42 protein-coding genes and 9 pseudogenes are annotated in these 57671 nt (G+C 59.6%); 25 read left to right on the top strand and 26 right to left on the bottom strand.

Translation table 11 applies throughout. From position 1 onward, the window contains the following. Positions 1-1623: 1623 nt before the first annotated feature. The 11 genes and pseudogenes from tssB (B4968_RS23180) to tssA form a co-directional block, all read right to left on the bottom strand. A pseudogene (tssB, locus tag B4968_RS23180) lies at positions 1624-2097 on the bottom strand (type VI secretion system contractile sheath small subunit); the annotation flags it as partial. Continuing rightward, on the bottom strand, positions 2090-2950 hold the full coding sequence (locus tag B4968_RS16010) for an ion transporter (protein WP_083100455.1): 861 nt from the start codon (positions 2948-2950) through the stop codon (positions 2090-2092). The gene B4968_RS16010 and the pseudogene tssB (B4968_RS23180), both read right to left, overlap by 8 nt. Positions 2951-3026: 76 nt before the next feature. Then, positions 3027-5753, bottom strand: coding sequence for a type VI secretion system ATPase TssH (tssH, locus tag B4968_RS16005; RefSeq protein ID WP_083100454.1), 2727 nt, complete (start codon positions 5751-5753; stop codon positions 3027-3029). A gap of 26 nt (positions 5754-5779) precedes the next feature. Beyond that, entirely contained in the window at positions 5780-6841 is a 1062-nt protein-coding gene (tssG, locus tag B4968_RS16000) for a type VI secretion system baseplate subunit TssG (RefSeq protein WP_083100451.1), read from the bottom strand. Continuing rightward, a pseudogene (gene tssF / locus B4968_RS15995) lies at positions 6805-8681 on the bottom strand (type VI secretion system baseplate subunit TssF). Before tssF ends, tssG begins: the two are co-directional and overlap by 37 nt. Continuing rightward, entirely contained in the window at positions 8682-9179 is a 498-nt protein-coding gene (gene tssE / locus B4968_RS15990) for a type VI secretion system baseplate subunit TssE (protein WP_083100450.1), read from the bottom strand. Beyond that, complete coding sequence (locus B4968_RS15985) at positions 9172-9975, bottom strand: type VI secretion system accessory protein TagJ (protein ID WP_083100519.1); 804 nt, start codon at positions 9973-9975, stop codon at positions 9172-9174. Before B4968_RS15985 ends, tssE begins: the two co-directional genes overlap by 8 nt. Before the next feature lie 83 nt (positions 9976-10058). Beyond that, complete coding sequence (locus B4968_RS15980) at positions 10059-10562, bottom strand: Hcp family type VI secretion system effector (protein ID WP_083100449.1); 504 nt, start codon at positions 10560-10562, stop codon at positions 10059-10061. A gap of 54 nt (positions 10563-10616) precedes the next feature. Beyond that, positions 10617-12113: a type VI secretion system contractile sheath large subunit gene (gene tssC / locus B4968_RS15975; RefSeq protein WP_083100448.1), complete on the bottom strand. Its 1497-nt coding sequence runs from the start codon at positions 12111-12113 to the stop codon at positions 10617-10619. Between the two features lie 11 nt (positions 12114-12124). Beyond that, complete coding sequence (gene tssB, locus B4968_RS15970; RefSeq protein WP_083100447.1) at positions 12125-12643, bottom strand: type VI secretion system contractile sheath small subunit; 519 nt, start codon at positions 12641-12643, stop codon at positions 12125-12127. Between the two features lie 82 nt (positions 12644-12725). Next, positions 12726-13784, bottom strand: coding sequence for a type VI secretion system protein TssA (gene tssA, locus B4968_RS15965; RefSeq protein WP_083100446.1), 1059 nt, complete (start codon positions 13782-13784; stop codon positions 12726-12728). Positions 13785-13959: 175 nt separating this feature from the next. On the opposite strand from tssA, the gene B4968_RS15960 reads away from it, so the two are divergent. The 6 genes from B4968_RS15960 (at position 13960) to B4968_RS23555 (ending at position 18355) form a co-directional block, all read left to right on the top strand. After that, the gene (locus B4968_RS15960; RefSeq protein WP_241525790.1) at positions 13960-14808 is read left to right on the top strand and encodes a hypothetical protein; all 849 of its coding nucleotides are present in this window, start codon (positions 13960-13962) and stop codon (positions 14806-14808) included. Positions 14809-14903: 95 nt separating this feature from the next. After that, the gene (locus B4968_RS15955; protein ID WP_083100445.1) at positions 14904-15365 is read left to right on the top strand and encodes a hypothetical protein; all 462 of its coding nucleotides are present in this window, start codon (positions 14904-14906) and stop codon (positions 15363-15365) included. 238 nt (positions 15366-15603) lie between these two features. Further along, complete coding sequence (locus B4968_RS26230) at positions 15604-15984, top strand: MotA/TolQ/ExbB proton channel family protein (protein ID WP_420916538.1); 381 nt, start codon at positions 15604-15606, stop codon at positions 15982-15984. Between the two features lie 15 nt (positions 15985-15999). Beyond that, positions 16000-16410, top strand: a complete 411-nt coding sequence (locus tag B4968_RS15945; protein ID WP_083100444.1) for an ExbD/TolR family protein — start codon at positions 16000-16002, stop codon at positions 16408-16410. After that, positions 16407-16826, top strand: coding sequence for an ExbD/TolR family protein (locus B4968_RS15940; protein WP_083100443.1), 420 nt, complete (start codon positions 16407-16409; stop codon positions 16824-16826). The genes B4968_RS15945 and B4968_RS15940 overlap by 4 nt, the downstream gene beginning before the upstream one ends. A gap of 614 nt (positions 16827-17440) precedes the next feature. Beyond that, on the top strand, positions 17441-18355 hold the full coding sequence (locus B4968_RS23555; protein WP_161492600.1) for a DUF4384 domain-containing protein: 915 nt from the start codon (positions 17441-17443) through the stop codon (positions 18353-18355). Positions 18356-18518: 163 nt separating this feature from the next. On the opposite strand, the gene B4968_RS15930 is transcribed toward B4968_RS23555, so the two are convergent. Further along, positions 18519-20027: a caspase family protein gene (locus B4968_RS15930; RefSeq protein WP_241525789.1), complete on the bottom strand. Its 1509-nt coding sequence runs from the start codon at positions 20025-20027 to the stop codon at positions 18519-18521. Between the two features lie 191 nt (positions 20028-20218). On the opposite strand from B4968_RS15930, the gene B4968_RS24645 reads away from it, so the two are divergent. Next, a complete protein-coding gene (locus B4968_RS24645; RefSeq protein ID WP_241525788.1) occupies positions 20219-20809 on the top strand; it encodes a YceI family protein in 591 nt (196 codons plus the stop codon). A gap of 133 nt (positions 20810-20942) precedes the next feature. Further along, positions 20943-21260, top strand: a complete 318-nt coding sequence (locus tag B4968_RS24640; protein WP_241525787.1) for an OmpA family protein — start codon at positions 20943-20945, stop codon at positions 21258-21260. A 179-nt stretch (positions 21261-21439) separates the two neighbouring features. Here B4968_RS24640 and B4968_RS15920 read toward each other — a convergent pair whose 3' ends face one another. Together B4968_RS15920 and B4968_RS15915 are read right to left on the bottom strand one after the other, a co-directional pair. Further along, positions 21440-22621, bottom strand: a complete 1182-nt coding sequence (locus B4968_RS15920) for a ParB/RepB/Spo0J family partition protein (RefSeq protein WP_083100440.1) — start codon at positions 22619-22621, stop codon at positions 21440-21442. Next, a complete protein-coding gene (locus tag B4968_RS15915; protein WP_083100439.1) occupies positions 22618-23922 on the bottom strand; it encodes an AAA family ATPase in 1305 nt (434 codons plus the stop codon). The genes B4968_RS15920 and B4968_RS15915 overlap by 4 nt, the downstream gene beginning before the upstream one ends. 594 nt (positions 23923-24516) lie before the next feature. On the opposite strand from B4968_RS15915, the pseudogene B4968_RS15910 reads away from it, so the two are divergent. From B4968_RS15910 to B4968_RS15895, 4 genes and pseudogenes are all read left to right on the top strand, one after another. Continuing rightward, positions 24517-25199, top strand: a pseudogene (locus B4968_RS15910) (DnaA N-terminal domain-containing protein). Positions 25200-25436: 237 nt separating this feature from the next. Continuing rightward, positions 25437-26621 (top strand): pyridoxal phosphate-dependent aminotransferase, encoded by a 1185-nt coding sequence (locus tag B4968_RS15905; protein ID WP_083100438.1) that lies wholly within the window; start codon positions 25437-25439, stop codon positions 26619-26621. Then, positions 26618-28224: pseudogene (locus B4968_RS15900) on the top strand (5-guanidino-2-oxopentanoate decarboxylase). Before B4968_RS15905 ends, B4968_RS15900 begins: the two are co-directional and overlap by 4 nt. 4 nt (positions 28225-28228) lie before the next feature. Beyond that, positions 28229-29011 (top strand): arginine deiminase family protein, encoded by a 783-nt coding sequence (locus tag B4968_RS15895; protein ID WP_083100517.1) that lies wholly within the window; start codon positions 28229-28231, stop codon positions 29009-29011. 93 nt (positions 29012-29104) lie between these two features. Here B4968_RS15895 and B4968_RS15890 read toward each other — a convergent pair whose 3' ends face one another. After that, complete coding sequence (locus tag B4968_RS15890) at positions 29105-32962, bottom strand: PEP/pyruvate-binding domain-containing protein (protein WP_241525802.1); 3858 nt, start codon at positions 32960-32962, stop codon at positions 29105-29107. 499 nt (positions 32963-33461) lie between these two features. Here B4968_RS15890 and B4968_RS15885 point away from each other — a divergent pair, with 499 nt between their 5' ends. After that, positions 33462-34265, top strand: a complete 804-nt coding sequence (locus tag B4968_RS15885; protein ID WP_241525801.1) for a PhnD/SsuA/transferrin family substrate-binding protein — start codon at positions 33462-33464, stop codon at positions 34263-34265. Positions 34266-34283: 18 nt separating this feature from the next. Continuing rightward, positions 34284-36575, top strand: coding sequence for a response regulator (locus B4968_RS15880; protein WP_083100435.1), 2292 nt, complete (start codon positions 34284-34286; stop codon positions 36573-36575). Positions 36576-36630: 55 nt separating this feature from the next. On the opposite strand, the gene B4968_RS15875 is transcribed toward B4968_RS15880, so the two are convergent. From B4968_RS15875 to B4968_RS15865, 3 genes are read right to left on the bottom strand one after another with little or no spacing between them, the layout of a single operon-like run. Continuing rightward, on the bottom strand, positions 36631-37446 hold the full coding sequence (locus B4968_RS15875; protein WP_083100516.1) for a metal ABC transporter permease: 816 nt from the start codon (positions 37444-37446) through the stop codon (positions 36631-36633). Next, a complete protein-coding gene (locus tag B4968_RS15870) occupies positions 37446-38243 on the bottom strand; it encodes an ATP-binding cassette domain-containing protein (protein WP_083100434.1) in 798 nt (265 codons plus the stop codon). Before B4968_RS15870 ends, B4968_RS15875 begins: the two co-directional genes overlap by 1 nt. Beyond that, a complete protein-coding gene (locus tag B4968_RS15865) occupies positions 38240-38722 on the bottom strand; it encodes a Fur family transcriptional regulator (protein ID WP_083100433.1) in 483 nt (160 codons plus the stop codon). Before B4968_RS15865 ends, B4968_RS15870 begins: the two co-directional genes overlap by 4 nt. A gap of 118 nt (positions 38723-38840) precedes the next feature. Here B4968_RS15865 and B4968_RS15860 point away from each other — a divergent pair, with 118 nt between their 5' ends. Together B4968_RS15860 and B4968_RS15855 are read left to right on the top strand one after the other, a co-directional pair. Next, positions 38841-39911: a metal ABC transporter solute-binding protein, Zn/Mn family gene (locus B4968_RS15860; protein ID WP_083100432.1), complete on the top strand. Its 1071-nt coding sequence runs from the start codon at positions 38841-38843 to the stop codon at positions 39909-39911. Between the two features lie 245 nt (positions 39912-40156). After that, positions 40157-41047 carry a LysR substrate-binding domain-containing protein gene (locus B4968_RS15855; protein ID WP_083100431.1) on the top strand — a complete coding sequence of 297 codons (891 nt, stop codon included), beginning with the start codon at positions 40157-40159 and terminating at the stop codon, positions 41045-41047. Positions 41048-41083: 36 nt separating this feature from the next. Here the strand turns inward: B4968_RS15855 and B4968_RS15850 are convergent, their stop codons facing one another. Then, positions 41084-41569, bottom strand: coding sequence for a GNAT family N-acetyltransferase (locus B4968_RS15850; RefSeq protein ID WP_083100430.1), 486 nt, complete (start codon positions 41567-41569; stop codon positions 41084-41086). Between the two features lie 57 nt (positions 41570-41626). Between B4968_RS15850 and B4968_RS24635 the strand changes: the two genes are divergently transcribed. The 3 genes and pseudogenes from B4968_RS24635 (at position 41627) to B4968_RS15840 (ending at position 43745) form a co-directional block, all read left to right on the top strand. After that, positions 41627-42199 carry a hypothetical protein gene (locus tag B4968_RS24635; protein ID WP_241525786.1) on the top strand — a complete coding sequence of 191 codons (573 nt, stop codon included), beginning with the start codon at positions 41627-41629 and terminating at the stop codon, positions 42197-42199. Positions 42200-42218: 19 nt separating this feature from the next. Then, entirely contained in the window at positions 42219-42482 is a 264-nt protein-coding gene (locus tag B4968_RS24630; RefSeq protein ID WP_241525785.1) for a hypothetical protein, read from the top strand. Positions 42483-42601: 119 nt separating this feature from the next. Next, positions 42602-43745 (top strand): annotated as a pseudogene (locus tag B4968_RS15840) (trans-sulfuration enzyme family protein). Positions 43746-43832: 87 nt separating this feature from the next. Here the strand turns inward: B4968_RS15840 and B4968_RS15835 are convergent. The 6 genes and pseudogenes from B4968_RS15835 to B4968_RS15810 all read right to left on the bottom strand — a co-directional run bounded on the left by B4968_RS15835 (position 43833) and on the right by B4968_RS15810 (position 50987). After that, positions 43833-45221: an FAD-dependent oxidoreductase gene (locus B4968_RS15835; RefSeq protein ID WP_083100429.1), complete on the bottom strand. Its 1389-nt coding sequence runs from the start codon at positions 45219-45221 to the stop codon at positions 43833-43835. Further along, positions 45208-46069 (bottom strand): annotated as a pseudogene (locus B4968_RS15830) (isocitrate lyase/PEP mutase family protein). Before B4968_RS15830 ends, B4968_RS15835 begins: the two are co-directional and overlap by 14 nt. Continuing rightward, positions 46066-46668 (bottom strand): annotated as a pseudogene (locus B4968_RS15825) (cysteine hydrolase family protein). The pseudogenes B4968_RS15830 and B4968_RS15825 overlap by 4 nt, the downstream one beginning before the upstream one ends. After that, positions 46668-48734 (bottom strand): hydantoinase/oxoprolinase family protein, encoded by a 2067-nt coding sequence (locus B4968_RS15820; RefSeq protein WP_083100428.1) that lies wholly within the window; start codon positions 48732-48734, stop codon positions 46668-46670. The pseudogene B4968_RS15825 and the gene B4968_RS15820 overlap by 1 nt, the downstream one beginning before the upstream one ends. Beyond that, positions 48731-50424 (bottom strand): annotated as a pseudogene (locus B4968_RS15815) (hydantoinase B/oxoprolinase family protein). The gene B4968_RS15820 and the pseudogene B4968_RS15815 overlap by 4 nt, the downstream one beginning before the upstream one ends. After that, positions 50421-50987, bottom strand: coding sequence for a nuclear transport factor 2 family protein (locus B4968_RS15810; RefSeq protein WP_083100427.1), 567 nt, complete (start codon positions 50985-50987; stop codon positions 50421-50423). The pseudogene B4968_RS15815 and the gene B4968_RS15810 overlap by 4 nt, the downstream one beginning before the upstream one ends. A gap of 141 nt (positions 50988-51128) precedes the next feature. On the opposite strand from B4968_RS15810, the gene B4968_RS15805 reads away from it, so the two are divergent. The 6 genes and pseudogenes from B4968_RS15805 to B4968_RS15780 all read left to right on the top strand — a co-directional run bounded on the left by B4968_RS15805 (position 51129) and on the right by B4968_RS15780 (position 56893). Continuing rightward, complete coding sequence (locus B4968_RS15805) at positions 51129-51944, top strand: GntR family transcriptional regulator (RefSeq protein ID WP_083100426.1); 816 nt, start codon at positions 51129-51131, stop codon at positions 51942-51944. Then, positions 51941-53337, top strand: a pseudogene (gene leuC / locus B4968_RS15800) (3-isopropylmalate dehydratase large subunit). Before B4968_RS15805 ends, leuC begins: the two are co-directional and overlap by 4 nt. Beyond that, positions 53334-53924 carry a 3-isopropylmalate dehydratase small subunit gene (leuD, locus tag B4968_RS15795; protein WP_083100425.1) on the top strand — a complete coding sequence of 197 codons (591 nt, stop codon included), beginning with the start codon at positions 53334-53336 and terminating at the stop codon, positions 53922-53924. Before leuC ends, leuD begins: the two are co-directional and overlap by 4 nt. A gap of 82 nt (positions 53925-54006) precedes the next feature. Next, positions 54007-55005: a TRAP transporter substrate-binding protein DctP gene (gene dctP / locus B4968_RS15790; protein WP_083100424.1), complete on the top strand. Its 999-nt coding sequence runs from the start codon at positions 54007-54009 to the stop codon at positions 55003-55005. Between the two features lie 74 nt (positions 55006-55079). Then, positions 55080-55586, top strand: coding sequence for a TRAP transporter small permease (locus B4968_RS15785; protein WP_083100515.1), 507 nt, complete (start codon positions 55080-55082; stop codon positions 55584-55586). Then, positions 55586-56893: a TRAP transporter large permease gene (locus B4968_RS15780; RefSeq protein ID WP_083100423.1), complete on the top strand. Its 1308-nt coding sequence runs from the start codon at positions 55586-55588 to the stop codon at positions 56891-56893. Before B4968_RS15785 ends, B4968_RS15780 begins: the two co-directional genes overlap by 1 nt. Before the next feature lie 40 nt (positions 56894-56933). Here the strand turns inward: B4968_RS15780 and B4968_RS15775 are convergent, their stop codons facing one another. Beyond that, a complete protein-coding gene (locus B4968_RS15775; RefSeq protein ID WP_083100422.1) occupies positions 56934-57341 on the bottom strand; it encodes a hypothetical protein in 408 nt (135 codons plus the stop codon). Positions 57342-57671: the final 330 nt, after the last annotated feature.

Here is a 57671-nt window from a genome sequence, read left to right as displayed (position 1 = left end):
AGGCCTGTCAGCACTGATGGTGCCATAGGCAAATTCAGGCTCCGCCAGCCGGGCCGCTTGGGTATCACCCGCCTGTTCTCCGCCCGTCGCCCCTGTGTCTGTGTCTGTGTCCGGGTCAAATGGGTCAGAGTCAGTGGGGTCAAGCGCCAGATTGAGATCCCCCAACAGATCATCCAGATCACCCATCCCGTCATCGGCCTCATCATCCGCATCGTCATCCGCTTCGTCACTACCAAGATCCGCCAAAAGATCGTCCAGCCCCGCCTCGGCCGCGTCGCTTTCGGCCTCAAGATCGGCACCCAGATCGCCACCCAGATCGCCAAGGAGGTCATCCAGATCCAAATCCTCTTCGGGTGCAGGCGCCGCTGTCGCCGTTCCCAGAAGGTCGTCCAGATCCTCTGCGCTCCCCGACGGATCATCCGCGCCAGATTCATCCAGATCGCCCAGATCAGACAACAGGCTATCCAGATCCGTCTCATCCTCTAAGGGCTCTTCACTCAGCTCTAGGCTACCCAGCAAGCTCTCCAGGGCGTCTTGCCCTGATGCGTCTGCCTCTGCCACCGCTTCAGACTCTTCATCCGAATGATCCAGCCCGGCCAGGACATCATCGAGGTTGGTGTCATCGCCAGTCCCAGTCTCTGGCTCGGGCTCTGGCATGCTCAGATCATCAAGCAGCCCTTGCAAATCATCTTCAGCCTCTTCCGGGGTATCCTCGCCGTCCGGACCAAGACCCTGCAGAATTCCTGCCAGGTCGTCCTCTGCGGAGGCACCCAGATCCTCTGCACCAGAGGCCGCAGAAACCTCCGCCAAGATATCGCCGAGCTGCGGCTCTTCCTCGGCTGTCACCTCAAGCTCGCTCAGCGCGTCCAGAACATCCGCCGCGCCACCCTGCTCTTCTTCGCCGGTCTCCGGCGTCAGTGCAGCAAGGTCGCCCAACAGTTGCGACAGATCCTCGGTGGCCGCGTCTTCCTGTACCTGCCCGGTCAAAGTGTCGAGAATATCCGCTGTCGCCTCCGCTGGAGCGGGGTCATCCGCAGCTGAAGCCGCCAATGAGTCCAACACATCCGAGAGATCGTCATCAGTCCTTTCAGATGTTGCCTCCACCGCTCCGAGACCTTCGAGGATATCAGTGGTTGCCACAGTGTCCTCGGGTTCATTCACGTCCAAAGCTGCCAGCTCATCCAGAATGCTATCGCTGGCTGATCCTTCAGGCACAGCCTCACTCTGGGCCGCCTCACCCGCGCGGGCGAGATCCCCCAACACAGCTGCCGCCGCCTCGGTCGTTTCTTCCGGCGCAACCTCAACGGACCGCAAGGATGCCAAAGCCTCTGCATCCGCTTCAGTTTCAGTGTCGCTTGCCAGTGTTGCCTGAGGTGTTGCCAGCGCAGACAGGGTTGCTGCCGTCTCTGTGTCGTCCTCACGTGGCGCGACTGGCTGTTGTCTGGCGAGATCCGCCAGTGTGTCGCCCACCAGATCGGTGGCCTCATCAGCCTGTTGTGGCGCGCTGGCCGCCAGAGCTGCCAACACATCGCCACTTTTGTCTGCCTCCGCCTCAGGACGCTCAAGCGCACGCAGGGAGTCCAGGGCTGTGGCCTGATCCTGGGCAGCAGAGGCGTCGCCCTTGGCCAGAACTGACATCAGGGCCGGGTCTTGCAAAATATGTTCTATCAAGCCTTCGGCACCAGCCTTGCCATCCATATAGGCCATCAGGGTCTGCAGTTGGGTGCGGGCCTCCAGCAGCGGCCGCAATGTTTCAACCCTGGCCGCAATGGCACCGGGGCTAAAGTCCGCCATGCTTTCAAAGGTGAGATCAACCGCAAGGTTGCCCTCGCCGGTCAGGGTATTTGGCACGCTAAAGGCCGCACGTGGGGCCATTGCCTTCATGCGCTGGTCAAAACTGTCGACGTCGATTTCGAGGAATTTTCGATCTGCTACGGCGGGCTGCGGCTCTTTGCTTTTGCCTGCGAGATCGCTCATCACCCCCATGACAAAGGGCAGCTGCACCTTCTTTTCAGCCCCGTATAGTTCGACATCATATTCGATCTGCACCCGGGGCGCACGGTTGCGGCCAATGAATTTTTGCGAATTGTCAGCCATTTTCGCCTCCTTTCAAAGCACGCAGTTCCTGACGCAGCGCCTTAATTTCGTCGTGCAATTCCAGCACATGCGCATCGACAACATCGGTTTCACGGCGTACCAGATCGCGCAGTTGTTCAAACTCTGCCTCCGCCTCGGCCTCGGCTTCTGCCTCAACCGCCGACTGCATCGTGTTGACCAAAAGGCCGATAAAGAGATTGAGCACCGAAAAGGCCGTAATCACAATAAAGGGCACAAAGAAGGACCAGGCCATCGGATAGACTTCCATCACCGGCCGCACGATCCCCATGGACCAGCTCTCCAGCGTCATGATCTGGAACAGCGAATAGAGCGACCGGCCAAGAGTGCCGAACCACTCGTCAAAGGTCGGACCGTACATCAGCGTCGCCATTACCGCAAAGACATAGAAAACGATTGAGATCATCACGATCACCGCTCCCATGCCGGGCAGCGCATCCAGCAGCGCCTGCACCACCTTTCGCATCTGCGGGATGACCGAGAGCAGTCGCAGCGCGCGAATAACCCGTAAGCCGCGCAGTGCAGACAGTCCCTGCTTGTCCGGCAGCAGGCCGACGCTCACCACCAGCAGATCGAACACATTCCAGGCCGAGGAAAAAAACCGCAGCCCATAGGCAAACAGTTTTAACGCCAGTTCCATCAGAAAGATCGCCAGCACCAGCTTGTCGATAACAGCCAGCAAACCCCCGAGCTGCACCGTGACAGACTCCGAGGTGCTCAGGCCGAGGGTCACCGCATTGAAGATGATGATCCCCAGAATGGAATTGGTCACAACCGGGCGTTCGACAAAAATGCGGGCACGGTCCTGAAGGGTCGAGGAAGCTGTTTCGGCCATAAGATAAATCTACCGTTCTGCGGTGCAATGCAGGGAGCGAAGGCCGGAACAGACCGCCGCTCCCGTAAATCGGTGCCTAATCATCAAAACTGTAAGAGAACGCCCCATCCGTCACGCCAATCTCTACCTTGGCGATCTCTTGCCCCTGCATCAGGCGGCGCAGGAATTCGTTAGAGATATCAGGCAGCATCGAATTGGTGACGATGGCATCAATCATGCGGCCGCCGCTTTCCAGCTCCTGGCACTGCTCGACAATCTTGTCGACCACCGCATCGGTATAGGAGAAGGGCACGCTGTGCGCCTCTTCCACCCGCTTTTTTATCCGGCCCAGCTGCAGCCTGGTGATTTTGCCGATCATATCGGGGCTGAGCGGGAAATAAGGGATTGTGACCAGACGCCCCAAAAGCGCCGCCGGGAAGATCTTGAGCAATGGGTCGCGCAGCGCCTTGGCAATGCCTTCGGGCGCGGGCATCAGGTCCGGGTCGGCGCACATATCCATGATCATGTCGGAGCCGGCATTCGACGTCAGCAGGATCAGGGTGTTTTTGAAATCAATCTCCCGTCCCTCGCCGTCCTCCATCACGCCTTTGTCAAAGACCTGAAAAAAGACCTCGTGCACATCCGGGTGGGCCTTTTCGACCTCATCCAGCAGCACCACGGAATAGGGTTTGCGCCGGACGGCCTCGGTCAGAACGCCGCCCTCCCCGTAGCCAACATAGCCCGGAGGCGCGCCTTTCAGCGAGCTGACGGTATGGGCCTCCTGGTATTCCGACATATTGATGGTGATCACGTTCTGCTCGCCACCATACAAGACCTCGGCCAGCGCCAGCGCGGTTTCGGTTTTGCCGACCCCGGAGGTGCCCGCAAGCATAAAGACACCGATGGGTTTGTTGGGATTGTCGAGCCCGGCGCGGCTGGTCTGGATACGCTTTGAGATCATCTTCATCGCGTGATCCTGACCAATCACCCGTTTGGCCAGGTGGCCCTCAAGATTCAGGATGGTGTCGAGCTCATCCTTGACCATGCGGCCGACCGGAATGCCGGTCCAGTCGCCCACCACCGATGCAATCGCCTGATGGTCGACAATGGGCAGGATCAGCGCACTATCGCCCTGCAAGACCTCAAGTTCGGCGTTTTTATCCTGCAACTGTTGCATCAGGGCGGCGCGTTCTTCTGCCGAAAGCGGGCTTTCGACAGCGCCCTCGGCTCCGGTCTCTCCAGCATCAGCCGAGGCGTCAACGGGCGCGGCCCCCTCCCGGAGTTTGGCGCGCAGGTCGAGGATCTCCTGTACAACCAGTTTTTCCTTATCCCAGCGCTCTGTCAGCCCGGCAAGCCGCGTCTCTTCAGCCTCCTTGGCCAGGGTTACCGCCTCACGACGATCCCCGACATCGTAGCCTGCAGTCTCGTCCCGGCCGATGATCTGCAACTCGGTCGTAAGAGCCTCTATCCGGCGCTGACTGTCATCTACCTCAGCCGGAACCGCGTGTTGGCTGACCGCCACGCGCGCACAAGCGGTGTCCAGCAGACTGACGGATTTATCCGGCAGTTGCCGCGCCGGGATATAGCGGGCCGACAGGCTGACGGCCGCCTCGATCCCTTCGTCCAGCACCTGCACCCGATGGTGCGCCTCCAGCATCGAGGCAATGCCCCGCATCATCAGAATCGCCTTTGGCACCGAAGGCTCGTCAATCTTGACCACCTGAAAGCGCCGGGTCAGAGCCGGGTCTTTTTCGATGTATTTCTTGTATTCCGCCCAGGTGGTGGCACCAATGGTGCGCAGGGTGCCGCGCGCCAGCGCAGGTTTCAAAAGGTTGGCCGCATCCCCTGTGCCCGCAGCCCCGCCCGCACCCACCAGGGTGTGCGTCTCATCAATGAACATCACGATGGGCTCGGCGCTGGCCTGCACCTCGTCGATGACCTGGCGCAGGCGGTTTTCAAACTCGCCCTTCATCGAGGCCCCGGCCTGCAACAGACCAATGTCCAACACCAGAAGCCGCACATTTTGCAAGGCAGGTGGCACGTCTCCACGGGCAATCCGCAGCGCAAAGCCTTCGACCACCGCCGTCTTGCCGACGCCCGCTTCACCGGTGAGGATGGGGTTGTTCTGTCGCCGCCGCATCAGGATATCAACGATCTGGCGGATCTCTTCGTCACGGCCCACAATCGGGTCGATCTCACCATTGCGCGCCTGCTCAGTCAAATCGGTGCAAAACTGCTCCAGGGCTTCGCCTTTGCCCATGGCGCCCGGGGCCATGGCACCCGATGCCTCGCCCGGCTCAGCACCGCCGCCGCTGACGCTGCTGCCATCCTGTGCCGACATTGCCGCCTCGGGAGAGCCATCGGTGGCTGCTGCAAAATTATCCGCCAGATCATCGGCGCCAATCCGGGCCAGCTCAGGGGACATTGAGGCAAGGATATTGCGCAGAGCCGGCGTCTTCAGCATGCCCAGCAGCAGATAGCCGCTGCGCACCTGATTGGCGGAATACAGCAGCGAGCCCCAGACCCAGCCGCGCTCCATCGCGTCCATCAAATGATCGCTCAGATCTGAGATCGCAGAAGCGCCGCGCGGCAGCATATCCAGAGCGCGCGTCATTTCGCTGGCGATCTTGCCCGTGTCGAGATCGTAATGCGCGATGATGCGATGCAGATCACTGTCCTGCTGCGCCAGCAACTGATGCATCCAGTGAACCAGCTCGACATAGGGATTGCCGCGCATCTTGCAAAACACGGTGGCCCCTTCGACGGCCTGATAGCCCAGTTTGTTGAGCTTGCCAAATAGCGCTACGCGGCTGATCTCGGTCATGTCACTTCGCTCCCTAATGTCATTTTTTAAGTCCCCGAGCTCAGGCCGGGGTACAGATACAAATCATCAACATCCGCTTGGTCCGCGTCCGGGTCCGGGCGGCTGCGGATCCAGCTGGTATGGCCAAGGCGGGTCATGCCCCCCAGGCTCGCCCTTGGGACCGCATCGCCCGCCAGAACCAGGTTCACATCCCAATCAAGGAAATCGCCCACATAGCTGCGCACAACCGAGCGCAGACGATCCAGCGCCGCCCCGCCCGGCAACAGACGCTCGTACTCTTGTAGCGACAAAGGCCCGATACGCAGACGGAATTTGGCAGAGCGGCTCCAGACCTTTTCGCCCACGCTTGTGGTATGGCCTAGCCCGCCCCGTCCCAACCCGCCTTGTCCAGACTGACCCCGGCCCAGCTGCCAGCGATCATCCGGCTCCAGCTGCAGCCAGCTGCCAACGAACTCTTCCAGATGTACCGGCACCCGAAAGAAGTCTGACAGCATGGCCACAAGCCCGGCAGGCGTCTTGGTACCCTGGCCCAGAATGCCGGCAAAATGCAGCTTGGCCAGATCCGGCATCTCATCCCGGTCGCGCAGCCCTTTGCCGTGATACCCCGCCAGGGCGGCGGCCCTGTCGGCAATGGGATCCTCTTCGCGGTCAAAACTCACCGCCGGGGCGCCTTCGGTCCAGGCGCGATAGAGCAGCGACATCATCCGGTGCGTCAGCATATCGGCAAAGCCCACCAAGGTGGGGTCGCGGTGGTTACGTTTGCGGTCGCGGGCGTATTCGGTCAGATGCAGCGGCAGCGGGCCTTGTGGGCCAAACAACCCAAAGAACCGATTGGTGAGCCGCGCAGGCCCTTCTTTGGTTGCCGGGGTGAAATCCGCAATGGTTGAGGGCGGAAACGCCAGCTCAGCCTCTTGGCCCAGTCGCAAAGGATCCTGGCGCGGCCGGCGGCTTTCACCGAGGCGCGGATAGTCAGAATAATGCGCCTCCAATACCCGCATCGCCTGAAAAACATGGTGTTCTTCAGGAGCTTCGACCAACCGGTCAAAGAGACTCAGATCATCCGTCCCAGACCCTTTTGTGGTCGCCATCTGGCGATTTCTCCCCGTTTTTCGGTTGTCAGAACGTTTCCGTAAATGAGTTGATGCTGGCGTAGCCGTGGAAAAACCGTTCCAGAACCGCTCCCAGCGCGTAGATATTGCTGCCTTCAAAAAAGCTCTCGTCAAAGCCGATGGAAATTTCCATGCCGCGCACCGCCGTTGACAGGATCTCATCGCTCATCCGGCGCACGATGGGCCGACTGCTGACTGAAACGATGCCTTCCAGCTGTTTTTCCGTGACCCGATTGCCCAGGGGCGCGTAAAGCCCGACCAGCTCGCGCAGGGCTTCGGCGGCCTGGCCGCGCGTGCTGTCGGCAATCGACACGTAGTTGAGGCTGAGGTGGGAAATCAGCCGCCAGGCAGTGTCGCCCTGCCCCAACGAGGGATGTGGCCGTGTCGGAGAGATCGCAAGGCTGATCCGTTTCACCGGCCCGCCTTCGGGAAGATGAAAGACGTTCTCATTGCCCGTCGCCAGCAGCAGCGGCAAATCGCGGTTGGTGCACAGGGCCTGCACCGCCAGTTGTTCCAGATCCGCGCCATAGGGAGCCTGTCCACGATCCACCAGGGTCAGATAGACCTCAGAGCCCAGATAGGACGAGCGCACCCCGCGCAGGCGTTCCTTTTCAGAGCGTTCCCGCATGCGGCGCTTCAGCGTATAATAAGCGGGATGGCTTTCTCCGGCGGCAGTGAAATCATCGGCCGAATAAAACGGGCGGAACTCGACATCGTCGGCCCCCTCGCCGCTGATGCCGGTCACTTTCTTGAGCGCGTAGATCTCAAAGTCGAGGCCAGCTGTGCGGTTGGGAATGACCTGATGTTCGGTATCGCGCGTGGTCAGGCGCACCCTGTCGCAGCGCTTTTCGAACAGGTTGACCGCAGGAATTGTATTGAGCTGGAAAACCTCGGGCATCACCACAGGTGCCACCTCGCGCATGCCTTCGCGCAGAGGGATATAAAGATCCACCTCAGCGCCCGCCGCCTGCTGCAATGCCGGGCGCAGGCCCTGCAGCTCAACAAAGCGAAACCGCTCGGGCATGGCAAAGAATTCCTGCAACAGGCGATAGCCGTCAAACACCCGCGCGGGCACCGGCAGCAATGCCTCTTCGCGCGAAAAGCCCTTTTGCACCACACGCCCCTCGGGCAGCGGCAGATGCCAGTCGGCACGCCGATCGGTGGAGCGCGCAACAATGCCCTGCACCTGAGTGCACAGCAGCTCCAGCAGGGGCCAACTGTTGCCCGCCGCATTGCCGAGATAGATCTGCAGGCGGTCCATATCGAGATCCCGCAGCGCCTCGCCATCAGTGCGTTTCAGGCGCAGGCGAATACCGGCGCGGGCCTCATAGCCCGCAGCAACACCAGCCGCGACCAGATCGCCGCGCCCGTCGATATATTGCGCCTCGCTGATTTCAAGCGGCCAAAGGGTGAGATCCGCTGCGGTGCGAAACTCGCAGGGGTTCTGCTCGCCCTCATTCAGGCGCGAGCGCAACACAGAGCCCCGTGGCATCAGATAGCCGCTTTTCACCGCAGAATTGCTTGGGTCCGGCTCAAACGACGCAATCATCATCGAGGGCGTTGGCGCCAGATAATGCGGGTAGATAATTTCCAGCAGGTTGGAGGTGAAATTTGGATATTGCAGCTCCAGCTCAAGCTGCACCCGCGCCGACAGAAAGGCCACGCCTTCCAGCAGACGTTCCACATAGGGGTCAAGAACCTCGACCCCCTCCATCCCCAGTCGCGAGGCGATCTTTGGGTAGGCGGCGGCAAATTCCGCACCCATATCGCGCAGGTAATTCAGCTCGGTTTCATAGTGGCCCAGCAGACGGGTATCCATTCAGATGCCCCTTTCCATCTTGACCTCACCGGTGGTCACATCAACCTTGCTGCGCAGATAGAGCTCAAGCGGCATGGGTTGTGCCCACATGTCAGCGCGAATATCCAGGCCAATGGTCATGCCCGTCACCTCAACATCGCCAATCAACTGCACATCCACAGTGCCCTCAATGATGCGCGGCTCAAAGCTGGTCACCGCCTGCTCGATAGACCGCCGGATCTTTTCAGCCTTTTCAGTCGTGGAATACTCGCCCGTCACCTCGCTCAGCCCGTAGTTCAGCACCGAGGCCGCCGCAGAAGGATAACGATCAGCGTCAATCATCTGCCCGGCGTTGTGCGTGTTCAGCAGCCAGGACAGGTCCCGCTGTATGATCTCGCGCAAGCGGTTCAGGTCAATCACCCGACTGTCGCGGCTCTCCTTGCGATTCGACGGCTCATCGTCGGTCAGCCTGTCCAACAGCGAAGGCTGCAGCCGCTCGGCGAGCATCTTGTCAGACATCGATGTCGCCTTCGGCATCAATCTGCAACAGTCGGATATCCATCAGCGGATAGTCCTGCTCACCGATGGTCAAAAGCCGCTGGCCAAGCCCCGTATAGGCGCCGTCTCCGGCGTCCTGCCAAAGGGTCGTGCGCGCCAGTTTTGCCGCCGCATCTGCGGCTTCGCTGCCCGGATAGCGCGTCGGAATCAGCACCGCCAATGCGCCTTCATTTGCCAGCGTCAGGGTGCCTGCCATCCAGACCGTGTCGCGCAAATCGCTCGGCTCGTCGATTTCAAGCTTTTGGATCTGGGCAAAGGGCAGCCAGAAATAGCGCCCGTTCAGGATCACCTCCAGCACCGGACCCAGACGCATATCCGCATCCGCGATCCAGTCAAACCGTGTCCCGTCGATGCTGCCCGCACTGGTAGGAGCAGCTGCATAGGCCGCCTCCCGCAACTCTGCCGCCTGCGACGCATGCCCCCGCGCCAATAGTTTTTGCGCTTCGATCAGCTGCGCCAGCCAGACCTCCGGCTCGCCCAAAATCAAAGGGTCTTTTTCACCCTTGAAAACCTTTTCGCGATACACCTCACAGAGGATGGCCTCGCGGTAGGCCTGCGCCATGATCATGGCCGCCGGATCCAGTTCAGCACTGAGCCGCAGCTGCGCCACCGCGCGTTTCCAGTCGCCCAGAACACAGAGCAGCTGAAACAGGAAAATCCGCAGTTTTGCATTGGACGGATCCGCTCGCACCTTCTCCTGCAGGGCCAACAGAGCCTCACTCGGGTCACCGGCCCGCAGATGCTCTTCAGGGGTCACAGGGCTCATGGTCAAAACTCCGCCGTCTAAACAGGAAAATCAAAAGAAACCCCGGGCGTGCAACACGCCCGGGGAAGTGCAAATCAATACTCGAATTTGCCGGTTTGAACGTTCCATTGGAACACAACCGGATTTTCCAGTTTACCAGACTTCTGGTTGGTCGATTTGTAGGTATGCTCAATCGCCACATAGGCCAGCGACCAGGTCTCTTCCGGAATGCCATCTTCACTGGCAGAGATCGAATAGCTGTCGATCACCACATCCTTGAGCTTCCATTCGGAATAGGCCAGCAGACCCTCGGCCTGGGCATCGCCAGAGCGGCACCAGTGCATGATGATTTCAGGACGAACCGTGCCGTTTGCCACCGATTTGGCAAGGTTGTTGGATGCTTTGCCCATCTGCGAGGTCAACTCGATCTTGCCGAAGTTGGAATTCGCATGCATCCGTTGCGATGATCCGAGATCGGTCATTTCAACGGCACGTTCCACATTCCAGTTGGCAGACTGAATCACAATCCAGTTCTTGTGCTTATCTTCCGTGGCATCACCGGCGATGTCCGAAATCTCCACAAACATATTTGCAGCCATTTGCTATCCTTTCAAACGTAACTGATTTACAAAAATTGAGGCCAGAGTGGTTCGTCAGCCTCCTTTTTCCGAGGGCAGTTTCGACACCAATCTGAGAGAGACCGACAGGCCTTCAAGCTGATAGTGCGGGCGCAGGAAGAATTTTGAGCTGTAATAACCCGGGTTGCCCTCGACCTCTTCGACTACCACTTCGGCAGCCGCCAGAGGTTTGCGCGCCTTTTCGTTTTCCGATGAAATATCGGCATTAAAATCAACATAATTGTTGATCCAGTTTTGCAGCCAGGACTCCATATCATGACGGCTTTTGAATGACCCAACCTTGTCGCGCACCATGCATTTCAGATAATGCGCAAAGCGGCAGGTGGCAAAAAGGTAAGGCAAACGCGCGCCAAGATTGGCATTGGCGGTTGCATCCGGGTCGTCGTATTCTGTGGGCTTGTGCAGGGACTGCGCCCCCATGAAGGTTGCCACATCAGTGTTCTTGCGGTGCAGCAGCGGCATCATGCCGTTCTTGGCAAGCTCCGCCTCGCGCCGGTCGTCGATGGCAATCTCGGTGGGGCATTTCTGATCCACGCCGCCATCCGTGGTCGGGAAGGTATGCGACGGCAGCTCTTCCAGGGTGCCGCCGCTTTCGACGCCGCGAATACGCGAGCACCAGCCATAGGATTTAAACGACCGGGTGATATTGGTCGCCATGCCATAGGCCGCATTGATCCAGGCATATTTCTCGCTATCGGCGCCCGAAGTGTCCTCTTCAAAGGCAAACTCATCCCCCGGATCCGTCTTGGAGCCATAGGGCATACGGCCCAGGAACCGTGGCATGGCAAGGCCGACGTATTTGGAATCTTCGCTTTCACGCAGGCTGCGCCAGGCGGCATATTCCGGGGTCTGAAAGATCTTGGTCAGATCGCGTGGATTTGACAGCTCCGACCAGCTGTCCATCTGAAACAGCGAGGGCTTGGCGCCGGTGATCAGCGGCGCATGTGCCGCCGCGGCGATCTTTGACATCTCGCCCAGCAGTTCAATATCCGGCGGCGAATGATCGAAATGGAAGTCGGCCACCAGCGAGCCATAGGGCTCCCCGCCCAGCTGGCTGAATTCTTCAGTATAGAGCTTTTTGAAGATCGGGGACTGGTCCCAGGCGGTGCCTTTGAATTTCTTCAAGGTCTTGCCGAGTTCCTTTTTGGTGATCGGGATCACCCGGATCTTCAGCATCTCGTCGGTTTCGGTATTGTTGACCAGATAGTGCAGACCGCGCCAGGCGCTTTCGAGCTGCTGGAATTCTTCATTGTGCAGGATCAGGTTGACCTGCTCGGTCAGCTTTTTGTCGATCTCGGCCACGATGCTTTCGATCGACCGCAGCGCGTCATCCGAAATAAGCCCGGTATTGGCCAGCGCCTGTTCCGCCAGGGTTTTAACCGCGCTTTCGACGGCCGTCTTGGCCTGATCCGATTTGGGCCGGAATTCCTTTTGCAGCAAGCTTGCAAATTCAGTGGAACCAAAGGCGGCTTCTGCCGGGGCGGCTTCGGTTTGGAGTTCTTGGTCTGCCATCGTGTACCTCCTTATTCCGTATCACCACCGGCGTCGCCGCCGGGTTTGGGCTGGGCCGCAAGGGTCTTGAGCAGGCTGGGATCCTGCATGATCTTCGAGATCAGATCCTCGGCCCCGGTCTTGCCGTCCATATAGGTCATCAGATTGCTGAGCTGGCTGCGGGCATCCAGCGGGGCGCGCAGCGGTTCAACCTTGGCCGCGATGGCAGCAGGTTTGAAATCATCCATGCTCTCAAAGGTAATCTCCACCGCCATATTGCCCTCGCCTGTCAGCGTGTTGGGCACGGTAAAGGCGGCGCGCGGCGCCATGGATTTCATCCGGCTGTCAAAATTGTCGACATCGATTTCAAGAAACTTCCGGTCCGCAACGGCAGGCTGCTCAACCTCGGATTTGCCGGTCAGATCCGCCAGAACCCCCATAACAAAGGGAAGCTGAACCTTCTTCTCAGCGCCATATAGCTCCACATCATACTCGATCTGAACCCGCGGTGCCCGATTGCGGGCAATGAACTTTTGTGAACTTCCAGCCATCTAGCTCTCCTTAAAATCGTATTTCAACCTGCCTTGAAAATCCGCCCACAGGGCAGACAGTCACAGGTCAAGATCCCTGCCCCTAGTCGTCGTCCTCCAGGCCGCCGATCAGCTGCACATTTTCCAGACCACGGGGCGCCATGTCATTGACGATGGTGAGAAAGTCAGCCCCCACCAGACGCTTGGCCCGCTCCAGCAAAAGCGGCAACGGACTGGAGGGTTCTTCGCGTTGATAATAGGCGATGATGCGATCCAGGGTATTGGTCACATCGGCAAGCGAATTGATCGCGCCCGGAGCCGCAGCGCGGCGGGCGCCCGCAGGCGCTGCACTCTCGGCCTCTGCCTCCATCGCGGCAGCAGGGTCCTCAGCGGGCTCAGCTGACGCCTCGCCCAGGTTGCCATAGTCCCGCAACCGCTTGCTCATTTGACGCAACAGTTTGATCAGCGGATCCAGCTCGGGCCCCTGCCCCGGCGTCTGCGCGTCAAACACCGCCGAAATTGCCCGGACATTCTCGGTCGCAAGCTCGGCAGCCGCCAGACGTGCGGCAACCCCGTCGCTGTCACTATCCTGAAAGGCCGCGCCAATGGTGTCGCTGTCCGGGACGGTATCCATGCGCTCGGGCGCCGCCATAAGCCCCTCGGCGATATCAATATCACGCAGCGAAAAACGGCCAAAGCCACGGCTGTCCCTCAAAGGGCTGCGCAGGAGCGAGCGATAGACCGGCGAAGGCCCCCCCATGCCATCCGGCTGGCCGCACAGATCCTGCACCGCATTGATGCGCATGGTCGGGTCACCATCATCCTCATCCAGTTCGGGATGGCAGCTCTCCCAGAACTGCTCAAGACAGCCCCGGATATAGCTCGTGACCTCAGCAAATCCCGCAAGGCCTTCGCGCTGCAAGACAGCATCCGTCAGAAAAACAGCCGCCCGCAGATCATGGCTGCGCTCCAGCACCTCAAGCGCTTTTTCCTCTACAGTATTGTAATCCGGGTCGGTGGCCTCAATGCGCTCATCACCCACAACGCTTTCTTCGCCGGGCTGAGCCGCAAGCCGCATCTCGGTAAAGGCCGGGTCATACTCGAGGTCATCGCCACTGGGCGAGCCCTCTCCTTTGGACTGTAAAAAGACAGCCAGATCCATGCAGTAGAGCCCCCCAAATAACAGGCTTAGCGCGTACCGGGAATGCCGCAATCCTACCTGTGCAGGTTATACAGCGGGCCCTGTCGCGCCACTTTGTAAACAATAACTTGACGTAGAGTGAGCCTTATCGCCATCTTAAAGTCAATTGTTTTTACACCTTTTTGTGAGTGACAACATGTGTGCAGAACGCGTGACCGGCGACGATGTAAAGGCCATGGTGCGGGAGGGTGCCAAGCGGCGCATGAGCTTTGCCTTCTGCCTGGATCCGCTCAAAGATGCCTTGATGATGATACAACCGGGCGCCAAGCCAGAGACCCTGCGCGCGCCCTTGAAAAAGGCGGGCGGCAAGCCTCCCATCACCTGGGGAACCTATACGGTAAAGGGCGATGAGATGCAGATGATCTGCGAACAGGCCCCGACAAAAATGCTGTTGCAACTCAAGCGGTTTCTAAAGGCAAATCGCCCCAAGGTGAACATTCTGTTCTATGATGACGGCGGCAATCTTCTCGACAGTCTAAAGCCGGAAGCCGCCGAAGACGCGGCCTCAAGGACCGCCGATAGCAGCGATATCTCAGCATCCGGAATTGACCCAAAGGCGGTGCTGCCGCTGAAACGCCGGCTAAAGCGTATTCAGCCCCGCATCGCCCTGGCACCCGGCCCTCTTGAGCTGAAGCTGAAGCGCGCCCTGGTCAAATCCGTCAGCCTGATAAATGCAGGTCGGCTGCAAGAGGCCGAGACGCTGATCATGGTCACCGAACGGGCCATCGCCGCCCTCGGCAAAGACCGCGAAGACGAAGAGCGCACCCTGAAACGCGGCCAGCGCGAGGCCGATCAGCGCTCGTTAGGGGCGCAGGTCAAACGCGCCCAAGCGCTGCAATCTGATGTGGCACGCGCCCCCGGCCCGGCCCGTGACCGCCTCACCCGCGCCATTCACAAAGCCGCCAAATTATTGAAACAACGGGATCTGGAAAGCGCCCGCGCCGCCATGGACAAGATTGAAAAAGCCCTGACCTCTTTGGTTTGAAGCCCTGCCTTTGCGCGCCAAACTGGCCCCGAGAAACACCCTGATAAACGACCCTCTGATTGACCAGATAATTGTTCCCAACCCCGGAGACCACGATGCGTTTGACATCCCGTATTTCCCGCCTGATCCGCCCCGGCCTTGCGGCAATGCTCCTGATTATGCCCCCCCAGATCAGTCAGGCCAACCAGAGCAATCAAACTGAGACTGGCCCGCTGCTGGTCGAGCTGAACAAGGTGGAAGAGATCGAAGGCGGCGGTTGCCGCGCCTTCTTTTTGTTTCGCAACCAGACTGGCAAGAGCTTTGCCGGCTTTGAGATGTCTTTGGCCATCCTGGACGGCGAAGGCATAATCGACAGGCTGCTCTCGGTTGACGCCTCCCCCCTGCCCGTCCAGCGCACCACATTGAAATTATTCGAAATTCCAGAGATCACCTGCGGCAATATTTCCGAGATCCTGCTGCATGATGTCACCTCTTGTCAGCCGCAGAACGAGGCAGAAATGGACTGCTTTGCGATCCTCAATCTGGCCTCCCGCAGCACTGCAAAGTTGGTGAAATAGGGTATGGCTGGTCTCTTGGAAAACCTCGCAACCGGCGGCCCGGTGATCGTCCTTCTGGCGCTGATCTCGCTGCTTTCGCTCACCGTCATCGGGGTGAAGCTGGCCCAGCTCTGGCCGGTGACCTCTGGCAAGGAGCAGCGTAGCCAGGCGATTGACCTTTGGCAAAAAGGCGACAGCGACAAGGCACAGAGCGCAGTCGCAAAAGAAATCTCCGGCGGACCGGATTTTGATCTTTGCCATGTCTTCGCTGCAGGACGGGCTGCAAGGCCCTGTGTTGACCTCCGAGTTGGAACGCCGGGGCAACGAAGAAGTTCAGCGCATGAACAGCCTCATCCGGCTGTTAGAGCTGATCGCTATGGTCTCACCACTGTTAGGCCTGCTTGGAACCGTGACGGGCATGATTCAGTCCTTTCAGGAGTTGGAACTGGCCCAGGGAGCTGCAAATGCTTCGGTGCTGGCAGGGGGCATCTGGCAGGCGCTTTTGACCACGGCTGCTGGGCTGGTAGTAGCAATCCCGGCCGCCATCGCTGCCGGGCTGTTTGCCGCCCGCATCGACGCTGCGGCCATGATGATCGAAAGCGCAGTCGGGCGGCTGATGCTGGCGGATCATGCCCGGTAGAGCGCGGAGCTCAGCATGATCCTGAGCCGCCGCAAGCGCCCCTCTGCCCTGATTTCTCTGGTGCCAATGATCGACGTGATGCTGATCTTGCTGGTGTTTTTCATGGTGACGTCGACCTATCTGAACCTCGATATGATCCCGGCCCTGCGCCCAGCCGAGGGTGCCGCAGCCGCCAGTAAGACACCAGAGGTTCGGCTGATGATCCGTCTTCAGGCAGATGGCACCCCCAGCCTGCGTGGCGAGGCCCTGTCGCCGCCGGCCTTGGCTCAGATACTTCAAAAGGCGCTGGAAGAAGATCCGACGGCGCAGATGGTCATTCTGCCCTCCGGATCAGCTCCGACGCAGGCGCTGATTTCGCTGATGGATCTGGCCGCCACAGCCGGCGTTCAAAACATGCGTGTTTTGCGACTGGAGGCCCGGCAATGAAGCTAAAACGCAGGCCCCGAAATCCTCAGTCGGAAACCATTATCGCACTGATAGATGTGGTTTTTTTCCTGCTGGTGTTTTTCATGTTGATCGGACGCATGGATGCAACCGCGCCCTTTGACGTCGCCCCACCTCAGGCGCAAACCGGCAGGGACATGCCCGCAGGCGGCATCACATTGGCAATCTCTCAGGACGGCGATCTGGCTCTGGATGGCACTGAGATCACCAAGACTGATCTGCCTGCCGCACTGGCAAGCCAATTGGCGCAAAAGCCCGAGATGCGCTTGCGGATAAATGCCCACCGGGATGCTGATCTGCGCCATGTTTTGCCTCAGGTCAGCCAGGCAGAGGCCCTTGGCTTTCTGGATGTGGTGCTTGTTGTCACCCCTGAACGCTCTGTGCGAGGGCAGCCATGACGCGCAGGTCATTCGTTTCGGGGCCATTCGTTTCAGGGCCTTCAATTTGGGCCCTGGGCCTTGCCGGGTCACTCTGCGCACATCTTGCAGTCCTGGCCGGGCTGTTGCCCTTCCTCACCCCTGACCCGCTGCCCCAACAGCCCAGCCCCCAAAGCGCCCTCACGCTGTCCTCCCACAAAGTCACCCGCAGCCAGGCCCAGGAACAGACAGCCGCGGCTGAGCCCGGCAAGCAGGTTGCAGCAACAAGCGACAGCCTCAGCGCCGGAGCCGTGCCGCAGACAGTGGCGGTGACAAAGCCTGCCGTAGCTGAAACCCTCAATCCTGCAAGAGTTTCAGCCGCACAATTGGCCGCAGCCCCGCCGCCCCAGAGTGCCGCGCTCAGCCCGCGACCCGCAGCCCAGCCTGTTCCCGCACGCGCGCCCTCCCCGCAAAACCTGCTCAGCGCACTGCCAGAGCTGCGAGCAGCGAGACCAGTCGCCCCAAATGTGACCAGTGCAGCTGTGGCAACACCAAGCCCCAACGCCACAAAACCGGTTGCGCCGGATCTCAGTAGTGCTGTTTCAAGTGCACCAAGTTCCAGCGCAACAGCACCGGTTTCACCTGATCCTACCCCCGTGGTTTTTGCTGCAGCAGATGCGGTCGCCCAGCCTATGGCAGAGGCGCCGTCCCAATCGCAGGCTTTGGCACATAGCAGCCCGCAGGCCAGCAGCATCACCGCCGCGCTGGCCTTTCAGGGCGGCGACACCAATGAGGTCGATCCAGTGTCGCTCGCCGCGTTCCAGAGCTTCACCAGGCCCGGCGATCTTGCGGGACAGGCCGCAGAGGTGCGCGATGGGCTCGCAGGCCTGTTAAGTGCTGTGCCCTGTGCCCGGTTGCAACTCTCTTTTGACCCGGAAACCGCGGTGCTGGAGCTGCGCGGGCACTTGCCAGACAACGGCCTGCGCGCGCCGGTGCTGGCGGCGTTGCAGGCTCAGATGGGCCGCGACATCGCTGTGTCTGACCAGATGCGCCTCTTGCCCCGGCCTCAGTGTGGCGCCCTCTCGGGGATCTCCACAGTCGGCCTGCCACAAAGCACCGACCAGATCACCAACCCTTTACTGCTCGGCGCGGATGCTCAGGCCCGGGTACTGTCCTATAGCGGTGGAGAAAAACTGTTCTTCGACCTGACAGCACCGGACTACCCCGCCTACCTCTATGTCGACTATTTTGATGCCGCGGGCGATGTTATCCACCTTAGCCCCAATGCCACAGTTGCGCTACAGCTGTCGCCACCCAAAAGCGCTCTGCGCATCGGCACCAAATCTGCGGGGGACCCTGGCCTACAAATCACCGTTGGCCCGCCTTATGGTCAGGAAATTGCCGTCGCCTTTGCAGCCTCATCGCCTCTCTATGCAGGGCACCGCCCCTTGATCGAGGCCGCTCCTGCCTATCTCGATTTCTTGCGGGAGCAAATTGCCAGGGCCAAGGCTCAAGATACTGATTTCAAAGGGGAGTGGGTGTATTTCCTGATCGAAACACAGGCCGAGTGAATATCTGCAGCCCGCCTTTGGCGGGGTGCCCGGCCCAACGAAGGCAGGGCAATCTGTGATTGTCCAATCTTGGGCCGGGAGCGCTCCCCTCTGCCGAAATTGCGGGAGGGTAAGGACCAATGGTTTTTTCAGAAAAGGCGCGGCCCCGCTTACGGGCGCAAACTCACTGGCAGCCTCCGGCAGCCCAGGATTTCAGGTTTCGTTTCAACACGCCGCCAAAGGGATGCTGTTTGTTCAGGGATCGCTGCATATTGAGGCTCAGATAGGTATTCGCCTGTTCGCACAGACGTTCCCGGTTCCACTGGTGGCAAGAGCTACAGGACTGCGATTTCCAATAGCTCTCTGGCAATCCTTCAATCGGCGGGAAAATCGGCGACTGATCAATAATCTCCGCCAGGCTCAACCCATTGATCTGTTCCAGCTCAGACACCAGAGGGCTCGCATAGGTCAATGGCCCCGCCTCAGGGTGCGCAGGTGCAGGCTCGGCTTGCGCAGCTTGAACCGGAGGCACCACCTCTTCTTCCCTGCCAACCGGATCCTTGCCCTCTCCTGCCTTCAGGGCCGCAATCTCTGTATGGGCAATTTCTGCATAGGTCCCTGCGGGGTAGCTCTGCAGGTAGGCCTCATAGGCCGCCAAAGCACCGTCCTGCTGCGCCGCTTTGAACAGGGCTGTTTCGGCCTCGTCCGGCCCCGCCGGAGCCTGCGGTTTTGCCACAACCCCGGTAGAGAGCTCTTCTGCCATAACTTCGGCCAGTAAGCTGCGCGCCTCAGTCGCATAAACCCCATCAGCGAACCCCCGCAAAAACAGCATCAGCTGAACCGGGTCTCGCGATGCGCTGACCGAACGCCACAACTGCAGCTCTTCCGCCTCGGCGGAGCTAAGAACAGGGGCTTCCGGGGCCGCCGCAAACACAAAATCACTCACCAATGAGGAGGTATCCCAGGGCGTTTGCAGCCCCTGGCTCTGGTCCAGTACAGCCCGCCGCACCTCTTTGAAGGCCTGTTCAATTGGCAGGCCCGGCACCACAATCTGCTCTGCCACGGCCTGTGTAAAGGGGCTGTTGCCCCCCTCCCCGTCCAGCGCCACGCTGCCCGGCGCTGTTGCATAGGCAAGGAAGGTTCCCGTTGGAGCCTTCATTTCGGCAAGGCCGCTTTCGTCCAGATCAGCGATATTTTCAAAAGGGTTGTTTCGGCAGGCATCAAGAATCACCAGATTGGTGCGATTGCGTGCCGAGGCCATCTGGCGCAAAACCGTTTGGGCTTCTACTGCCATGAGATCAAGATCCGCCGCATCAGACAGCGCGACGTCCCCCGGCAGCAAATAGTTGTTGCCAAAACTTTGCACCCCGTGGCCTGCGTAGTAGAACAACCCGGTGGTATCACTGCCCGAGGCCCGCAGTTCACGGCCAAACTGCGCAAGGGCCCGCTTCATCTCAACCTGGCCAAGATCAACCGCCAGTGAGACGGAAAATCCTAGATTTTCCAGTGTCTTGGCTATCAATTTTGCATCATGGACCGGATTATCAAGGGCCGCGACCGTGCCGTAGGACGAGTTCCCAATGACCAGGGCCAAACGAGCTGGCCCGTCTTCCTCGGCAGCCCGCAGCCCGCCTGCAAAGAGGCATGAAATGGCAAAAATCTGAAACAGGTATTTTGCCCAAAAACCATTCACGACAGCATTCTCCAAATATTTGTCCCCGTGGGGACACCTCAACTTATTGAGGATTTTCCCTGCCAGTGCAGGCAACCCTTGCAATATCATCCAGGATTTCCGTTAATCAAATGATGCTACCCGGTTCAGGCCCTCACTGGGCACCCCATTTACTGGGCATCCAATTTAATTCCTAGAATGAGTGATTTATCATGGTACGTCAATTTCTTCAGCCCCTCCTAGTCCTAATGTTTCTTTTTGCGCGTCCCCTGTTTGCGGCAGACCCGTTTGAACACGGCTGGCAGCTGGACCCTGCCGCGTCGGCCATCACCTTTTTGTCCGTAAAAAAAGACACGGTGGCAGAGACCAGCCAGTTTGCCGCCATCAGCGGACAAATCACCCAGAGCGGCGTCGCACAGCTTGTTGTGGCACTGGACTCTGTTGATACCAAAATCGACCTGCGCAACGTGCGTATGCGCTTTTTGTTTTTTGAGACCTTCGCCCATCCCGAAGCCACCGTGACAGCCGTTATTGACCCGGTGCCGCTACAGGATCTGCCAAGCCTGCGCCGCAAGGTGATTGCCTTGCCGGTGACCCTGAACCTGCATGGCGTGGATGTTGAGCTGGTGGCCGAGGTGGCCGTGACGCTTTTGAGCAACGACCGGATCAATATCTCGACCCTCAATCCCGTCATTTTGCAGCTCAAGGATTTCAACCTGATGGAGGGGCGCGAAAAACCTGCAAGAGGCCGCAAGCGTCACCATTACCCCGCTTGGGATCGTCAACCTGAACCTCACTTTTGATCGCCGCGCCCCCGGCACTCCGCAGCCCGGCGCGACTGCAACGACTGGCGCAAAAGCCGCGCTTGAGACCAGTGGTGACTTCAGCCGCGAGGCCTGTCTTGGGCGGTTCGACATTCTGTCCCGCAGCCGCAGTGTGACGTTTGGCGACGGCAATGCGCAACCGGATCGGGGGTCCATCAGTTTTCTGGACAACCTGTTGGACATCATCAGCCGCTGCCCGGACATGGTCATTGAGGTCGGCGGCCACACAGATGATGTTGGCAGTGCCGCCGCCAATAGCCGTCTCAGCCAACGTCGCGCCAATGCTGTGGTGAAATATCTTTCGGCAAAAGGTATCGATGCCGATCGCCTAAAGCCCATTGGATATGGTGAGGCCGACCCATTGGTGCCAAACACCAATGCGCAGAACCGCGCCAAGAACCGGCGCATTGACTTCAAAGTTCAAAACTGAACCAAAGGGCGCAATTAGAGGCGCCCACTGGAAAAATCGCCCACAACAAAAAGAGGCTGTCCCCGCGGGGACAGCCTCTTTTTGTTGTGGGATCAAGTTCGCTCTCTTTTGCGACATCGCGCCAAATACGTGCCGAACCCGGACCCTAAGGTATCAGCCTCGCAACTCAGTGCAGCCTCTCATTCCGAGGGATCCGTTTGCTCCAAAGCAGCAAAGAACGCGGTGATCGCCGTTTCAAGGCGGTAGCGATCAATCACCGAAAAATCCCGGTCCATCGCCAGCTCAACCCGGCCATCGCGCGCCTGACAGCGCACTGTCCCCGAGGGGACAGCACAGCGCAGGGTGGTTTTGGCAACACCAGCCTTTGCCTGGGTTTCACCCACCGCGCCTGACAAGACACCCGCACCTGCGCCAGTACTGCCTGAAAGAAACCCGCGCAGGATTGCCAGCTCAGCCTCAGCCGTTTGCGCCGCCTCCCGTTGCAAGGCCTGCGCAAGAGCCGCAGCCAGGCTGTCATCCTCTGCCAGTTTCTTTTTCAGATCGAGACCAAGCGCCCGTGGAATGGCTTCGGCAAACCGCAACTCGCCTCCAATCATGTCCAGCAGCTCAGCAAAATGGCGAATGTAGCTGCGCTTTTGCCGACCCGCTGAGGCATAGAGATGGCCCACGGCCTCTTCTACCAGATCACACCCGGTCTCGGGGTCTTGTGCATAGGACAGCGCGAGTTGCGCCATTTCAGCAAAGGAGATGTCACGCCGCACCAGGTTTTCGTCCACCATCCGGCGGTACAGCCCCTGCAGGGTTTCGCCCCTGGCAATCAGGCCGGCCGGGATGGTGGCAAAATCGCTCTCGCCGGTCTCTTCAAACAGGGCGCGGTAGGCTGACAGCCGCCGAAAGCCCTGAACCAATTGATAGGCTCCATCGGCAGCCTCTTCGACCCGGATGGGGTTTGACAGGCCAATACTGCGGATCGAAGATTTCAGCTCTTCCAGCTCTGGGTCGCGCGAAATCGCCCGGTCGCGCACCAGCTTACTGGTTGAGATCTGATCCAGAGGGATCCGGTCCACCACCAGTCCCAGCTTTTTGAGCCGGACAAATTCATGCGCCAGCCGGTCGTTCTCAGCCCGGATGTTTTGCTCTGCCGCCGCCCGCGCTTTTAGTGCCTCGGCGTTCTCAGAGATCGCCGTCGCCATCGGGCCGCGCCGGGCCTCGGCGACACTTGCCGCCTCTGGCTTGCTGGCCTCAGCTTGGGTGTCTCCAGCTTTGCTGGCATCCGGGGCAGGGGCAGCAGGCTGCGATGGGGCAGGGGAGGCCGGTGGATCCGCCGGGAAGTTGATGTCAAAGACGCGCCGCTTGCTCATGGTCTATCCTCCATCTGATCCCAGGCCTCAACCGCGTAGCCCTTGAACTCCTCATAGGCCTGATCAAATGAGGCTCTGGCCCGTCGCCAGGTCTCGCGGGTCATATCGCGATAATCTATCTCATAGATCGAGCTGAGAAAGCGTCCCGATTGCTCGACCGCGCGTGTCATCTCGATCGAGCGATCCGCCATGCGTCCCTCAAAGGCCTTCATGAAGGCATCGCGCATCGCTCGGTGCAGATCATTGCCGCTCTCATACCGGGTGAGCAAGAACCGTACGTCTAAAAACGCCTTGGGCAGGGTGAATGTCCCCGCGGGGACAACGCCGTTAAAGGCGGACAAATCTTCCAGCGCCTCAGAGAGCTGACCAATAAAGGAGGTGGTGGAGTCGTACTCCCAGTAGCCCGGCCCGGAGGGGATATAGAGCATGTCAGCCGCAAAGACCGCATTCATCGACTGATAGCCAATGGCCGGCGGGCAGTCAAAAATGATCAGATCGTAGTCGTCCGATGAGACCTGGTCGAGATAGCGTGACACGGCCGCAAAGAAGGACCACTCGGGATTGAGGTGGCGATACTGGGCGCTGGCGAATTCCACAAAGGCGGCGTTGGCACAGCTTGGCACCAGGTCCATCGTCGGCCAGCTTGTGGGCTTGATAAAATCATTGATGCGCAGGTCCTGCAGCCCCATGCCGGTAATCGCGTCAGGCAGATGGCGTTCGGGCAGGGCGGCGCCTGACTCGGCGCCGCGTGCCGAGGCATTCATCCGCTCGGTCTCGCGCACCAGATCCCGCGCCATGATGCCCCAGACTGTGTAGTCTTCGGTGATGTCGCTTAACCCCATGGAGTGGGACAGCGTCGCCTGTGGGTCAAAGTCCACACAAAGCACCCGGTAGCCATCAAGCGCTGCCGCATGGGCAAAATGCAGCGCAACGGTCGACTTGCCCGCGCCACCTTTGAAATTGGAGATCGCCACCCGCAGAGCCCGCTTGCCCTCGGGGCGCGGCGGCATCAGGGTTTTGCGATTGATTTTGATGCGCCGCCGCAGCTCGTTGATCTCTTCCAGAGAATACCAGCGCTGGCGCCCGTCTTCTTCAACCAGCCCCTGCGGCAAGGACGGATCCGCCGCCAGGCGTCCGCGCAGGGTGGATTGATTGACCTTAAAGATCAGCTCAGCAACTTCCCAGCTGGAGAACCGGCGCAGGGTCTTCTCCATCTCAGGGGAAAAGGTCTGCTGCCGGATCCAGCTCTGCATCTTCAGGGATTGGGCCTGCAGTTTCGCCAGGTCTTCGTGGGTGAACATGACTGCTCCTTGCTCTCTTGTGACTCGTTTATACGGCTCGTCCTTTTTGGCAGGACGCTAATTAGACTGTAGTAGTCATTTAAGCCGCACTTGCTAAAAACGCAAAACCTATTATTCAATTGAAGAGCGTCCTGTCCCCGCGGGGACACAGTCTTTAGAACGCACTAAAAACAGCGGCTTGGCGGTGCCTCAGCGATTCGGCCTTGGGCTGTGATTCGGGCCTGCCCATATGCCCCCTCATCGTGTTGCCGACTGTAGGAGGCAGCAGATATAGGGGGACAGTGAAAAGACTCCTCCAGGCAATAGGGGGACATTTTCGTGCAACTAGGGGACGCCCATGGATGTCCCCCTATACCATTGATACCGATTTTTCTTTTGAAAAAGGGATTGGGTCAGAACAGAAATCCACAGGCCTCTTGACAGAATCGCGCTCTAGGACGCAAATTGTGTACATTGAGTAAATAGCGTTGGGTTCAGCCAAATGAGATCCAACGCAATCCGGGATCAACTCGGGAATACGAGGCAGAGACCTTCAATGCTATAGGCCGGGATCAGGCATGAGACCAGCATAGGCTTGGAGAGACGGGAACACTGATGCAGGTCAAACAACCCGCCGGGCGCAATGCATCGGCATTGAAATACGATATCCTCACAGCCCTTGGGGCGCATGCACTGTCGCAGCCAAAGGCGGCGCAAAAACTGTGCCTGCGGATCATGACCCTGGTGACAGCCAGATATAACTGGTCGCGCAACGAGCTTGCGGTGGGGCAGCGTGAAATTGCCCGGCTCTGGCATGTTGATGAGCGCACAGTTAAACGCGAAATGGCTAAACTGCGGGCCATGGGCTGGCTGGTCATCAAAAAGCAGGGCGTGCGTGGGCGTGTCAGCGAATACGGCCTCGATCTGGATCGCATCTACCAAGACACCCGCAGCAGCTGGGCGGCGGTTGGACCTGATTTTGAGCACCGCATGGCCGTTAGTGACGCTCCCCCGACAAATGTCGTGCCCCTGCGCACTGGCCAGATAGCGGCAGCCCCAGATAAAAGCGATGGCAATGAGTGGAGCCTCGTCAGGCAGTGCTGCACCAAGAAGACCCCGCGATTTATACTGCATGGATTGCGGCCCTGACCCGGTCTGAGCGGGCAGGGGGCCGCCTGACCCTGACAGCGCCAAGCCGCTTCCATGCAAACTATGTCCTGTCCCATCTAAAGCCGCGCCTGCTTGCCGCCTGCAGGGATGTTGATGAGCTGATGTCGGACATTGCTGTCATCAGCTAGACGGGGCCTTTTTTGAGGGCGCCAACTGGCTCCTCTGACGGGCGTCTCAAGGCGTTGCTTAAATCCACCCTGTTCATCGCGGCCTTGCCTGTCAGATTCCCTCTTGCGGACGGGCCTCCATGTAGTAATTATGCAGTTGTATAATTACTGCGTTTCACAGAGCCTCAGCAAAGGTTGGCCTGGGTCAAGCTGCCTCAGGCAGTTCTGGGAAAATGGGGCAAAAAGGGCGGATAGAGTATGAGAACCACCGATGTAACGGCACGTCTGGCCTCTTTTGGCGGTGCAAAATGGGATCTGCACCTCGCGGCGCGCGATCGTATTGCTGCCGGGGCTGATATCATTGAGATGACCATTGGCGAACCGGACGTGCCCGTCCCGGCCGAGCTGTTGGAGCAGGCCATCGGATCGATGCGGGCCGGGCGTACGGGGTATTCAGACGGGCGCGGAGAGATGAATTTGCGCCGTGCGCTGGCCGAACGCTACAGCGAAACCCGCGGCCGGGATTTTGTCCCCGACAATTTCCTCTGTTTCCCCGGCACCCAGACCGCCTTGTTTGCAGCCATGATGGGCGTGGCCCAGCAGGGCGATGAAGTGCTGGTGGGGGATCCGATGTATGCGACCTATGAGGGCGTGGTGGCGGCGAGCGGCGCCGAACTTGTGCCTGTGCCGCTGAGTGCGGAAAATGGATTTCGGATGCAGGCGGTAGATGTCGCCGCGCGGATCACCCCCCGGACCCGCGCTCTGCTGCTGACCAGCCCGCACAATCCAACCGGCGCCATTCTGAGCCGCGCCGATCTGTTGGCGCTGTGCGAGTTGGCCCGTATCCACGATTTCTGGATCCTCTCTGATGAGGTCTATGAGCATCTGGTATTCGAGGGGGCCGAATTCGTCTCGCCGCTTTCTCTGCCGGATTATGCCGAGCGGGTCATTGCGGTGTCGTCGATTTCAAAATCGCACGCTTCACCAGGTTTTCGCAGCGGCTGGTGCGCAGGCCCAAAGGCTTTTTGCGACGCCCTGCTGCCCTATTCCGAGACCATGTTGTTTGGCAACCAGCCCTTTATCGCTGATCTTACCGAACATGCCATTCGCGAAGGCTCTTCTGTCGCCGCTGGTATGAGTGAGCGATTCAGTCGCCGGGCCCAGCTGCTGACGGACAGGCTACAAGCGGAAACCGCGCTGCAGGTGCATCGCCCTGAGGCGGGGAGGTTTGCCATGCTCAATGTCGCGGCGACCGGGATGACGGGCGATGCCTATGCCTGGGATCTTCTGGAGCACGGTGTTGCCGTTATGCCCGGCTCTGCCTTTAGTGAAAGCCTGACCTCCTGGGTGCGTGTTGCCCTGACTATTGATGATGCGGCCTTTGAGACAGCCTTGCAGCGGATCAGCTCTCATGCCCGCGCAAAGGCGGAGGCGGTGGCATGAAACAGGCAGCAAAAACCGTGGGAGAAGCCCTGGTTGACGGGCTGAAAGCCCGCGATGTTACCTGCGTCTTTGGTATCCCCGGTGTACACACGGTTGAGCTCTATCGCGGGCTTGCCGGGTCTGGTCTGCGGCATGTGACGCCGCGCCACGAGCAGGGCGCCGGCTTTATGGCAGATGGCTATGCCCGGGTTTCGGGCAAGCCGGGGGTGGCCTTTGTTATCACCGGGCCGGGATTGACCAATACGCTGACACCGATGGCACAGGCACGAGCGGATTCTGTGCCGATGCTGGTAATTTCTGGCGCAAACGACAGCACCAGTATCGGCAAGCACCTTGGTCATCTGCACGAGCTGCCAGATCAGCATGCCCTGGCAAAAACCGTGGCGCTCACCTCGCAGCATGTCGCGCAGCCCAGCGACCTTGATCAGGCTCTAAACCGTGCTTTTGAGCCCTTTTCTCAGGGCAGACCGGGCCCGGCGCATATTCAGGTGCCTCTGGATGTGGCAGGTCGTGCAGCGGCGGCTTTGACGCCACCTGTGACCACACAGGCGCAGGACATCGACGGGACACAGCTGCAGCAGGCCGTGCAACGCTTGCAGCAGGCAAAGCAGACTTTGATTCTGGTGGGGGGCGGTGCCAAACGGGCAGGGGAGGCGCTGCGGGCGCTGGCCGAACGGCTGGATGCTCCGGTGGTGCAAACCACAAATGCCCGCGGGTTGCTGCATCAGCATCCGCTTGGCGTGCCTGCAAGCCCCAGCCTGGCCGCCGTGCGGCAGCTGATCGCGGGCTCCGATGTGATCCTTGCCTTGGGGTCCGAATTTGGCCCCACGGATTATGATATGTATGCCACCGGGCAGATGCCGCAGATGCAGCAGGTGATCCGGGTTGATCTGTGCGTGCAGCAATTGGCCCGGCACGAGGCTGCATTGGCGATCAGGGCCGAGGCGGCCGCGTTTGCTGAGGCGCTGATACGCGCACTGCCCGCCGAAACTGCTGGGGGTGGCGGCGCGGCGCGCGCCGCTGAAGCCCGGGATGCGGCTCAGCAAGAGCTGGGCGAGGACTACCGGGCGCAGCTTGCGATTCTTAACGCAATGCGGACGCTGTACCGGGGTCACTGATGGTGGGCGATAGCACCCAGCCGATCTATGCCGGCAACCTTTACTATGATCACGACCGCCCCGGCGGCTGGTTTAATGCGGCCACGGGATATGGCGCGCTTGGCTATGCTATTCCGGCAGCAATAGGCGCCGCGATTGCCGCCCCCAAGACGCGGGTGATTTGTATTGTCGGCGATGGCGGCGCGCAGTTCTCTTTGCCAGAGGTGATGACCGCCGTGGATGAAAACCTGCCAATCACTTTTGTGATCTGGAACAATCAGGGCTTTCGCGAAATTGCCACCTCGATGGAGGCAGTGGGCGTTGCTGTGATCGGCTGTGACCCGACGCCGCCAGATTTTGCCGCCACGGCTCTGTCCTTTGGCATCCCACATGTGGCTGTGGCAAACACAGCTGCAGCCGTGGCAGCCGCGCTGAAAGCCACAGAGGGCAAGGGCCCCAGTTTTATTGAAATAACCGCGCCTGTCTTTGCGCCAGCTCAGGATTAAGCTGATGAAGAACCCAAGTTTTGAATTCTCCCGTGCCATTACCCGTCGCCCAGCCGCTAGCATCATCGCGGGGCTCAGGGCCGAAGATATGGGCAATCCCAGTTTGGCAGGGATGCTGGCGGCGCATGAAACCTATGTGGCGGCGCTGAAAAGCACTGGCGCTGAGGTGATTGAGCTGGAGCCGCTTGACGATTTTGCCGATGCGGTTTTTGTCGAAGACACCGCGCTGTGCCTGCCACAGGGCGCGGTGTTGATGCGCCCAGGTGCGCCGTCGCGCATGGGAGAAGTGGCTGAGATGGCCCCCACACTGCGCGCCTGTTATGACGATGTGCGTGAAATTACCGCTCCGGGTCATATCGAGGGCGGCGATATTCTGGTGACAGGCCGGGAAATCCTGGTGGGGCGCTCTGCGCGCACTGATGCCGCCGGCGTGGCGCAATTGGCCGAGATCGCCGCGGACTGGGGCCATTCCCTGCGCGAGGTCTTTACCCCGCCCGGTGTTTTGCATTTCAAGACCGACTGCTCTTTGATGGATGCAGAGACCATCCTGTCAACAAGGCGGCTGTCGGATTCGGGCTGTTTTGAAGGCTACCGGGTTCTGGATGTGGCCGAGGGCGAAGAGGCCGCAGCAAACGCTATCCGGTTTAACAATCTGGTGCTCTGCCCGGCGGGCTTTCCCCGCACCGCCGAGATGTTGAGCAAGGCAGGCTATGACGTGGTTGAGATCGACAACACCGACTGTGCCAAGCTTGACGGCGGTATGTCCTGCCTCTCCCTGCGGTTTTGATCCGACCGCCTGACGGGGCGGGGCGCTAGTGTGCAAAGAAGTAAGTGAGATGCGACCTGCACGGGGCTATGGCTCGAGCAGGTCGCATCTGTCTCAGGCAGAGATGGCCTCTTGGGCATCGGTGTCCGGCAGCACGATGCTGCCATCCTCGGAAACGGTGATTTGCGCTCCGGTCCCGATCTGGCCAAGCCCCTCGCAGGCAACCAGCATCAGGATGTGTTTTTCGCGGGCAACAATGGCCATATGGCTGAGCCAGCCGCCAACTTCGCTCAGCACCGCGCCTGAGCGTTGCACATAGGGCAGCCAGGCCGGGTTGATCATGCTGCAGACGATAATGTCGCCATCCTGGAAGCCGGCAAAGACCTCAGGTCCCGTAGCGCTCTCATCGCTGACCCAGAAGGCGCGGCCAGTGACAGTGCCACTGCCAGACACGCAGGTGCCGCCCAGGACGCCATCTTCCAGCCGGGCCTGCGCCCCAAGCGACAGCAATTCGCAATCGTGCAGCGTGAGCTTTACCTGGCTTGGTGCCGAGGCTTTGCGCAGATCCTCCTGCGCCTTTCTGGCGACGGCCTTGCGTTTCAGAGCCCTGGGGGCACTCCAGTCACTGTCCTGTATCTCCTCCATCGAGTGCTGGAAGATCAGATCCTCAAGCCCGGACAGCTGGCCCAGAGCCAGCAGAGCACGGCGCAGCTCTGCCAGGACCCGCAGGGCCTCGTGCTTGGCCTGTTCCTTGAGATCCTGAAAGGTCAGGGCCAGAGAAATAGTGTCTTTCAGCTCGTGTGGCAGGTTGGCTGGAAGGGCGGTTTGTCCGCCAAATGGCTGAATTTGGTTTTCCATCAGCGGCCACAACAGGCTGGGAGCCTCGCTATAGCGTGGCGAGCTGAGCTCATAGTCGAACATGGCGCGATGTCCCATCAGCCTGATCGCCCTGTCCCGTCCTGATTTGCCGCTGCAAGAGGCCAGCAGCGAAGAGGGGGCATGCGGCAGCTCAGCGTGCATGAGATGGGCGCGCAGGGAGGCGTCCCCGGCAGTGGCGGCACTGGCTTCACCCATGGTGAAACCCGCAAGAATATTGATCTTTTCGGCCTCAAGATAGATCTCTCGGGCAAAGAAATCATGCAGCGTCTGGATGGTCTGAACCAGTTTTTGCGGCGGCAGGGCGGCGTAGTCGACGGCGGTCCAAAGCGCGAGCCTGTCGGCGATGTCTGGCATCACCACGCCGTGGAACCGGGAGACAAGCGGCCGGGCCTGACGGCGCAGCTGCTTGGCCTTGGTGGTGGTCAGTTTCAGCGTCATTCCGTCTTTCAGAGCAGCGTCTACATAGGTCTTGCCGAAGAGGTTGACCAGATGGCCGTCTCGTCCTTCAGGCAGGCCATAGGGCACCCCAAGAGCGCGGCAGGCCAGATCGACGCTGCCACCGGGGGCCCAAAGCGTTGCCATCAGGGAGAAAGACAGCGGCGTGGGTCGCGGCAGGACTTCGGACATTTCGTCCTGTTCGAGGATCACCTGATCCGGGGCGGCAGTGCCAAACCGTTGCAGCACATCGCGCCATTCCGCCAGACGGATCTGTTCGGCCTCAGAGCCTATGGCCAAAGTGGTAATGTCGCGGCTTTGCACGATCTGGAACTGGCCGTCGGCATAGGCCCACTCCACATCCTGTGGGCAGCCAAAGATTGCCTCGATCTCGCGGCCAAGAGCCAGCAGGGGCGCCAGATCGAGGATCTTGTTCTGATCCTCGTCGGCAGGCAGGCCGGTGCTGCGGCCAAAGCGCAGCGAGACAGGGGTCACCCGGCCCGAGACCAGATCCTCGCCGCAGCCACGCACCCATTCGACCATTGTCATGCCGGGGGCTGTGGGATCCTGGGTAAAGAGCACGCCGGCATAGTCGGCCTGAACCATTTGCTGTATCAGGATGTTGGCAGCGGTTTCATCGTTTGCTTCCAGATCATAACTGGCAGCGCGCTCGGACGAGAAGCTGGCAATCACCCGGTCCAAAGCGGCGCGCATGGTTTTGGCGGTGACATCCAGTTCGGATTCAAAAACCCCGGCAAAGCTCTGATCGGCGCCATCTTCGTTGCTGGCACTGCTGCGCACCGCACAGGGTTTTGCACCAGCCAGTTGCCAGACCTGTGCGGCAAATTTTTCCTTTTGCGCCGGGCTCATCTGCCTGTAGCTGGCGATGGCCTCATTGCGCAGAACCACGCCACCGGGCACCGGCAGGCCTGCATTTTTCAGCACTGACAGGCGCAGGGCCTTGTTGCCCGCGCTGGCCAGCTCTTCGGTATAGCCCATGGGAATAACCCCTGCAGGCAGTTTGGCGAGGTTGCGTATATGACGCCGCAAAGCGATCTGTTGCAGTAGCGCGTGGTGCATCCCCGTCACATAGGCCCGCTGTAGCAACAGCAGGCTGATGCTGAAGCAGAGATAGGCATTTGCGGCGGCACTGAGGCTGAAAACCATAGCAAACAGCACAGGCACGCCGAGCAGCAACCAGAGTTTGCTCTGGCGCGGTGTCTTGGCGACGGCCCAGACCAGATAGATTGCGGCCAGTCCACAAAACAGCAGCGGCAGCACAAAAAGCGGATCGGGACGGCCAAGCTCTGCGACCCAGAGAAACGGGATGGAGAGCGCGCTGCTGGCCTCACCGGCGGATGAGACGCCGATCATCATGACGGGCAAAAACAACAGGGCGCTGAGATTACGCACTGGCGTCAGACCTTTGTCAGCATAAAAGGCCTGTATCGCCCGCGCCTTGCGCACCGGATCATCTGCGAGCTTTGCCTTGAGGGCTGCGAGTTCGTCGGCACTGTCATTGCTGATGATCTGGTCACGTTCTGATTTTAGTGCAACCGGCAGAACCAGAATGCGGGTCAGCAGGGAGAGGACAAACAGCCCAAACAGCAGATGGCTGCGCTCATGCATCCAGACCAAAGCGGAAGAAACGATGGAAATCGTTTTTTGCCAGTAGGTTGACTGTTGGTCTGCCAGCCAGAGCTGCACGTGGGGTTTGGGGGCGGGGGCTATGAAATACTCCCATGGCAGCGTGTAGCGGCCCTGATAGTCGATGCCCTGCTGGCTGAGCTCTAATCCCAGAACCTGCCCCATGAAACAGCTGCGCCGGTCATAGCAGGCGGCGACCGTTGGCCTGTCGTCGAGGGCAGAGATGCGGCGCATCAATTCATCCGTTGGCAGCGCCCGGATGGGAATATTGATGGCACCGGGCAAATGACCGGCAGCAAAGTCGCCGGGGTAGCGGGTGTCAACGATCTGCAGATCCTCGGTTTCCATCAGGGTTGTGAAGTCTTTGGTGCTGAGGAGTGTGTTCTTGTTGGCATAGTCCGGAATGGCCCGCAGGTCAGTGAGCGACTGAACCTCAGCATCGCTGAAGGGGCGGCCCTCTACGATCCATTTTTCAATGCCCCCGGCAATAAAGCTGCAGTCGATCCCCAGTTTGGCCAGCTCGGCACAGGTTTCGGAACTGCGGTTGCCGTTGTGGCAAAAGACCACGGCGCGCTGACCGGGCTTAAGCGGGCGAGACTGCAGAAAGTCGGGGAAACGGATATGCGCGGCTCCGGGGAGGCTCCCCATAGCGTTTTCACCCGTTTCACGAATATCAAAGAAGACAGCCTCACCGGCCTTGAGCAGGGCTGCGGCCTGGTTTGTGGAAATGGCGAGCGGGTTATCTTCTTGCTTTGAAAAACTGGTCTCTTTGAGGGTGGCATCCTTGATTTCGGTGCCCGCAAATTGTGCGGGACGGACCAAAGTCGCCTGCAGACGGGCAAGCTCTGTTTGCTTGTTAGAGTTGAATTGCCAGTAGTTGCCAGCCGCAAGCAAGGCGGCAAAAACAACCAAAGCCGATATCAGTTTGACGGGAAAGCGCGTTTTGGCTGCGCCGGTTTTTGGTTTGAGACCCAATTTGGCGGCCACAATGGCCCCCATTCCAGACATCATTGCCAGCCCAACGGCAAAAACCTGCGACAGAGAAGACACGGATCCAATGACCAACTCAGGCGAAGGGATTGCCTTTGCCTCCAGAGGTACAACTACTAGGAGGGCAGTGCTGAACAGAGCCGCGAGACGCGAGCGGGTGCGAAGAGGTGAAGCAGGTGTTGGGCAGAGTGTTTTCACGAAGGTTCCTGTTGCCGAGGATGGCTTTCTTTAGGGTTGTGACGATTTTATGAAAAGACGCGTAAAGTGTTACGGAACAGTTAATTGCACAATGAGGTCAATAAGTTCATTTAAATTTTATGAAATGGGTGCAAGTATGTTAACTTCGCTGTTTCATGGATTGAGTGATACTTGACACAGGCCGCAGGGTCGCAACACATTGTATCAGCCAGGAGGCTCGTCCATGCTGCAGGCAGACAGAAACACTATTTCCTTCTTGTTGGGACAGATTGCCAACTCCGTCAGATCTGCGCGCCTGTTGCTCGTGCTGGTTGTGGGCCTCATGAGTCTGGCTCCATTAAGCGTAAGGGCAGATATTTCGCTCACGTTTGGAACCTACGCCGCTGACAAGCCCACGGTGACGGTCCGAAAATACCGTCCCTTCCTGTCCTTTCTCGCTGACCGGATGTCCGAACGACTGGGCGAAAAAGTCATCATCAAGATGCAGATTGCCAAGGAATACGAAGAAGGCATCCGTCAGCTGGCCGAAGGAGAAGTGGATTTTGCACGCTTTGGCCCGGCCTCATATGTTATGGTAAAGCGCGCGAACCCGTCGGTCAGCATTGTCGCGATGGAGTCCAAGAAGGGTGAAAAGCGCTTTAAGGGCGTCATCGTTGTGCATCGCGACAGCCCCCTTCAGTCTCTGGAAGAGCTCAAGGGAATGACGTTTGCCTTTGGCGATGAATTGTCTACCGTTGGGCGATACTTGTCCCAGGCAGAGTTGCTGAATGCAGGTATTTCGGGAGCCGATTTGCATAGTTTCGCCTACCTTGGTCGTCATGACCTGGTCGGTGAAGCGGTCGGCGCAAATAAATATTCAGCGGGAGCCCTGAAAGAGAGCACCTATAAGAAGCTTGTTGCCAAGGGGGTTCCGATCCGGGTGCTGATGTCTTTTGATAATGTGACCAAACCCTGGCTGGCCTCGGCCGGTTTGGATGCAAGGATTTTGCAGGCCATGCGAGATGTCATGCTGGCGTCACAAAACGAAGAGATTGTGCAGCGCGTCTCTAAGAATGGTTTTTTGGCGGGCGAGGATACAGACTATGATTTGATCCGCGATGCCATTGAGCAAAGCCGCAGCTTCTAGTTTTTGAAGAGCTGAGAAATGAAACGTACCGGTATTCTGTTTCAGATTGTTCTGTCCCTGTCCCTGGCAGCCCTTCTGGTCGCCCTTGTTGTTGGCACTGTTGCCAATCGGTACGAGGGCAACCGGTTGCGGGAGCAGTTGAGCGAACAGGCCGGGCTGACGATTTCTCTGCTCAGCGGCCTCATGCTCGAGTCGATCATTGTCGAAGACGTGCCTGTGCTGGAAACATGGCTGCACGAAACGCTGTCGCGAAACCCCAAAATTCTGTCGATCCAGATCCTGAACGGGGAAGGTGTATTGATTGCCTCCGTCAGGCGTGGCCCGTCTGGAACATTGGGGGACTATGTCACCTACGAGCAACCGGTGGAGATGGAGGGCTTCAAGTTCGGCACCATGGTTGTGGAGTGGTCGATGCTCGATGGCCAGGCCTTGGTGCGCGCAAAGGTCCGCTATACGATCATGTGGACCGTCCTTGCCATTGCAGTGCTGTCAACGCTGGTCTTGTTTCTGGTCAACATGTTGGCCCTTCGGCCGTTGCAAACGATCCATCTCAGGATGTCGGACGCAATTTCTGGCGCGCGTCGTGATGCGGGCCAGTTGCCCTGGTACGCCTCGCGGGAATTCTGGGCGCTGAATTTTTCGGTTGGGGTGCTGGAAGATACCTTTTCCGAGCGCGATGAGCGCGAGACAGCCCTGGAACAAGCCTGTGAAGCTGCTGATATCGCCAATCAGGCAAAGTCGGAATTTCTGGCCAATATGAGCCACGAAATCCGCACACCGATGAACGGTGTGATTGGGATGACCGAATTGATTTTGGAGACGGAGCTCAACGAAGATCAGCAGATGTATGCTGAAACGATTTCCAAATCCGGATCAGCCCTGTTGACCATCATCAATGATATTCTCAATTTCTCCAAGATCGAAGCGGGCAAGATCGAAATTGATGTAGCGCCCTTCAATCTGCAGACCGCGATCGAGGATGTCGTGACCTTGCTGTCGCCCAAAGCCACTGTGAAGGGTGTCGAAATCATTCTGCGCTACGATCCCGGCCTGCCAGAGTTTTTTGAAGGCGATATCGGAAGAATTCGCCAGGTGGTGACAAACATCATTGGCAATGCAGTCAAATTTACCAAAGTTGGCCATATTTTTGTCGATGTCACCGGTGAGGTCGGGCCACGTGGATATCAGCTTTCGATAGCGGTGACAGATACCGGCATCGGCATTCCCGAAGACCGGATTGATGCGGTTTTCAACGCCTTTGAACAGGTGGATGGCGCAGCAACCCGCAGCTTTGAGGGGACAGGGCTGGGCCTGGCTATTTCCTCGCGCCTGCTGTCACTGATGGGCGGGCGTGTGACGGTACAATCCGAGGCTGGCAAGGGGTCGACCTTTACCATTCGTTTGTCGCTGCCGACCTGTGCTCCGGTGGAGAGCCTGGTCCCTAAAGAGCCTGAGTTGAAAGGGCTGACGGCCCTGATCGTAGATGATCTGGAGCTGAGCCGGCTGATCCTGTCGGAGCGGCTGTCCTCCTGGGGGGTCACCTGTCTGGAGGCTGGCAATGCCTCTGAGGCTCTGGAGATACTCTCCGGCCTGGAGGGGGGGCGGGGTCGCCTCGACTTTGTGGTTCTGGACTATCAGATGCCACTGATGGATGGCCGTGAGCTTGCCCAGCGTATTCGCGCGATTGCCGATTTTAAGGCGATGCCGATTGTGATGCTGTCTTCGGTGGAGCATGCGATGACACGGACCGCGCGCGAAGGCATGGAAGGCTGTGAAACCGTGCTCAAACCGCTGCGGTCGGCACATTTGAAGCAGGTGCTTGCGCGGGTGTTGAACGGGGCACCAGAGCCATCTGTTGCCGCCGCGCCTGTCGCCATTCCGCAACCGGCAACAGATCGCATCAAATTGCTGATGGCTGAGGACAACCGGACCAATCAACTGGTGGTGACCCGGATGCTAAAGGATGCAGGGTTTGACATCACCATTGCTGCCAATGGCGCTGAGGCGGTCGAGTGTTATCGCAACACCCTGCCTGACATCATCCTGATGGACATGATGATGCCTGACATGGACGGTGTCGAGGCGACGCTAAAAATTCGGGAAATTGAGTTCAAAACGCAGCACCGCAATTGTCCAATCATTGCTTTGACGGCCAACGCGCTCGAGTCGCACCGTGAAAAATGCCTGGCCGCTGGCATGGATGATTTTATCAGCAAGCCAATCAAAAAGAAGGCCCTGATCCGCGCGATCAACAAATGGGTCTACACCCCTGAAGAGCGCAAGACTGGCACCTTGGGGCACCGGAGCTGACCACAGGCTGGACGTGTCAGGGACTAGTGCGAGTCTGGGCCAGTGCGCGGCTGGGCTAGTGCGAGGCAGAGACCCGCTGTTGCCGGACCAGATCAACGAGGCTTGCCAAAGCAAAGACCACGGCGGCGAAACAGACAATTGTTGGCCCTGTTGGGGTGTCAAAGACAAAAGACAGCTGCAGCCCTGCCAGCGCCGACAGCATGCCGATGCCAGCGGCAATAAATGCCATGCGCTCTGGTGTCGAGGCAAAGGGTCGGGCCGCCGCCGCAGGGATCAGGAGCAGGGCGGATATCAACAATACGCCAACCACTTTGATGGCAACGGCAACCACCAGAGCCAGGGCGATGGTCAGGATCAGCTGCTCACGTTTGGGGTTGAGCCCCGCAGCATAGGCCAGATCCGGGCTGAGCGTTGCGGTCAAAAGCGCCGACCATCTGGCCCAGAGCATCACCAGCACCAGCGCAGCACCACCCCAGATCACCGCAAGATCCAGTCTGCTCACAGCCAGGATGTCGCCAAAGAGATAGGCCATCAGATCAATGCGCACGCCCTGCAGAAACGAGACCGCAACCAGACCAAAGGCCAGCGAAGAATGTGCCAGAACCCCAAGCAGGGTATCCATGGCGAAACCACGGCCGCTGAGGCTGGAGACGGCGGTTGCCATCAGCAGGGAAACAATCAGCACGCCAGCAAAGATCGGCACCTGAAAGCCCAGTGCCAAAGCAACGCCCAGGATCGAGGCATGCGCGGTGGCATCGCCAAAATAGGCCATTCGGCGCCAGACCACAAAGCATCCCAAAGGGGCAGCAGCAAGGGCAACGCCCGTGCCGGCAAAGGCGGCGCGGAGCAGAAAACTGTCAAACAAGCTCATCATCTTTGCAGCTCTTTCCTGTCTGAACCCGCGGCATCTGATTGTAGTGCGCTGGGGGCGTCTTTGCCGTGATCGTGGCCACAACTGTGGTCGTGGCTGTGATTGTGTTCATGCCGGTACAGGGCCAGTGCACCCTGGGTGCCGCTGCCAAAGAGGGCGCGATACTCTGGCGCTGATGCGACATGTTCGGGCTCTCCCTCACAGCAGATATGACCATTGAGGCAGACCACCCGGTCAGAGGCGGCCATCACTACATGCAGCTCGTGGCTCACCATCAAAATGGCGCAGCCAAGCGACTGACGCACGGCTTCAATCTGTTGGTAAAACGCGGCAGATCCGGGCTGGTCCAGACCCTGCGTTGCCTCGTCCAGAATCAACAGGTTTGGCGCGCAGAGCAGGGCGCGGGCCAGCAGCACCCGCTGAAACTGACCACCAGAAAGCCCGGCCATCTGGCGGCTGGCCAACTGACCTGCTCCGGCCTGTTCCAGAGCATCTGCGGCCTGCTGGTCAGAGACCTTGTCGGGCAGGCTCAGAAACCGGCGGACTGTTATGGGCAGCGTCGGGTCGATATGCAGTTTTTGCGGCACATAGCCAATGCGCAGATCGGGACTGTGGCTCACGCTCCCTTTGCTTGGCTTTTGCGCTCCAATGACACTGCGCAGCAGGGTGGATTTTCCCGAGCCATTTGGCCCGACGATGGTGACGATCTCGCCCGGATTGATCGCGAGGGTCACATTAGACAGCACCGTATTGCCGCCATAGCGGACCGAGAGATTTTTGAGCGCAATCAGACTCATGCAGCGTTTGCTTTTTGGCAATTGGGGCAAAGACCCTCGGCCTCGACCACGGTGCGTTCAATCTGGAAACCGGCCTCGCGCGCGGCCTCGCCCAATTGTCCCTTGGTCGGATTGGTATGGGCCTCAGCGACCGCATTGCACAGACGGCAAATCATAAAGATCGGAGCATGGTCTTCGCCAGGGTGGGTGCAGGCAATAAATGCGTTCAGGCGCTCGATCTTGTGGGCGAATTTGTTCTTCACCAGAAAATCAAGGGCGCGGTAGGCGACGGGGGGCTGCGAGCCCAGTCCCTCTTCGCGCAGCCGGTCGAGAATCTCATAGGCCCCCAGCGCACGGTGTTCCTGCAGCAGGATTTCCAACACCCGCTTGCGCACCGGCGTGAACTGTAGCCCCTGCGCCCTGCAATTGGCGTCAACCGTGGCGATGCAGTCGGCAATGCAGCTGGCATGATCATGGGTTTCGAATCCTATGGTATCCATGGTCGCGAATCTCCGCTGATAAAAGGGCAAAGGCCGATGAGGCGAACTTGGCTCTTGATATGTTATGATATGACGTTTAACAAGCCGCGATATGTTATACAATCACATGAGGTGCACCATGTTCAAAATCCCCCTGACAACAGCTGTTGCGGTGCTGGGTTTTTCCACAGCAATCTGGGCAGAGGTGCCGCGCGTCACGACGGATATCGCACCCATCCATGGGCTGGTGTCTCGCGTGATGCAGGGGCTGGGCGAGCCTAGCCTTGTGGTGCCTGTGGGTGCCTCTCCTCATGATCACGCCATGCGCCCCTCCGAGGCCATGGCGCTGTCGCGTGCCGATGCGGTGTTTTGGCTGGGCGAGGTGCTGACGCCCTGGCTGGATCGGGCAATGGATGAGCTGGCAGGCCAGGCTCAGGTCACAGAACTGCTCGATGTCGAAGGCACGCTGATATTGCCCTTCCGCGAGGGTGTCGGCTTTGAAGCGCATCATCACTCTGAGGACGCGCACGAAGACGATCACAACGATCATGACGATGACCATACTGGCGAACATGAGGACGACCCCGAAAAACACGCGCACGATGAGGCGCATGACGAGCATGGCGAAGCCCATGATGATGACCACGAGGAAGGCCACGATGAGGAACACTCTGATGAGCATGGGCACGACGGCCATGAAGGCGTGGATCCGCATGCCTGGCTGTCTCCGGAAAATGCGCAGCTCTGGCTGGAGGTGATTGCGGCTGAGCTGTCCCGCCTGGACCCGGAGAATGCTGCGACCTATGCGGCCAATGCAGCCGCAGGCAGGGCTGAGATCCAGACTGCCCGGGCACAGATTGCAGAGTCTCTGTCACGCCCCCAGAGCGGTGGCTTTGTGGTGTTTCACGATGCCTATCAGTATTTTGAGCACAGCTTTGGCATTCAGGCGGCGGGTGCAATTGCGCTGAGTGATGCCTCTGACCCCAGCCCGGCCCGGATCGCCGAGATCCAGCAGGTTGTGAAGGATCACGCGGTGAGCTGCGTCTTTTCCGAGCCGCAATTCAACCCGGATCTGGTGGCAACCGTGCTGGAGGGCAGTGCTGCGAAAACCGTGGTGATTGACCCCATGGGCACCGGTCTTGAGCTGGGATCCGGGTTCTATGTCGCACTGTTACACGAGCTTGGCGCAGCAATGGTCGCCTGCCGCTAGGGGCATCGGCGACATCGCTTCACTGCAAAAGGGTCAGAACTCGTTCTGCCCCTTTTTTCGTGGCGTTTGAGGCGCGCGCCTACCGGATGGGTTAGATAGGATGAGTGAGGTTGCCTGTGGCGGCGGTGAAAATACACTTGAAACCAAATCCTAAAGGGCCGAGGGACGGGTATATAATTCCACCCTCTTAAATTTGCTGTCTGGGCGCTCTGTATTGGCGCACATTACAGCCGGGGAGATCTGATATGCGTTTGCCAAGTCTGACTCACCTGCGCTGTTTCGAGAGCGCGGCGCGGCATCAAAGCTTCACTGCGGCGGCCGAGGAAATGGGCCTCACCCAAAGCGCGGTCAGTAAGAAAGTGAAAGAGCTTGAGACCGATCTCGGCTTTGAGCTCTTTCAGCGGGTGGGGCGTGGCGTTGTTTTGACCGCTGCGGGCTCTGGTCTGGCACAGGATCTGGCGCTTGATCTCGGGGCGCTGCGCAACACGCTGCACAAGGCAGTGGCGGCCGGGGCAGGGCGCAGTGCCCTGCGCATTGCCGTGCTGCCGACCTTTGCCAATCGCTGGCTGATCCCCCGGCTGCCGGATTTCTTTACGCGCCACCCGGAGGTTGAGCTCAACCTTTCTACCCGGCTGGAGAGGTTTGACTTTGCGCGTGATCCCTTTGATCTGGCAATTCACTATGGCCGTGACAACTGGCCCGGCGCGCGCATGGTCGAACTCTTTGGTGAGCAGATGATCCCGGTCGCAGCGCCCGCGTTTTTTGCACAGTATGACCTGGAAAAGATCGAGACCCTGCCGACGGCCCCGCTGGTGCATCTGGACAGCCGCAGGGATGCCTGGGGCGACTGGTTTCGCGCGGCAGGCATTCTGGGGCAGCCGCGCCAGGACGGGCGCTATTTTGACCAGTACTCCATGGTGATCGGCGCTGCGGTCGCGGGATTGGGGGCCGCAATCGTGCCCTTTGATATGGTGTCACAGGAGCTGGATTCTGGCGCGCTGATGCGGCTGCCGGGGCCCGGGCTGCGCTCTCCCAAGCGCTATTATCTGGTGCGCCCGCATGGGGCGGCGACGGAGCCGGTGCAAAAATTCGAGGCCTGGATCACCCGGCAGCTGCGCCAAAAATCCGCAGGCTAGCAGAAGCGCGCGGCTAGGTGCCACGAGACCCTGAGGCTAGAGCTGTTTTTGCATCAGGATCAGATCAAGCCACTGCCCCCATTTGTGACCGACCTGCGCCATATGGCCACTCTGGGTAAAGCCAATGGCTGCGTGAAAGGCGACCGCCCTGGGGTTTGCGCCGCTGATCCCGGCCACCAGCACATGCACGCCATTTTGCCGTGCGACGTCTTCCAGTCGCTGCATCAGAGCCCGGCCCAACCCGCGCCCCTGCGCCGCCTGCGTCAGCTGGATAGAGTGTTCCTGCGTGTGGCGATAGCCAGGCCCGCTGCGGAAGGGGCCATAGGTGGCAAACCCCACCACGCGGCCATCGATTTCGGCCAGCAGAAACGGCGCGGTGGCGTCGCGCAGCCGCGCTGCAATGTCCTCGGGGCTGCGCTCTTGCGTGGTAAAGGTGAAAAGCGTGTCGCGGATCAGGCTATTTGCAATGCGGGTGATCGTTGCGGCATCCTGTGGCTGCGCCTGTCGAATACGTGTTGGCATGGCGTAGTTTCCATCGTTTGGACCCTGAGAACTGACGCAATAAGGATCATGCAGGCCGTGGAACTACAAGATCGAATGGCGCCGCTGGTGACCAGCTGTGGTAAATCTCTTGCACCCGGTGCGGATCAGGGGTCATTTCGACAGATGATGCGACTTCTTGGTCATACAGCGATCTTTGTGTTCCTGACCTTGCTGACACAGCTCGGCGGGATGGCTTGGCTGTTTGCCCTGCTGTTCCGGCGGCGCATCTTGATGTTTGTGCTGACATATAGCGCCCTGACCCTGGCTGCCCATTGGGCCACACCGGTGACGGGGCGGGTGGCTCTGAGCTGTCACAATGGTGGCAGCTTGCAGGTTCAGTCCTGGTTCTACTGCATCACCAACCGAAACTATGTCACGCCTGAACTCGCGGCGGTTCTGCAAGAGGCCGCAGCCACACTGGAAAGAGAATATCCGGGAACCAAGACAGGTGTTCTGGACGCCAATTTTCCATTCCTGACGGGTTTTCCTTTGTTGCCGCACCTGTCGCATGATGGATGGGGAAAAGGTGGACCTGGCGCTGTTTTATCGCGATGCCTCAGGGTATCTTGCGGGCGCAACGCGCTCTCCGGTTGGGTATTTTGCTTTTGAAGACGACAGCAGCGGAGCCTTGGCTGGGGATACTCAAAGGTGCCCGGCGGTCTGGCTGACCCTGCGCTGGGATTTCGCTGTTTTGCAGCGGTTCTGGCCCGACTATAGGCTTGAGCCCGCGCGGACCTCTCTGTTGCTACGCACACTGGTGCAGGACGCACGGGTTGGAAAACTGTTTGTTGAGCCCCACTTGCAGCCGCAGTTTTGGGTCGAGGATCAAAAGATCCGCTTTCAGGGGTGCCGCGCTGCCCGCCATGATGATCATATTCATCTGCAATTATAGCCCTCTACTTTCTTGTTGCAGAATGTGCAGGCCCTTGGCTGGGTTGCGGTTGGAAAACAATTGCACTTGCAGCTTGCGCGCTTCAAAGATGGGGCGACACTGGAATGGAGAGCTTTTTTATGCTGCGCAATGACTTAAAACCGGCGACGATTGCCGCGCAGGCCGCAGGTGCGGTTGATATGGCCAGTGGGGGCGTGGTGCCGCCGATCCAGCCCTCGACCACCTTTGTGCGCGACCGGGACTATCAACTGGTCAATGGCGACAACGTCTATCTGCGCTCGCATAACGAGGCGGTGCGGCTGGGAGAGGAAATCCTTACGCGTCTTGAAGGCGCCGAGGATACCCAGCTGTTTCCGTCTGGAATGGCTGCGATTGCGGCGGTGTTTCGCACGGTGCCAAATGGCGGGTCGGTCATTGTGCAATCGGGCATCTACTGGGGCACAACCAAATGGATCCGCGATTTTTGAAACCGCCGTGACATAACACTGCATGAGGTGGACGCCAGTGATATCGCGGCGCTGCAGGCGGTCTGTATGCAGTATGATGCCCAGGTGTTGTTCGTGGAAACGCCGTCAAACCCCTGGCTGAAAACGGTCGATATTGCCGCCGCCAAGACCTGCGCCGAAAGCTGCGGCGCCATTTTGGTTGTGGACAGTACCGCAGCAACCCCCTTGCTGACACGTCCTCTGGCGCTGGGGGCTGATATTGTCATGCATTCGGCAACCAAGGTGATCAACGGCCATTCTGATGTGTTGGGAGGCGTTCTCAGCACCCGAGCGCGCGATGCGGTCTGGGAGGCGATCTGCATGGACCGCAACGAAGCCGGCGCGGTCATGGGCCCGTTCGAGGCATGGTTGCTGGTGCGCAGCATGCGCACCCTGCCGCTGCGGGTTGAGAAGATGTGCGCCAATGCCATGCGCGTCGCAGAATTCCTCTCGACGCACCCTGAGGTAGAAGATGTGTTTGTACCCCGGCCTGCCCAGCCACGAAGGTCACGCTCTGGCGGCGCGGCAGATGAGCGGCGGTTATGGGTTTTTGATGTCTTTTCTGGTCAAGGGCGGACGTGAGGCGGCGCTGGCCGTGGCGGGACGCTTGAACCTGTTTCACCGCGCAACCTCGCTTGGCGGCGTTGAGAGCCTGGTTGAGCACCGGTATACCATCGAGCCCCACACCGGCATTCCCGAAAGCCTGTTGCGGATCTCTATCGGTATCGAAGACGTGGAGGATCTGATCGCAGATCTGACACAGGCGCTGCAGGGCTAGGCCAGATCGCGGCAGGCTTTGCCGCCCCGGTGGCTGCTGCCGGGGCATGCAGTGCCTGTGCATGCAATTTGACCTGTGACGGGCGCGCTATTGCCGCCCGGCGATATACCCCAGGGTAACAGCCGCCAGCAGGCCGTTGCCGGACAGATAGCCGCTGTCGCCACGCCCGGATACGCCGCAGGCGGCGCCACCAACAGCATAGAGATTGTCAAGACAGCCCCCCGTCTTGCAGCCTGTCGCGCGGCGGGTTTTGGCCGTTGCCGGGTCGGCTTCCAGACCACCCTGGGTGTGAAACAGGGCACCTGTTACCTTTACCGCGTGATAGGGCGGGCTGAGGCGCGGCTTATCTGTGTCCCACGATCTGCCAAAACTGTCATGTCCCGCGCGTGGCAGCGTGGACAGCGTATCGCTGAGAGCTTGCTGCGGCAGGCCGGACGCCTTAGCAAGATCAACAATGGTTTCGCCGGTCAGAACAGCCCCTTGTTTTTCGGCGTTCTTAAAATCTTCAAACTGGCGGGCGATCGCGGCAATGCGGCTGTCAAAGATCACCCAGGCCGTGCCACCCGGTTGTGCCAGCACCGCACGGGCTGCCTCAGAATAGCCCTGCGCTTCGTTCCAGAACCGCTGCCCTGTGCTGTTTACCTGCACGCCGCCTTCGGTGATGGTGGCCCAGGTGCCGATCAGGATGCCATGCGGATGGGCCACATTTCCGTGACCCTGATAGGCACCAAGATGAGCAGTCTTGGCACCCAGTGCCTGCCCCCAGCGAATGGCTTCGCCGCGGTTGCTATCATGGCCAAACCACAGGGCATTGTTGATCTCCGTCATGTGTTCAGCCACCATCGCGCGGTTGCCGCCAAATCCATTGCAGGCAAGGATCAGGCGCGTACAGGCGATGGTTTCACAACTGCCATCAGGCAGTAGCAGCTGGGCGCCGTAGATACGGTCTTCCCTTGCATAGAGCCTGATTGCCCGGCGATTGCAGATCAGCGGGATGTCCAGTTCCTCGGTGCGGGCGCGCAGCGCATCAATCAACTCCTGCCCGGATCGCGTTGGCAATCCGTGCATGCGGCGGCGGCTGTGGCCGGGGTAGTCAAAATCGGTGACCAGCGAAAAGGCCAGCCCGTGGCGGCTGTAAAGCCATTCGATCACAGGGGCTGCAGTGCTGGCCATGCTGCGCACAAGATCAGGATCGTTTTCGTCTTGCGCCTTGGCCTGAATATCCTGTGTAAATTGCTCTGGGCTATCCTTAATGCCTGCCTGCGCCTGAAATCTGGTGCCTGCGGCTGGGATCAGCCCGGCACTGAGGGCGGCGGATCCTGCGGGCACGGCGTCCGCCTCGACCAGCAGAACCTCCTGTTGCGCCTCGTTTGCTGCCAGTGCTGCAACCATGCCTGCGGCCCCGGCGCCGATGATCAGGGTTTCGACCGCAAGATCGAAAGCCTCGGGTGGCTCTGCGACGTCAGGATGTGCCATCAAACCGCTTTCCAAGCGCCAGCATCTCGGGGGTGCCAATCGCGGCATTCAACCCGTCAAAATCATGCATTCGATCAGAAAACGGCTTGTTAGAGCCTGCTTCCATCAGGCTGGCGTAGTAGTTCTGCGCCGTCATCGCCAGTGCCCTGACAATGCCGCCGGGGAAAATCACGATGTCAAAACCCATGTCTTGCAGGGTTGTGGCGGACGAAATTGGCGTCGCGCCACCCTCGACCATATTGGCCAGCAGCGGCACCTGACCTTTGAACGCTGTTGCGATTTTTGCCAGCTCGTCGCTGTCGCGGGGGGCCTCAACGAACAAGACATCGGCCCCGGCTTCGATGTAGCTGCCGGCGCGCTCAATTGCGGCGTCAAAGCCTTCGACCGCGATGGCATCCGTGCGGGCGACAATCAGGGTGTCCTGGCGACGGGCATCGGCCATGGCCGCGATCTTGCCGGACATTTCTGTTTTGGAGATCAAAGATTTGTCGGACAGGTGGCCGCATCGTTTGGGATAACTCTGGTCTTCGACCTGCAGGGCAGCAGCGCCGGCGCGCTCATAAACCTGCATGGTGCGCCGCGCATTCAGCGCGTTGCCAAAGCCGGTATCGGCATCCATGATCACAGGCAGATCGGTGCGGTCCGCGATCAGCGCCATGGTATCCGCCATCTCTGACGCGGTGGTCAGGCCAATATCGGGGCGGCCCAGGCGGCTATAGGCCACCGCAGCCCCCGACAGATAAAGCGCCTCAAACCCGGCATCGGTAGCAAGAGCGGCGGTTAGCCCGTCATAGACCCCCGGGGGGGAGCACGATCTTAGGCGAGGTGAGACGGCTGCGCAGGGTCATGACGCGGCTCCAATCATGTCCATGGCGTCGGCGCAGGTTACGATGTCAGACACCGAACCCAGCGATGTCAGGGTGGCCTCATGCACCTCGTCATTGAAGGCGGCGCAGCCATCAGACAGCAGGATGGTGTGAATATTGCGCAGATGCGCATCGCGCACCGTGCTGGCCACGCCACCGTTAGTGACGATGCCGCCAATAATCAGCGTGTCGATGTTCATGGCGCGCAGGATGTATTCCAGCCGCGTTTGATACAGGGCCGAGTAGGCGGACCTTTTCCACCGTGAAATCTGCTGGCGCCAAGCTGTCGACCAGCGCATGCCCAAAGCTGCCCGGTGCAAAATAGCCCTTGGTCAAAAAGGGGCGCAGCTTTTTCAGATGAGGTGCAATCAGAGGCTCATCATTGCGCCCGGGCACCAGGGTGAACTGGGCCGATATGTAGATCCCTCCGGCCTGGGTGAGCGCTGATTTAAGCGGCGCAATCCGGTCTGGCAGCGCAAGGATGCTTGCGGCACCCTGACCGGCCCGGCCATAGGCGCCTTTGGGATGCACAAAGTCATTTGCAGATCTATCGTCAGCAAGGCTTTTGTAGCGGGGGTCATCATACTGTGGCCCTTTCCATCAAGGCATTGCCGTAGGCGTCGACTGTGCCGACAAGGCCCGGCTCTATCAAGACGGTTGTGTCGGGCTGCTCCAGGATCGCAGGTCCGGCGATCACGGCACCAATGGGCAGAACCAGCCGCTCATAGAGCTTTGTCTCGTGCCAGCTGCCGTCAAAATGCACCTGCCGTGTGCCCTTAAAGGCTTGGTCTGTGCTGCCGCCTTTCGGGGCCAGCGTGGCCAGATCGAACCGGGGGCGCCGCCCGGTAATGGCGGAGCGCAGGTTGATCACCCGGCGCACTCCGTTCTGCAGCAACCGGCCATAGGTGGCGCGGTATGCCGCATCAAAGGACGTGGCGATTTCTGCCTCTGTTGGCGGCGTTACCCGGCCGTTTTCAACCGTCACCGGCAGGGGGACCGGCACGGTATGGGTTTGCCCCAGATAGGCCATGTCGAGGGTGAATTCCGTGTCGCGGCGCTCAAAATGAGTTTGCGCCGCGTCCAGCGTGGCAAACCCGCTGTCTACATGGGTTTGCATGAATCCTGTCAGCTGCGACAGATCGATCCCCACCAACATGGCATTGATGGTTTGCACGAAATCCTGCCGCATATCGGCAATCACGCAGCCCATGGCTGAGGTCACACCGGGATACCGCGGCACGATGGCGCGTGCGAGGCCAACCTCTGCCAGCATTGCACCGGAATGCAGCGCTCCGCCGCCACCAAAGGGCATAAAGGCAAAGCGTTCCGGATCAAAGCCGCGTTCGATCGACACCAGGCGCAGCGCCCCTGCCATGCGGCTGTTGGCGACGCGTAAAATGGCTTCGGCAGCCTGCAGCGCATCCATGCCCAAAGGCTGCCCCACATGTTTCAGGATCGCGGATTTGGCGGCCTCGACATCCAGCCGGTCGAGTTTGCCGCCAATGGGGTTGTCCGGGTCGATGCGGCCCAGAACCACATTGGCATCGGTCACGGTGGGGCGGGTGTTGCCCTGCCCATAGGCCACAGGGCCGGGGGTGGAGCCGGCGCTTTCGGGGCCGATATTCAGCAAGCCACCCTTGTCCACCCAGGCAATAGAGCCGCCACCGGCGCCGATGGTGGTGATCTCGATCATTGGTGAGCGGACCACCATGCCAAAATCGATCGAGGTCTGCGGCGACAACATGGACGCCCCCTGGGCGATCAGGCTGACATCAAAAGAGGTGCCGCCCATGTCGCCGGTGATGACATCAGGAAACCCCGCAGCCTGCGCAATGTAGCCCGCCGCGATCACGCCTGCTGCCGGGCCTGACAGAGCAGTGCGGACAGGCAGTTTTGCCGCCGTTGCCACATCCATGACGCCGCCATTGGATTGCACGATCATGAACTCTCCGGCAAAGCCACCGTCTTTCAGCGCAGTTTCCAACCGGGCCAGATAGCCCGAGACCTCGGGTTGTAGATAGGCATTTAGCGCGGTGGTGGAAAATCGTTCAAACTCGCGGATTTCCGGCAGGATTTCCGACGAGGCCGAGACATGGGCGTTGGGCCAGATCTCGCGCACGGCGGCCACGGCGGCGCGTTCATTTTCACCATTGGCATAGCTGTTGGCAAAGAGCACGGCACAGGCGAGGCAGCCCTCGTCGATCAGCTGTTGTGCCGCCGCACGCACCGCCGCGAGATCCACGGGCGTGCGGACAGAGCCATCGGCAAGGGTGCGTTCCGGCACTTCCAGACGCAGAGCCCGGTCCACCACCGGCGTGAAGTTCCCCCGCAGCCCCCAGGTGCGCGGCCGGTCGCGGCGGCGCATTTCCAGCACATCCCGAAGACCCATGGTGGTGATGACACCGATCCTGGCGCCCTTGCGCTCAAGCAGCGCGTTGGTGCCGGCGGTGGTCCCGTGTACCACGACGGAAACACCTGAGAGATCTTTGACACGGGCCTGAATACCCGAGAGAAATCCGCCCGACTGATCCGGGCGCGTGGTGGGAACTTTGGCAACTTCGGCCTGGCCGGTTGCTTCGTCCAGCACAAAAATATCTGTGAAGGTGCCGCCAACATCGACGCCGATCATGCGGTTGCTGCTGCTCATGGGGTCACCTCTTTCCAGGCCGGGCCATAGGCCTCGGTGGCTTTTTCTGCATTGATCAAACCGCCTGCCACATCACGCGCGACATCTGCGGCCGGGCGTTGTGCCGCCGGGCCGTAGCCGCCGCCGCCGGGGGTGTCCAGCCGCACGGACTGGCCGCGCTCCAGTTTGATGCCGACCATTTTTGACGCCATCGGCGGGCTGTGCCAGCCATCGGCCTGCTGGTACGAGAACACATTTAGTGCGGCGTCACCGCCGCCCGCCGCGCCCTTGGGGGCAAAGCGGCCGCGTTCGCCAAACAAAAAGGCGGTGGCGCTTTCTTCCAGCACTTCGATTTCATAGGTTGCCCCCATGCCGCCGCGGTGCATGCCGGCTCCGGCGCTGTCGGGGCGCAGGGCCCATTGTTTGAACATGACCGGATAGGCGGCCTCCAGGATTTCCATCGGCGGGATTGTTGCGGTGGAAATGGGGGCGTTGCCGTGGTTCAGCCCGTCGCCTTCGATTGAGCCCCCATGACCGCCGCCGTAAAAGCTGAACATGACCCAGGGCTGGCCATTGGCGCGCTTGCCGGAAATCGACAGCGCATTGATGGTGCCATAGGCATTGGCGACCACACGCTCCGGCGCGGCCTGCGCGGCGGCGGCAAAGATCACATCGACCATGCGCAGGATGGTTTCAGTGTAGCCACCAACAGGGGCAGGGAAGGGGGCCGACAGCAAGGAGCCTTCGGGGATTTTTACCTCAATCGGGCGCATGACCCCGGCATTTGCCGGAGAGACGGGAAGATATGTTTGATCGCAACATAGGCGGTGGCGACCGCCGTTGGCAGCGCGATGTTCACCGGCCCGGCGCAACGCTCGGCTGTGCCGGTGAAATCCAGCACCATGCGGTCGCCCTTGATTTCCAGCGCGACCTTGATGGCCAGTGGCGTGTCGGTAATGCCGTCATTTTCGAGAAAATCCTCGGCCTCCCAGCGCCCATCAGGCAGCTCTGTCAGCTCCGAGCGCATCAAGACCTCGGCCCGGTCTTGCAGGGCATCAAGGGCGCTGCGGACCGTGTCGGCGCCATATTCCGCCAGCAACTCGTCCAGCCGTTTCACCCCCAGATCCAGTGCGCCCAGCTGGCCGTTCAGATCGCCCTGCGCGGATTGCGGCAGGCGGGTATTGCGCATCAGAATGTCGATGATATCGGTCTGGATCTTGCCCGCCTTTGCCAGTCGCACCGGCGGCAGCACAAAGGCCTCCTGAAAGGCATCGGTGGCGGCGGGGTTATAGTTGCCCGGAACCGCGCCGCCCACATCGTGCCAATGGCCGACCGAGGCGAGATAGCAAAACAGTTTGCCATCATGAAAATAAGGCCGCACCAGCCGCATATCGCTGAGGTGGGAGCCGCCCATATGCGCGTCATTAAAGATATAGATGTCGCCCTCTGCGAGATCGCCGTTTTCTGCCGCCTTCTCAATGACGGCCTTCACGGCAAAAGACATGACGCCGACAAAGATCGGCAGGCCGGATTTCCCCTGCACCAGCGTGTCGCCCGACATGGCGTGGTACAACCCATGTGAGGCGTCATGCGCCTCGGCGATGATCGGGTTAAAGGCGGCGCGAAACAGAGTTGCATCCATTTCATCCGCGATCTGCTCCATCCGGCCGGCCAGAACGGCAAGCGTGATCGGGTCAATCTGTTTGGTCATGCGTTTGCCTTTGCTTCAGCGATGTCGTTCCAGACGTCTTGCCGTGTGATGCGCCCGGCCTTGATTTCGAACCGGTCGATGAACCGGATGCCTTCAAAGGCCGTGCCATCCGGCCAGGCGCCAGACAGGGTGCCGCGACAATAGACGACAGTCGCCTCATCGGGCGATTGCAGAGCCTCAAAGCCTTGGTAGGTTTTAGTGACAAATCTGTAGCGCGGTTTGGCCCAGGCGATCAGCTGTTCCAGTGTCGTCATGGGTGCGGCTCCGGGGAAGGTCATGACAAAATCCGCGCCCAGCAGTGTCCGCGCTGTATCAATTTCGCGGGCCTCCATCGACGACAGATAGCTGCGCACCAACTCTATGGGGTCGGGCAGCGCGGGGGCCGGGCTGCGATGCTCACCGCCGCGCATGTACCCAGACGGGTCAAGCTCGTGAACGAGGACAGTGACGGCCTCGGGAGGGGCGGGGACGACGATACGCACCGCATGGGTGAGGGCGGTGCACAGCCGCGTCTTTTCGGCGTCACTGTAGCCCTGCATCACGTGAAGTTCGATGACTGGCATAGAGCCTCCCTTTGTTAATTGGTATTTTTTGTAATACAGATTATTGGATCAGTATAGACAAATAATTTGCTCTTCTGTGAATAGATTTGTTGCTTTTGGAAAATCCGCCGCTAGGGTTGGTCTGGAACTGAAAGGGTAGACATGGGACAGACACTGGCATCCTCTGCACGCAAAGACCTTCCTGAGGGTGGTAAGGCGCAGCGCGTTTTTATGCATTTGCATCAGGAGATTACCCGCGGTGTTTATGGGCCTGGCGCGCTGCTTCCGGCAGAGCAAAAGCTGGCCGCGACCCTGGGTGTCTCCCGCGTTACCGTGCGCCGGGCGCTTGATGTGCTGGAGCGCGATGGGCTGGTCGAGCGTCGTGTTGGCTCTGGGACTACGGTCTGCGCGCAGAAGGTGGGGCCGTCTATGGCGGCGGACTTTAGCACGCTCATGCCGCAACTGGTTGAGATGGGGCAGAACACAACGGCCAGGCTGTTGTCGTTCAGCTATGGGGCATCACCTGGCGGCGTGGCGAAAACGCTTGGGTTGGAGGCAGAGGTGCGCGTGCAGGCGGCTGTGCGCCTGCGTCTGATTGAGGGTGAGCCGTTTTCCCATTTGACCACCTGGGTGCCAGAGGAAATCGCGCAGAATTACACCGAGGCTGAGCTTGCCACCACGCCGCTGTTTCGCCTGCTGGAGCGCTCCGGCGTCAAGGTCGAGTCGGCGCATCAAACGGTGAGCGCCACGCTGGCCTCGCCCGGTGTCGCCGAGGCACTGGGCGTTCGGATTGGAGCCCCTCTGTTGTCGCTGGATCGTGTGGTGCGCGATGCGCAGGGGCGCGGGGTTGAATATCTTGCGGCGCTGTACCGGCCCGACATGTTCCAGCTTGAGATGTCGCTCAACCATGTTGGGGTGGGAGAGACGCGGCATTGGGAGCCGGTGATCAATCCGACCCGGAAAGACGCGGCAGAATGACCAGACCGCTGACACTGCTCGACAAGCTGTGGCAGGCGCATGAGATCATGCGCCGCGACGATGGTCTGTCGTTGTTGTGGGTGGACCGGCATCTGGTGCATGAGGGCTCGCACCATGCCTTTGCCAAACTGGCGCAGCGCGGCCTGATGGTGGCAGAGCCGGACCTGACCTTTGCAGTGGTTGACCACTACGCGCCAACGCGGCCCGGAGCTGTGGCGCCCGACATCCGCCGTATGATTGACACGCTGGCCCAAAATGCCAAAACGCAGGGTGTCCGCCTGTTTGATTTGCGCGACCCGGGACAGGGCATTGTGCATGTGGTGGGGCCAGAGCAGGGGCTGACGCTGCCCGGTTTGCTGATCAATTGCGCGACAGCCATACCTCCACTCCTGGGGCGCTTGGCGCTCTGGCTTTTGGAGTGGGCGCGACCGAGGTGGCGCATATTCTGGCAACGCAAACAATCTGGCAACGCAAACCTAAAACCATGCGGATCACCATTACTGGCGCTTTGGGCGCGGGCGTTACGGCAAAGGATCTGGCGCTGCACTGGATTGCAAAACTGGGCGCGGATGGTGCGCGGGGGCATGCGATCGAATACGCAGGTGAGGCGGTCCGCGGGCTGAGCATTGAGGGACGTCTGACCCTGTGCAATCTCAGCATCGAGGGCGGCGGCAGGCTGGGTCTGGTTGCGCCTGATCAGGTGACATTCGACTATCTCAAGGGTCGCAACTTTGCCCCAAAAGGCGCCGCCTGGGACGCTGCGGTGGCGGACTGGAAGCTGCTGCACAGCGATCCGGACGCTGGTTTTGACCGTGAGGTCGCTGTTGATGCCGCCCCGATTGCACCAACGGTGACCTGGGGCACCTCGCCAGAAGAGGCCCTGCCGATTACCGCGCGTGTGCCGGATCCTGCAACAATGTCCGGTGGCAAACAGGCGCAAGCCCGTGCAGCCCTTGATTACATGGGGCTTGAGGCCGGGATGCCGTTGGAAAGCGTGGCAGTAGATCAGGTGTTCATTGGTTCCTGTACCAATGGCCGGATCGAGGATCTGCGCCTTGCTGCAAAGGTGCTTGCCGGGCGTCAGGCAAAGGTGCCGGGGCTGGTGTCGCCGGGGTCTGCGCAGGTCAAAAAACAGGCCGAGGCAGAAGGGCTGGCGCAGATCTTTACCCGGGCCGGGCTGGAATGGGCTGATGCGGGCTGCTCTATGTGTGTTGGGATGAATGGGGATCTGGTGGAGGCGGGCAAGCGCTGTGCCTCTTCGACCAACCGGAATTTCAAAGGTCGCCAGGGGCGCGGCGCGCGTACCCATTTGATGAGCCCGGCTATGGTGGCAGCGGCCGCCCTGACCGGCCACCTGGCCGATGTGCGCCCCTATCTGGAGGGGCGGTCATGACGGGATGGTCACGCATTGAAGGCCGCGCCGTGGCGCTGGCGCAGGAAAACGTCGACACGGATCAGCTGATCCCGGCGCGGTTCATGTCGGTGCCGCGCAGCGAAGGCTATGGGCGGTTTTTGCTGCATGATGCCCGTCAGGATGACGCAGCACATGTGTTGAACCGCCATTCGGAGGCCCGCGTGCTGGTGAGCAGGCGCAATTTTGGCAGCGGCTCCAGCCGCGAGGCCGCTGTCTATGCGCTGGTGGATTTTGGCATCAGGGCGGTGTTTGCCCCCAGCTTTGGCGACATATTTGCGGGCAATGCCGTCAACAATGGCTTGCTGCCCGCGCGTTTGCCGCAGGCGCAGGTTGAGGCCTTGCTTGCGAAAATCGGAACTGGGGATTGCGCCGCCTGCGTTGATCTGACCACAGGGCAAGCCGTCATCGCCGGGCAAGAACTGAGTTTTGAGCTCGACCCCGTTTGGCAGCAAAAGCTGGTGAACGGCTGGGACGACATCGACCTGACTGCCCAGCATAAAGAGCAAATTACAGCATTTAGGGCCGCGCGGTTTTTGGCCCATGAGTGGGCTTTGCCCAAGACATAACAAGGTCGGGTGCCCCGGTCGGGGTCAGGGCCATAACCAAAGGGGCATCATAAGATACCCCATCACCAGGGAGTACTACAAAATGAAGCACAAAATTATTGGTGCGATCCTTGCGACAACGGCAATGTCTTCGGCTGCTCTTGCAGAAGACACCTTGACCGCGGTGCATGCCTTTCCGGAATCACTGATTTATACCAAGTCGTTCCTTGAGTTCGTCGACAAGGTCAACGCGGCTGGCGAAGGCGTGGTCAAAATCGAAGTGCGCGGTGGTCCCGAGGCCATTGGCATGTTCCAGCAGCCGGATGCTGTGCGCTCTGGTGTGGTCGATATGGTCTACACGCCGGGCAGCTTTTATGCCGGTGCTTTGCCTGAAAAAGATGCGCTGGTCACCTCCAATCTGACGGCGGTGGAAACCCGTGCCAATGGCGGTCTGGAGCTGATCGACCAGATCCATCAGGAAAAGATGGGCGTGAAGTATCTCGGCTGGTTTGACTCAGGCGTGTGCTACAATTTGTGGACGCGCAACGCGCCGGAACTCGACGCAAGCGGCAATCTGGATGTGTCGGGTCTGAAACTGCGCGGCAACGCGGTTTATAATGCGTTTTTCACCGAATACCTTGGGGCGCAGGTCATCGATTTGCCCACGACTGAGGTCTATTCGGGGCTGGAACGCGGTGTGGTTGATGCGACCGGCTGGACCCAGATTGGTCTGATTGATCTCAAGTGGAACGAGTTCCTCAACTACCGGATTGAACCCTGCTTCTTTTCCACCGATCTGGGCACCATTGTGAACCTCGAAAAATGGAACAGCCTCTCTGAGGAGGCGCGCACCATCCTGCAGGATGTCGCAGTGGCCCATGAGGCCGAAAGTGCCGCCAAGCTGGGCGCTGTGCGGGACGAGGATTTTGCAGCCCTTGAAGCGGCAGGCATGAAAATTGTGACGCTGGAAGGGGACGCGGCTGAGGCCTATCTGGCGGCTGCGACGCAAAAAACCTGGGATCGCATGAAGGGCCTGATGGCGGATAGCCCCCAGGGTGACGGCAACTATGAGACGCTGATCGGGCTGTTTTACCAAAAATAGTCAGCCACACAGCGGCGCGCCGGATGTCGATGGGGCAACTGGCGCGCCAAGCAGGTTCGAAAAAAGGGCATGAAATGGCGATGGTTGGTAAACTCTATGACAGTTTCCTGTACGCGATGGCGGGGGTTGCAGGCTTTATGCTGGTCTGGCTGATGATCTCGGTCACCCTGTCGGTGGTGATGCGCAATGCGGGGATGCAACCCTTTGCATGGCTGTTCACCTCGTCCGAATACGCCATTCTTTACATGACAATGATGGGCGCGCCCTGGCTGGTGCGTGAAAAAGGCCATGTGCATATTGAGCTGGTCACCGCAGCACTGCCTGCGCCCATGCGGCGCATTGTCAGTCGTCTGGTGGCGGTGCTTTGCGTCACGGTATCGGTCATTCTGGCCTGGAAGGGGGCAGAGCTGTTCCTGGGAAATATCGCGCGCAACGATCTGGATGTGCGCGCCTATTATTTTCCCAAATGGATCCTGACCATCGCCTTTCCCATTAGCTTTGGGCTGATGGCGGTAGAGTTTTCGCGCTTTGTCTTTGGCAGTGAGCTGATGCATTCTGGCGAAGCAGGGATACACGAATAATGGAATGGTTTGAATCACTTGCCCTGCTGCTGGGCTCAATCCTGCTGTTGATGGCAATCGGCATGCCGGTGGCGCTGGCCTTTTTGGCGGCCAATATCGTTGGCGCATGGTTCTTTATGGGCGGGGCCAAAGGCATCACGCTGCTGCTGAACAACGGGTTTGGCGGGCTGCCGAACTATGCTCTGGTGCCGATCCCGCTGTTCTTGCTGATGGGAGAGGTTTTTTTCCATACCGGGCTTGGCGCGCGGATGTTCAACGCCATTGACCGGCTGCTGGGCAAACTGCCCGGGCGGCTGTCCTATGTCACCGTTCTGGGCGGCACCGCATTTTCAACATTGTCGGGCTCATCCATGGGGTCAACCGCGCTGTTGGGCAGTCTGATGGTGCCGGAAATGACCACGCGTGGTTATAAAAAGCACATGTCGATCGGGCCTATTCTTGGCACAGGTGGTCTGGCAATCATCATCCCGCCGTCTGCCCTGGCGGTTTTGCTGGCTACATTGGCCCGCATTGACGTGGGCGCGCTTTTGATCGCCGGAATCCTTCCCGGATTGATCCTTGCCAGCCTCTATGTCGGGGTCATCTATTTGCAGACCCGGATCGACCCCACGGCTGCGCCGGCCTATGAGGTGGAAACACTGACGCTGGGCCATAAACTGCGGCTGCTGTTCGGAGATGTGGTGCCGATGCTCTCGATCATGGTGTTGATCGTGATTGGCATGGTGGGCGGTTTGATTACCCCCTCCGAGGCGGCTGCCTTTGGTGCGCTGGGGGTGCTGATCCTTGCCATCCTGTTTCGCTGCCTGACCTGGGAGGCGATGAAAAAATCCGTCGTCGGCGCCCTGCGGGTCACATTGATGGCCTATCTGATCGTGTTCGGCTCGGCCACCTTCAGCCAGCTTCTGGCCTTTTCGGGCGCGTCCAGCGGGTTGATCCGTTGGGCAACATCGTTTGATCTGGCCCCGGTTGCGATGCTGATGGTGATGTTCTGTGTGCTCTTGCTGCTTGGGATGTTCATGGAGCAGATTTCGATGATGCTGCTGACGGTGCCGATCTTCTTTCCGCTGGCAGCCTCATTGGGGTTTGATCCCATCTGGTTTGCCCTGATCATTCTGCTGGCGCTTGAAATCAGTTTCACCACACCGCCCTTTGGGTTGTTGCTCTTTGTGATGAAGGGCGTGGCCCCAAAGGATACCACAATGCGCGATATCTATGTCTCGGCCTTTCCCTATATGGGCTGTTCGATGTTGCTGGTGGCGCTCCTGATCCTGTTTCCAAAGATCGCCCTATGGCTGCCAGGCCTGTAGCACGGGGGCTGCGCTGGCTCTTATGATTGCATCCTGGCCGCTAGTTTTGTGCCATGAGGGACGCGTAAAAGCCCTGTTTGCCCATAGAAATCCGGGTGGAGTTTGCGCGGTCCTGAGCATCACGCAGTGCGTCAGCAGAGACGCAGGTGTTGGACAGGGCCTGCGAGGCAGAGCAGCTCGAATAGCAAAGGTTCGTCCCGGTTGTCGTGGCGTGCTGGGCGTTGCCAAGCTTGAGCAGGCGATCCCGAAGGTACCCGTCTGCAGGGTTGCTCGCGAGCGCAGAGGACGCGGCGTTGGCTGCAGTCGCGGTGCTACCGGACGACAGCAGGGCCACGGTGACTGCCAGGGTTGCGAAAAGGCTTTTGGTGAGCGCGCCAAGGCAATTCGTGTCGCTACCTTTGTGGTCGACGGGTGCCGCGAAATTTGTCGTCTTTACCAGATAGTCCATGATGTGCTCCTCGCAGTCGGTTCAGCGTTGGAGAGAAGCTTTAGCGGTTTAGACCGGGGAAGCTTAGAGGAAGTTGTGTCGAAAAGCGGGCGCTTATTTACAAATTGACAGGGATTGTTAACAGAGTGTTGCCACTTGCACGGCCAATGCCCTTTGGCGCGCGCCAATAGTCAGGGCCAGCTGTAAAATCTTCGTAGCGGCCTGATCATGCGTCAGTTCTCAATGGGAGGCGCAATCCCGACGTCATTTTCAAACAGTATATTTAACATAATTCATATTATTGGATCATGATGTGCAGGGGGGCGCGCGCTACCCTCAACTGCGACATCT

Origin of the sequence: Pseudophaeobacter leonis (genome assembly GCF_002087335.1) — a bacterium.
GTDB classification, from domain to species: Bacteria; Pseudomonadota; Alphaproteobacteria; order Rhodobacterales; family Rhodobacteraceae; genus Pseudophaeobacter; species Pseudophaeobacter leonis.
This window is presented reverse-complemented; position numbering and strand designations above follow the sequence as displayed.

Excerpts from the sequence above, each read along its gene's own strand:
- B4968_RS15920 (WP_083100440.1), bottom strand. The coding sequence starts at position 22,621 with ATGAGCAAGCGGCGCGTCTTTGACATCAACTTCCCGGCGGATCCACCG.
- B4968_RS24645 (WP_241525788.1), top strand. The coding sequence starts at position 20,219 with ATGGTACGTCAATTTCTTCAGCCCCTCCTAGTCCTAATGTTTCTTTTT.
- B4968_RS15810 (WP_083100427.1), bottom strand. The coding sequence starts at position 50,987 with ATGCCAGTCATCGAACTTCACGTGATGCAGGGCTACAGTGACGCCGAA.
- B4968_RS15905 (WP_083100438.1), top strand. The coding sequence starts at position 25,437 with ATGAGAACCACCGATGTAACGGCACGTCTGGCCTCTTTTGGCGGTGCA.
- B4968_RS15860 (WP_083100432.1), top strand. The coding sequence starts at position 38,841 with ATGTTCAAAATCCCCCTGACAACAGCTGTTGCGGTGCTGGGTTTTTCC.
- B4968_RS15885 (WP_241525801.1), top strand. The coding sequence starts at position 33,462 with ATGAGTCTGGCTCCATTAAGCGTAAGGGCAGATATTTCGCTCACGTTT.
- B4968_RS15960 (WP_241525790.1), top strand. The coding sequence starts at position 13,960 with ATGTGTGCAGAACGCGTGACCGGCGACGATGTAAAGGCCATGGTGCGG.
- tssE (WP_083100450.1), bottom strand. The coding sequence starts at position 9,179 with ATGTCTGACAAGATGCTCGCCGAGCGGCTGCAGCCTTCGCTGTTGGAC.
- B4968_RS15870 (WP_083100434.1), bottom strand. The coding sequence starts at position 38,243 with ATGAGTCTGATTGCGCTCAAAAATCTCTCGGTCCGCTATGGCGGCAAT.
- B4968_RS15775 (WP_083100422.1), bottom strand. The coding sequence starts at position 57,341 with ATGGACTATCTGGTAAAGACGACAAATTTCGCGGCACCCGTCGACCAC.
- B4968_RS15855 (WP_083100431.1), top strand. The coding sequence starts at position 40,157 with ATGCGTTTGCCAAGTCTGACTCACCTGCGCTGTTTCGAGAGCGCGGCG.
- B4968_RS15895 (WP_083100517.1), top strand. The coding sequence starts at position 28,229 with ATGAAGAACCCAAGTTTTGAATTCTCCCGTGCCATTACCCGTCGCCCA.
- B4968_RS15980 (WP_083100449.1), bottom strand. The coding sequence starts at position 10,562 with ATGGCTGCAAATATGTTTGTGGAGATTTCGGACATCGCCGGTGATGCC.
- B4968_RS15865 (WP_083100433.1), bottom strand. The coding sequence starts at position 38,722 with ATGGATACCATAGGATTCGAAACCCATGATCATGCCAGCTGCATTGCC.
- B4968_RS15955 (WP_083100445.1), top strand. The coding sequence starts at position 14,904 with ATGCGTTTGACATCCCGTATTTCCCGCCTGATCCGCCCCGGCCTTGCG.
- dctP (WP_083100424.1), top strand. The coding sequence starts at position 54,007 with ATGAAGCACAAAATTATTGGTGCGATCCTTGCGACAACGGCAATGTCT.
- tssA (WP_083100446.1), bottom strand. The coding sequence starts at position 13,784 with ATGGATCTGGCTGTCTTTTTACAGTCCAAAGGAGAGGGCTCGCCCAGT.
- B4968_RS15890 (WP_241525802.1), bottom strand. The coding sequence starts at position 32,962 with ATGATGTCTGGAATGGGGGCCATTGTGGCCGCCAAATTGGGTCTCAAA.
- leuD (WP_083100425.1), top strand. The coding sequence starts at position 53,334 with ATGACGGGATGGTCACGCATTGAAGGCCGCGCCGTGGCGCTGGCGCAG.
- B4968_RS15805 (WP_083100426.1), top strand. The coding sequence starts at position 51,129 with ATGGGACAGACACTGGCATCCTCTGCACGCAAAGACCTTCCTGAGGGT.
- tssH (WP_083100454.1), bottom strand. The coding sequence starts at position 5,753 with ATGACCGAGATCAGCCGCGTAGCGCTATTTGGCAAGCTCAACAAACTG.
- B4968_RS15850 (WP_083100430.1), bottom strand. The coding sequence starts at position 41,569 with ATGCCAACACGTATTCGACAGGCGCAGCCACAGGATGCCGCAACGATC.
- tssC (WP_083100448.1), bottom strand. The coding sequence starts at position 12,113 with ATGGCAGACCAAGAACTCCAAACCGAAGCCGCCCCGGCAGAAGCCGCC.
- B4968_RS26230 (WP_420916538.1), top strand. The coding sequence starts at position 15,604 with ATGTCTTCGCTGCAGGACGGGCTGCAAGGCCCTGTGTTGACCTCCGAG.
- B4968_RS15915 (WP_083100439.1), bottom strand. The coding sequence starts at position 23,922 with ATGTTCACCCACGAAGACCTGGCGAAACTGCAGGCCCAATCCCTGAAG.
- B4968_RS15940 (WP_083100443.1), top strand. The coding sequence starts at position 16,407 with ATGAAGCTAAAACGCAGGCCCCGAAATCCTCAGTCGGAAACCATTATC.
- B4968_RS15780 (WP_083100423.1), top strand. The coding sequence starts at position 55,586 with ATGGAATGGTTTGAATCACTTGCCCTGCTGCTGGGCTCAATCCTGCTG.
- B4968_RS15875 (WP_083100516.1), bottom strand. The coding sequence starts at position 37,446 with ATGAGCTTGTTTGACAGTTTTCTGCTCCGCGCCGCCTTTGCCGGCACG.
- tssG (WP_083100451.1), bottom strand. The coding sequence starts at position 6,841 with ATGGCGACCACAAAAGGGTCTGGGACGGATGATCTGAGTCTCTTTGAC.
- B4968_RS15785 (WP_083100515.1), top strand. The coding sequence starts at position 55,080 with ATGGCGATGGTTGGTAAACTCTATGACAGTTTCCTGTACGCGATGGCG.
- B4968_RS15820 (WP_083100428.1), bottom strand. The coding sequence starts at position 48,734 with ATGAGCAGCAGCAACCGCATGATCGGCGTCGATGTTGGCGGCACCTTC.
- B4968_RS16010 (WP_083100455.1), bottom strand. The coding sequence starts at position 2,950 with ATGGCCGAAACAGCTTCCTCGACCCTTCAGGACCGTGCCCGCATTTTT.
- tssB (WP_083100447.1), bottom strand. The coding sequence starts at position 12,643 with ATGGCTGGAAGTTCACAAAAGTTCATTGCCCGCAATCGGGCACCGCGG.
- B4968_RS15880 (WP_083100435.1), top strand. The coding sequence starts at position 34,284 with ATGAAACGTACCGGTATTCTGTTTCAGATTGTTCTGTCCCTGTCCCTG.
- B4968_RS15835 (WP_083100429.1), bottom strand. The coding sequence starts at position 45,221 with ATGGCACATCCTGACGTCGCAGAGCCACCCGAGGCTTTCGATCTTGCG.
- B4968_RS15945 (WP_083100444.1), top strand. The coding sequence starts at position 16,000 with ATGATCCTGAGCCGCCGCAAGCGCCCCTCTGCCCTGATTTCTCTGGTG.